At 72.6% G+C, this 53,750-nt stretch carries 56 protein-coding genes (1 of these 56 running past the window's edge); 33 read left to right on the top strand and 23 right to left on the bottom strand.

Annotated elements, in window-relative coordinates; translation table 11 throughout:
• Positions 1-128 precede the first annotated feature (128 nt).
• From ACFVYA_RS25855 to ACFVYA_RS25865, 3 genes are all read right to left on the bottom strand, one after another.
• Positions 129-1,064, bottom strand: a complete 936-nt coding sequence (locus ACFVYA_RS25855; protein WP_387048556.1) for a ParA family protein — start codon at positions 1,062-1,064, stop codon at positions 129-131.
• A 64-nt stretch (positions 1,065-1,128) separates the two neighbouring features.
• Positions 1,129-1,920, bottom strand: a complete 792-nt coding sequence (locus ACFVYA_RS25860; protein ID WP_387048558.1) for a thioesterase family protein — start codon at positions 1,918-1,920, stop codon at positions 1,129-1,131.
• Entirely contained in the window at positions 1,920-2,816 is an 897-nt protein-coding gene (locus ACFVYA_RS25865) for a RecB family exonuclease (protein WP_387048559.1), read from the bottom strand. Before ACFVYA_RS25865 ends, ACFVYA_RS25860 begins: the two co-directional genes overlap by 1 nt.
• Before the next feature lie 221 nt (positions 2,817-3,037).
• On the opposite strand from ACFVYA_RS25865, the gene ACFVYA_RS25870 reads away from it, so the two are divergent.
• The 3 genes from ACFVYA_RS25870 (at position 3,038) to ACFVYA_RS25880 (ending at position 5,376) form a co-directional block, all read left to right on the top strand.
• On the top strand, positions 3,038-4,189 hold the full coding sequence (locus ACFVYA_RS25870; protein WP_387048561.1) for a M50 family metallopeptidase: 1,152 nt from the start codon (positions 3,038-3,040) through the stop codon (positions 4,187-4,189).
• Between the two features lie 68 nt (positions 4,190-4,257).
• On the top strand, positions 4,258-5,088 hold the full coding sequence (locus tag ACFVYA_RS25875; RefSeq protein WP_387048563.1) for a tRNA (adenine-N1)-methyltransferase: 831 nt from the start codon (positions 4,258-4,260) through the stop codon (positions 5,086-5,088).
• A gap of 159 nt (positions 5,089-5,247) precedes the next feature.
• Entirely contained in the window at positions 5,248-5,376 is a 129-nt protein-coding gene (locus tag ACFVYA_RS25880) for a hypothetical protein (protein WP_387048639.1), read from the top strand.
• Between the two features lie 27 nt (positions 5,377-5,403).
• Here the strand turns inward: ACFVYA_RS25880 and ACFVYA_RS25885 are convergent, their stop codons facing one another.
• On the bottom strand, positions 5,404-5,856 hold the full coding sequence (locus ACFVYA_RS25885; protein ID WP_285992065.1) for a hypothetical protein: 453 nt from the start codon (positions 5,854-5,856) through the stop codon (positions 5,404-5,406).
• A gap of 13 nt (positions 5,857-5,869) precedes the next feature.
• Positions 5,870-6,760, bottom strand: coding sequence for a hypothetical protein (locus ACFVYA_RS25890; protein WP_387048564.1), 891 nt, complete (start codon positions 6,758-6,760; stop codon positions 5,870-5,872).
• Between the two features lie 367 nt (positions 6,761-7,127).
• Here ACFVYA_RS25890 and arc point away from each other — a divergent pair, with 367 nt between their 5' ends.
• A complete protein-coding gene (gene arc / locus ACFVYA_RS25895) occupies positions 7,128-8,930 on the top strand; it encodes a proteasome ATPase (protein ID WP_285992063.1) in 1,803 nt (600 codons plus the stop codon).
• A gap of 53 nt (positions 8,931-8,983) precedes the next feature.
• Here the strand turns inward: arc and ACFVYA_RS25900 are convergent, their stop codons facing one another.
• Entirely contained in the window at positions 8,984-9,910 is a 927-nt protein-coding gene (locus ACFVYA_RS25900) for a DMT family transporter (RefSeq protein ID WP_387048565.1), read from the bottom strand.
• Positions 9,911-9,986: 76 nt separating this feature from the next.
• Between ACFVYA_RS25900 and ACFVYA_RS25905 the strand changes: the two genes are divergently transcribed.
• Entirely contained in the window at positions 9,987-10,811 is an 825-nt protein-coding gene (locus ACFVYA_RS25905) for a DUF3626 domain-containing protein (protein WP_387048566.1), read from the top strand.
• On the opposite strand, the gene ACFVYA_RS25910 is transcribed toward ACFVYA_RS25905, so the two are convergent.
• Positions 10,800-11,681 carry a TIGR03620 family F420-dependent LLM class oxidoreductase gene (locus ACFVYA_RS25910; RefSeq protein ID WP_387048568.1) on the bottom strand — a complete coding sequence of 294 codons (882 nt, stop codon included), beginning with the start codon at positions 11,679-11,681 and terminating at the stop codon, positions 10,800-10,802. The genes ACFVYA_RS25905 and ACFVYA_RS25910 overlap by 12 nt on opposite strands.
• Before the next feature lie 67 nt (positions 11,682-11,748).
• A complete protein-coding gene (locus tag ACFVYA_RS25915; protein ID WP_387048569.1) occupies positions 11,749-12,087 on the bottom strand; it encodes an ArsR/SmtB family transcription factor in 339 nt (112 codons plus the stop codon).
• 47 nt (positions 12,088-12,134) lie between these two features.
• On the opposite strand from ACFVYA_RS25915, the gene ACFVYA_RS25920 reads away from it, so the two are divergent.
• From ACFVYA_RS25920 to ACFVYA_RS25930, 3 genes are read left to right on the top strand one after another with little or no spacing between them, the layout of a single operon-like run.
• Entirely contained in the window at positions 12,135-12,470 is a 336-nt protein-coding gene (locus ACFVYA_RS25920) for a hypothetical protein (RefSeq protein ID WP_387048570.1), read from the top strand.
• Positions 12,467-13,408: an aldo/keto reductase gene (locus tag ACFVYA_RS25925; RefSeq protein ID WP_387048571.1), complete on the top strand. Its 942-nt coding sequence runs from the start codon at positions 12,467-12,469 to the stop codon at positions 13,406-13,408. The genes ACFVYA_RS25920 and ACFVYA_RS25925 overlap by 4 nt, the downstream gene beginning before the upstream one ends.
• Positions 13,409-13,461: 53 nt before the next feature.
• Positions 13,462-14,076, top strand: a complete 615-nt coding sequence (locus ACFVYA_RS25930) for a hypothetical protein (RefSeq protein ID WP_285992056.1) — start codon at positions 13,462-13,464, stop codon at positions 14,074-14,076.
• Here the strand turns inward: ACFVYA_RS25930 and ACFVYA_RS25935 are convergent.
• Entirely contained in the window at positions 14,067-14,585 is a 519-nt protein-coding gene (locus ACFVYA_RS25935; RefSeq protein WP_285992055.1) for an NUDIX domain-containing protein, read from the bottom strand. The genes ACFVYA_RS25930 and ACFVYA_RS25935 overlap by 10 nt on opposite strands.
• A gap of 41 nt (positions 14,586-14,626) precedes the next feature.
• Here ACFVYA_RS25935 and dop point away from each other — a divergent pair, with 41 nt between their 5' ends.
• The 4 genes from dop (at position 14,627) to prcA (ending at position 18,228) form a co-directional block, all read left to right on the top strand.
• On the top strand, positions 14,627-16,129 hold the full coding sequence (gene dop / locus ACFVYA_RS25940; protein ID WP_285992054.1) for a depupylase/deamidase Dop: 1,503 nt from the start codon (positions 14,627-14,629) through the stop codon (positions 16,127-16,129).
• 85 nt (positions 16,130-16,214) lie between these two features.
• Positions 16,215-16,409, top strand: coding sequence for a ubiquitin-like protein Pup (locus ACFVYA_RS25945; protein ID WP_013226725.1), 195 nt, complete (start codon positions 16,215-16,217; stop codon positions 16,407-16,409).
• 111 nt (positions 16,410-16,520) lie between these two features.
• Positions 16,521-17,375 (top strand): proteasome subunit beta, encoded by an 855-nt coding sequence (gene prcB, locus ACFVYA_RS25950; RefSeq protein ID WP_285992053.1) that lies wholly within the window; start codon positions 16,521-16,523, stop codon positions 17,373-17,375.
• Between the two features lie 55 nt (positions 17,376-17,430).
• Positions 17,431-18,228 carry a proteasome subunit alpha gene (gene prcA, locus ACFVYA_RS25955; RefSeq protein WP_387048572.1) on the top strand — a complete coding sequence of 266 codons (798 nt, stop codon included), beginning with the start codon at positions 17,431-17,433 and terminating at the stop codon, positions 18,226-18,228.
• Between the two features lie 359 nt (positions 18,229-18,587).
• On the opposite strand, the gene ACFVYA_RS25960 is transcribed toward prcA, so the two are convergent.
• From ACFVYA_RS25960 to ACFVYA_RS25970, 3 genes are all read right to left on the bottom strand, one after another.
• Entirely contained in the window at positions 18,588-19,364 is a 777-nt protein-coding gene (locus ACFVYA_RS25960; protein ID WP_387048574.1) for a class I SAM-dependent methyltransferase, read from the bottom strand.
• A gap of 11 nt (positions 19,365-19,375) precedes the next feature.
• Positions 19,376-20,611 carry an alpha/beta hydrolase gene (locus ACFVYA_RS25965; RefSeq protein ID WP_387048576.1) on the bottom strand — a complete coding sequence of 412 codons (1,236 nt, stop codon included), beginning with the start codon at positions 20,609-20,611 and terminating at the stop codon, positions 19,376-19,378.
• Positions 20,612-20,714: 103 nt separating this feature from the next.
• The gene (locus tag ACFVYA_RS25970; protein ID WP_387048577.1) at positions 20,715-22,196 is read right to left on the bottom strand and encodes a bifunctional phosphatase PAP2/diacylglycerol kinase family protein; all 1,482 of its coding nucleotides are present in this window, start codon (positions 22,194-22,196) and stop codon (positions 20,715-20,717) included.
• A gap of 143 nt (positions 22,197-22,339) precedes the next feature.
• Between ACFVYA_RS25970 and pafA the strand changes: the two genes are divergently transcribed.
• Together pafA and ACFVYA_RS25980 are read left to right on the top strand one after the other, a co-directional pair.
• Positions 22,340-23,698: a Pup--protein ligase gene (gene pafA, locus ACFVYA_RS25975; RefSeq protein ID WP_285992048.1), complete on the top strand. Its 1,359-nt coding sequence runs from the start codon at positions 22,340-22,342 to the stop codon at positions 23,696-23,698.
• Positions 23,699-23,795: 97 nt separating this feature from the next.
• The gene (locus tag ACFVYA_RS25980; protein WP_387048580.1) at positions 23,796-24,821 is read left to right on the top strand and encodes a WD40/YVTN/BNR-like repeat-containing protein; all 1,026 of its coding nucleotides are present in this window, start codon (positions 23,796-23,798) and stop codon (positions 24,819-24,821) included.
• On the opposite strand, the gene ACFVYA_RS25985 is transcribed toward ACFVYA_RS25980, so the two are convergent.
• Together ACFVYA_RS25985 and ACFVYA_RS25990 are read right to left on the bottom strand one after the other, a co-directional pair.
• Positions 24,818-25,516, bottom strand: a complete 699-nt coding sequence (locus ACFVYA_RS25985) for an SDR family oxidoreductase (protein ID WP_387048582.1) — start codon at positions 25,514-25,516, stop codon at positions 24,818-24,820. The genes ACFVYA_RS25980 and ACFVYA_RS25985 overlap by 4 nt on opposite strands.
• Before the next feature lie 32 nt (positions 25,517-25,548).
• The gene (locus tag ACFVYA_RS25990; RefSeq protein WP_387048583.1) at positions 25,549-26,472 is read right to left on the bottom strand and encodes an NADP-dependent oxidoreductase; all 924 of its coding nucleotides are present in this window, start codon (positions 26,470-26,472) and stop codon (positions 25,549-25,551) included.
• Between the two features lie 108 nt (positions 26,473-26,580).
• Between ACFVYA_RS25990 and ACFVYA_RS25995 the strand changes: the two genes are divergently transcribed.
• The 7 genes from ACFVYA_RS25995 (at position 26,581) to ACFVYA_RS26025 (ending at position 31,490) form a co-directional block, all read left to right on the top strand.
• Positions 26,581-27,012: a winged helix-turn-helix transcriptional regulator gene (locus ACFVYA_RS25995; protein WP_387048585.1), complete on the top strand. Its 432-nt coding sequence runs from the start codon at positions 26,581-26,583 to the stop codon at positions 27,010-27,012.
• Positions 27,013-27,021: 9 nt separating this feature from the next.
• A complete protein-coding gene (locus tag ACFVYA_RS26000; RefSeq protein ID WP_387048587.1) occupies positions 27,022-28,005 on the top strand; it encodes a helix-turn-helix transcriptional regulator in 984 nt (327 codons plus the stop codon).
• Complete coding sequence (locus ACFVYA_RS26005; protein WP_387048588.1) at positions 28,002-28,982, top strand: helix-turn-helix transcriptional regulator; 981 nt, start codon at positions 28,002-28,004, stop codon at positions 28,980-28,982. Before ACFVYA_RS26000 ends, ACFVYA_RS26005 begins: the two co-directional genes overlap by 4 nt.
• A gap of 9 nt (positions 28,983-28,991) precedes the next feature.
• A complete protein-coding gene (locus ACFVYA_RS26010; RefSeq protein WP_285992041.1) occupies positions 28,992-29,204 on the top strand; it encodes a bacteriophage holin in 213 nt (70 codons plus the stop codon).
• Positions 29,205-29,235: 31 nt separating this feature from the next.
• The gene (gene tatA, locus ACFVYA_RS26015; protein WP_387048590.1) at positions 29,236-29,550 is read left to right on the top strand and encodes a Sec-independent protein translocase subunit TatA; all 315 of its coding nucleotides are present in this window, start codon (positions 29,236-29,238) and stop codon (positions 29,548-29,550) included.
• A gap of 87 nt (positions 29,551-29,637) precedes the next feature.
• Positions 29,638-30,609: a twin-arginine translocase subunit TatC gene (gene tatC, locus ACFVYA_RS26020; RefSeq protein ID WP_387048591.1), complete on the top strand. Its 972-nt coding sequence runs from the start codon at positions 29,638-29,640 to the stop codon at positions 30,607-30,609.
• The gene (locus ACFVYA_RS26025; RefSeq protein ID WP_387048593.1) at positions 30,609-31,490 is read left to right on the top strand and encodes a diacylglycerol/lipid kinase family protein; all 882 of its coding nucleotides are present in this window, start codon (positions 30,609-30,611) and stop codon (positions 31,488-31,490) included. The genes tatC and ACFVYA_RS26025 overlap by 1 nt, the downstream gene beginning before the upstream one ends.
• On the opposite strand, the gene ACFVYA_RS26030 is transcribed toward ACFVYA_RS26025, so the two are convergent.
• Positions 31,487-32,062, bottom strand: a complete 576-nt coding sequence (locus ACFVYA_RS26030; RefSeq protein WP_387048595.1) for a hypothetical protein — start codon at positions 32,060-32,062, stop codon at positions 31,487-31,489. The two genes, ACFVYA_RS26025 and ACFVYA_RS26030, sit on opposite strands and share 4 nt — an antisense overlap.
• Before the next feature lie 148 nt (positions 32,063-32,210).
• Between ACFVYA_RS26030 and ACFVYA_RS26035 the strand changes: the two genes are divergently transcribed.
• The 4 genes from ACFVYA_RS26035 to ACFVYA_RS26050 all read left to right on the top strand — a co-directional run bounded on the left by ACFVYA_RS26035 (position 32,211) and on the right by ACFVYA_RS26050 (position 38,522).
• A complete protein-coding gene (locus ACFVYA_RS26035; protein ID WP_387048597.1) occupies positions 32,211-35,042 on the top strand; it encodes a DEAD/DEAH box helicase in 2,832 nt (943 codons plus the stop codon).
• Between the two features lie 159 nt (positions 35,043-35,201).
• Positions 35,202-35,972 carry a DUF4333 domain-containing protein gene (locus ACFVYA_RS26040; RefSeq protein WP_387048599.1) on the top strand — a complete coding sequence of 257 codons (771 nt, stop codon included), beginning with the start codon at positions 35,202-35,204 and terminating at the stop codon, positions 35,970-35,972.
• A 78-nt stretch (positions 35,973-36,050) separates the two neighbouring features.
• Positions 36,051-37,253 (top strand): GNAT family N-acetyltransferase, encoded by a 1,203-nt coding sequence (locus tag ACFVYA_RS26045; RefSeq protein WP_387048601.1) that lies wholly within the window; start codon positions 36,051-36,053, stop codon positions 37,251-37,253.
• A 54-nt stretch (positions 37,254-37,307) separates the two neighbouring features.
• Positions 37,308-38,522, top strand: a complete 1,215-nt coding sequence (locus tag ACFVYA_RS26050) for a GNAT family N-acetyltransferase (protein WP_387048602.1) — start codon at positions 37,308-37,310, stop codon at positions 38,520-38,522.
• On the opposite strand, the gene ACFVYA_RS26055 is transcribed toward ACFVYA_RS26050, so the two are convergent.
• A complete protein-coding gene (locus tag ACFVYA_RS26055; protein WP_387048604.1) occupies positions 38,519-39,463 on the bottom strand; it encodes a 5'-3' exonuclease H3TH domain-containing protein in 945 nt (314 codons plus the stop codon). The two genes, ACFVYA_RS26050 and ACFVYA_RS26055, sit on opposite strands and share 4 nt — an antisense overlap.
• Positions 39,464-39,867: 404 nt before the next feature.
• On the opposite strand from ACFVYA_RS26055, the gene ACFVYA_RS26060 reads away from it, so the two are divergent.
• The 4 genes from ACFVYA_RS26060 to ACFVYA_RS26075 are packed head-to-tail and all read left to right on the top strand — an operon-like array spanning position 39,868 to position 42,019.
• The gene (locus tag ACFVYA_RS26060; protein WP_387048605.1) at positions 39,868-41,010 is read left to right on the top strand and encodes a M24 family metallopeptidase; all 1,143 of its coding nucleotides are present in this window, start codon (positions 39,868-39,870) and stop codon (positions 41,008-41,010) included.
• The gene (locus ACFVYA_RS26065; RefSeq protein ID WP_285992032.1) at positions 41,007-41,462 is read left to right on the top strand and encodes an Lrp/AsnC family transcriptional regulator; all 456 of its coding nucleotides are present in this window, start codon (positions 41,007-41,009) and stop codon (positions 41,460-41,462) included. The genes ACFVYA_RS26060 and ACFVYA_RS26065 overlap by 4 nt, the downstream gene beginning before the upstream one ends.
• A 46-nt stretch (positions 41,463-41,508) precedes the next feature.
• The gene (locus tag ACFVYA_RS26070; RefSeq protein WP_086852548.1) at positions 41,509-41,733 is read left to right on the top strand and encodes a hypothetical protein; all 225 of its coding nucleotides are present in this window, start codon (positions 41,509-41,511) and stop codon (positions 41,731-41,733) included.
• Positions 41,720-42,019 (top strand): hypothetical protein, encoded by a 300-nt coding sequence (locus tag ACFVYA_RS26075; protein ID WP_013226701.1) that lies wholly within the window; start codon positions 41,720-41,722, stop codon positions 42,017-42,019. Before ACFVYA_RS26070 ends, ACFVYA_RS26075 begins: the two co-directional genes overlap by 14 nt.
• A 16-nt stretch (positions 42,020-42,035) precedes the next feature.
• Here ACFVYA_RS26075 and ACFVYA_RS26080 read toward each other — a convergent pair whose 3' ends face one another.
• Together ACFVYA_RS26080 and ACFVYA_RS26085 are read right to left on the bottom strand one after the other, a co-directional pair.
• A complete protein-coding gene (locus tag ACFVYA_RS26080) occupies positions 42,036-43,115 on the bottom strand; it encodes a GDSL-type esterase/lipase family protein (RefSeq protein ID WP_387048608.1) in 1,080 nt (359 codons plus the stop codon).
• A 52-nt stretch (positions 43,116-43,167) separates the two neighbouring features.
• Positions 43,168-43,800, bottom strand: a complete 633-nt coding sequence (locus tag ACFVYA_RS26085; RefSeq protein ID WP_387048610.1) for a TetR/AcrR family transcriptional regulator — start codon at positions 43,798-43,800, stop codon at positions 43,168-43,170.
• Positions 43,801-43,862: 62 nt separating this feature from the next.
• On the opposite strand from ACFVYA_RS26085, the gene ACFVYA_RS26090 reads away from it, so the two are divergent.
• Positions 43,863-44,492 carry an FMN-dependent NADH-azoreductase gene (locus tag ACFVYA_RS26090; RefSeq protein ID WP_387048612.1) on the top strand — a complete coding sequence of 210 codons (630 nt, stop codon included), beginning with the start codon at positions 43,863-43,865 and terminating at the stop codon, positions 44,490-44,492.
• Positions 44,493-44,495: 3 nt separating this feature from the next.
• Here ACFVYA_RS26090 and ACFVYA_RS26095 read toward each other — a convergent pair whose 3' ends face one another.
• On the bottom strand, positions 44,496-45,386 hold the full coding sequence (locus tag ACFVYA_RS26095) for a LysR family transcriptional regulator (protein ID WP_387048614.1): 891 nt from the start codon (positions 45,384-45,386) through the stop codon (positions 44,496-44,498).
• Between the two features lie 108 nt (positions 45,387-45,494).
• On the opposite strand from ACFVYA_RS26095, the gene ACFVYA_RS26100 reads away from it, so the two are divergent.
• A complete protein-coding gene (locus ACFVYA_RS26100; protein ID WP_387048616.1) occupies positions 45,495-46,343 on the top strand; it encodes an oxidoreductase in 849 nt (282 codons plus the stop codon).
• Positions 46,344-46,353: 10 nt separating this feature from the next.
• Here the strand turns inward: ACFVYA_RS26100 and ACFVYA_RS26105 are convergent, their stop codons facing one another.
• Positions 46,354-46,710, bottom strand: coding sequence for a VOC family protein (locus ACFVYA_RS26105; protein ID WP_387048618.1), 357 nt, complete (start codon positions 46,708-46,710; stop codon positions 46,354-46,356).
• Positions 46,711-46,886: 176 nt separating this feature from the next.
• Here ACFVYA_RS26105 and ACFVYA_RS26110 point away from each other — a divergent pair, with 176 nt between their 5' ends.
• Entirely contained in the window at positions 46,887-48,080 is a 1,194-nt protein-coding gene (locus tag ACFVYA_RS26110) for an FAD-dependent monooxygenase (protein ID WP_387048619.1), read from the top strand.
• Here the strand turns inward: ACFVYA_RS26110 and ACFVYA_RS26115 are convergent.
• From ACFVYA_RS26115 to ACFVYA_RS26125, 3 genes are read right to left on the bottom strand one after another with little or no spacing between them, the layout of a single operon-like run.
• Positions 48,061-48,729, bottom strand: coding sequence for an ABC transporter ATP-binding protein (locus ACFVYA_RS26115; protein WP_285992023.1), 669 nt, complete (start codon positions 48,727-48,729; stop codon positions 48,061-48,063). The two genes, ACFVYA_RS26110 and ACFVYA_RS26115, sit on opposite strands and share 20 nt — an antisense overlap.
• Positions 48,726-49,418, bottom strand: coding sequence for an ABC transporter ATP-binding protein (locus ACFVYA_RS26120; protein ID WP_387048621.1), 693 nt, complete (start codon positions 49,416-49,418; stop codon positions 48,726-48,728). The genes ACFVYA_RS26115 and ACFVYA_RS26120 overlap by 4 nt, the downstream gene beginning before the upstream one ends.
• Positions 49,411-51,996 (bottom strand): FtsX-like permease family protein, encoded by a 2,586-nt coding sequence (locus ACFVYA_RS26125; protein ID WP_387048622.1) that lies wholly within the window; start codon positions 51,994-51,996, stop codon positions 49,411-49,413. Before ACFVYA_RS26125 ends, ACFVYA_RS26120 begins: the two co-directional genes overlap by 8 nt.
• Before the next feature lie 284 nt (positions 51,997-52,280).
• On the opposite strand from ACFVYA_RS26125, the gene ACFVYA_RS26130 reads away from it, so the two are divergent.
• Positions 52,281-53,750, top strand: the 5' portion of a protein-coding gene (locus tag ACFVYA_RS26130) for a glycosyl hydrolase family 18 protein (protein ID WP_387048623.1). It continues 246 nt past the right edge of the window; 1,470 of the gene's 1,716 nt are visible here — the first part of the coding sequence; it begins with the start codon at positions 52,281-52,283; its stop codon lies off the right edge, out of view.

Genomic DNA, 53,750 nt, shown 5'->3' on the forward strand with positions numbered 1-53,750 from the left:
CTGGCACGCCCCCGCCGCGGGGGGCCCCTTGGCTTTCCGGGGGCGGCACAGCCGGCCCGCCCGCCACTGCCCGCACCCGGTTGGGGGGGCTAGGGCGGGTTCCCGCCTGCCTTACCCCTCACGACCGGTCAGCGGGGGCGGTGGGGCTTCTTCGGCAGCAGGTCGTAGAGGCCCTTGCGGGCGCCGTTGTCGTTGACGTTGCGGGCGACGGCGACTTCGGAGATGAAGTCCTCGAAGACGAACTCCTCGTCGGCCGGGACCACCGCCGGGGCCGCGTTCTGCGCCAGGTGGCTGTCCAGCGTCTCCGCGATCTCGCGGAAGGACAGCGCCTGCAACGTCTCGGGCGCGTAGGTCGTCACCGGGACGCCGTGCGCCGCCGCCTCGTTCATCACCACGCCCAGCGGCAGGTGCGACAGCATCGGGATGCCGAAGTCGTACATCTCCTGCAGCGCCGCGGCCGCGTAGTGCGAGATCGGCCGCCGGTACAGGCTCGGCACCAGGCCGAACCACGACAGCGGCTGCCGCCCGACGGTCTGCTCGACGTACCGGACCTGGTCGGCCAGCAGCCGCAGCGCGCGGATGCTCGTCTTGTCCGGCTGGACCGGGACCAGGATGCCGTGCGAGGCCGCCAGCGCGTTGTTCGTCAGCACGTCCAGCGCCGGCGGGCAGTCGATGACGCAGTGGTCGTAGTTGGCGAACTGGATGACCCGGGCGAGCTGCCAGCCGGGAACGCGGAACGAGTCGAGCCGCCGGATCAGGTCGAACATCCCCGGCGACGTCGGCACGACGTCGAGCGCGCCGCCCTTGCCGAGGTTGCTGCGCGGGTGCGGGACGACGATCTCCTCGATCGGGCCCTTCCACGTCTTGGCCAGCGCTTTCGCCAGGCTCGGCCGGTCCGAGGGCACCTCGGACAGCCCGAGCATCTCGGTCGTCGCGTGGCCCTGCGGGTCGAGGTCGACCAGAAGCACCCGGCGGCCCTTCTCGGCCAGTGCGGCCGCGGTGCCGACGCTCAGTGAGGTCTTGCCGACCCCGCCTTTCTGGTTGACCACCGAGGTGATCTGCATGCCGGAGCGCTCCTCAAGTCGGTCGTTCCGCGAAGGTTATTGGATGCGGGCCCGTTGTGGGTGGCTATCCGCCTCCGGCCTGTCGCGGCCGGACCATCAGGGCCTGCGCGCCGGTGGCCACCGGGCCGTCGCCGTCGTGCAGGATGCTGGTCGCCGTGCCGATGCCGTGCCGGCCGACCAGCGTGACCGCGTCGAGGCCGATCCACTCGCCGGCCGGCGTCCGCCGCAGGTGCACGGTGAGTTCCGAGTTGATGAACCACCACTTCCGCGGGTCGAGGTAGTTGGACACGCCGTTGCCGGAGTCGGCCACGGCGAACAGCCGCTGCAGGCCGCTCGGTTCCTCGCCGTCGACCAGCGGGACGCGCTGGCGGGCCCACACGGCGGCCGGGCCGGGCACGTCCATGCCGCCGCGCACCGCGCGCCACTCGACCGCGTCCAGGTAGCCGGCCTGCCAGCCCTCCGGCCAGGGTGACTCCTCGACACTGCCGGCCCCGGGCAGGAGCGGGCCGGCGTCGGTGCCGATTTCCGCCGTGTCGGATGTCGCGATGCGCCACGCCGACGCCCTGGCGACGACCCGCTCGGCGATCGCCAGCTCGGCCTGCAGCAGTTCGACCGACCGGCCGGGCCGCTCGATCCGGGCCCGCACGATGAGCTCGGCGACCGGTGCCGGCCCGAGGATCTCGACGGTCACGCGGGCGAGTTCGGCCGGATGGGTGGTTTCGACGGTTTCGAGGGCCCGGACGAGCAACGCCGACGGCGGGCCGAAGTGCTGGGCGTCCGGGGTCCACGGCCCGGCCGTGTGCCCGGTCGCGGAGAACCGGCCGTCGCCGAGCGGGACGTAGAAGGCGTCGGCCATCAGTCGGCCCGGTCCAGCGGCGTCTCGTCGCCCGCGTCGGGTTCCGGCCAGCCGGGGTATTCGGGTGGGGTGCCGCCGTACTCGGGGCAGTGCGCCTGGTGGTCGCACCAGTTGCACAGCTTGCTCTTGTTCGCCCGGAAGTCGCCGGTCTTGCCCGCCTTGAGGATGGCCTGCCAGATGGCTTCCAGCGTGCGTTCGAAGCGCAGCAGCTCGGCTTCGTCGGGGGTGTAGGCGAGCGATTGGCCGTCGGTGAGGTACATGAGCTTGAGCTGGCGCGGGACGATCCCGCGCAGCCGCCACAGGACCACGGCGTAGAACTTCATCTGGAACATCGCCTTGGCCTCGCCGATCTCGCGCGGCGCGGCACCGGTCTTGTAGTCGACGACCCGGATCTCACCGGTCGGCGCGACGTCGAGCCGGTCGATGTAGCCGCGCAGCAGCACGCCGGAGCCGAGCTCGATCTCGACGTGCAGCTCGCAGGCCTCGGGTTCCAGCCGCCGCGGGTCTTCCAGTTCGAAGTAAGCGTCCAGCAGCTTTTCCGCCGACCGGAGCCAGTCCGCTTGGTCGTCGGGCTTTCCGCCGTCGAACAGTTCGGTCCACTCCGGACGGTCGGCGGACAGCTCGCTCCACGCCGGGCCGAGCAGCTCGCGGGCCCGCGGCGGGACGCGCTCGGCGGCCGGCAGGGCGAAGAGCCGCTCCAGGACGGAGTGCACGAGCGTGCCGCGCAGCTGGGCCTTGGTCGGGACCTCCGGCAGCCGGTCGACCGCGCGGAACCGGTAGAGCAGCGGGCACTGCTTGAAGTCGCTGGCCCGTGACGGCGACAACGCGGGCCGCCGCCGCACCTCGGTGGCGACGGCGGCTGGGGTGTCGGTGGTCACGGTGTCGGCGTCGGGCATGGGCAGAGCGTAACGCCGGGGTCCGACAGTTCCGGCGACCGCAACGCCCGCCACCCCCACCCGGAACGGACGACACGCGTACCTGCACGGACGACACGCGTACCGGGATGGACGACACGACCGGCCGCCGTGTCGGCCGCCGGGGTACGCGTGTCGTCCGGGGCGACACCGGTGGGGGCCGGATCACCCGGGACCCACACCCGGGGCTCTAGGCTCTCCGCATGGCCGCGACCAGTGAGCAGGGCACCGGGGGCACCCGGCAGGCCGTCCGCTCGGACGGCGGCCTCGTGCTGTTCCGGGTCGCCGGGGTGCCGGTGCTGCTCGCGCCGTCCTGGTGGGTCGGCTCGCTGATCGTCGTCGTGCTCTACGCGCCGCTGGTCGGGCGGCTGCTCCCGGACGCCTCGGCGACGACGTCGTGGCTGCTGGCCGGCGCGTTCGCGCTGCTGCTGGGCCTGTCCGTGCTCGCGCACGAGCTCGGGCACTGCCTGGTCGCGCTGCGGCTGGGGATCCCCGTGCGGCGGCTGCGGCTGTTCCTCCTCGGCGGACTGTCCGAAGTGGCCCGCACCCCGAAGCGCCCGAGCGACGAAGGCCTGGTCGCCGCGGCCGGTCCCGCCGTGTCGCTGCTGCTCGGCGGCTTCTGCGGGCTGCTGATGTTCGCCGTGCCGCCGGACGGCGCGGTCTGGCTCCTGGTGGCCGAGTGCGCGGTGGCGAACCTCGCCGTCGGCGTGTTCAACCTGCTGCCCGGGCTGCCCCTGGACGGCGGCCGGCTGGTCCGCGCCGGGGTCTGGGCGGCCACCGGCATCCGCGCCAAGGGCACGCGCGCGGCGGTCGCCGGCGGCGCGGTCGTGGCCGCCGGGCTGCTGGTCTGGGCCTTGTGGGGCCTGGCGACCGCGAGCCCGGACCGCTGGCTGCGGCTGGGCGTCTGCGTCGTCACGGCGTGGTTCGTGATCCTCGGCGCGCGCTCGGAGCTGGCCGCCGAAGCCCGCCGCACGTGGCCGGACGGCCTGGTCCTCGGCGAGCTGGTCCGGCCGGTGCTGCAGCTGCCCGCCGAAAGCCCGGTGTCGGACGCGCTGGCCGCGTCGGCCGGCCGGGGCGTGGTCCTGGTCCGCGCCGACGGCGTGGCGGCCGGGCTCCTGGACGTGGGCGCGGCGGAGCGGCTCGCGAGCTCCTCGCCGCACGCCCCGGCCGAGTTCGCCGCCGAACCGATCCGGGCCGAGACCGTGCTGCTGGCGTCGGAGCCGGGGGAGGACGTCGTCGAGCGGGTCCGCGAGACCGCGGCGTGGCAGTTCCTCGTGGTCGACGACGAGGGCCGCCCGGCGGGCGTGCTGCGCCGGGACGACCTGCGGGCCGCGCTGAACCGCCGTACCCGCTGAGCCCGGCGCCCGCGCGGCCTGCGAAGATCTGGTGTCGGCCAAACGGGTTACAGGCGCAGGAGGAAGTGTTGTCGGTCAGCGGACCGTTTAGCGCGGGTGATCGGGTGCAGTTGACCGACTCGAAGGGGCGGCACTACACCCTGACGCTGGCCGCCGGTGGTGAGTACCACACCCACCGCGGCGCCCTGGCCCACGACGACCTCATCGGCCGTCCCGAAGGGTCGGTGGTCACGTCCGCGGGCGGGTCGACGTACCTCGCGCTGCGCCCCCTGCTGCCGGACTACGTCCTCTCGATGCCCCGCGGCGCGCAGGTGATCTACCCGAAGGACGCGGCGCAGATCGTGATGTGGGGCGACATCTTCCCCGGCGCGCGCGTGCTCGAGGCGGGCGCCGGTTCCGGCGCGCTGACGTGTTCGCTGCTGCGCGCGGTCGGCCCGGCCGGGCAGGTGCACTCCTACGAGATCCGCGACGACCACGCCGAACACGCCGAGCGGAACGTGGTGAAGTTCTTCGGCGAGAAGCCGGCCAACTGGTCGCTCACGGTGGCCGACCTGGCCTCGCACGAGGGCGAGGTCGACCGCGTCGTGCTGGACATGCTGGCGCCGTGGGACCAGCTGCCGAACGTGGCCGCCCACCTCGTGCCGGGCGGGGTGCTGACGGTCTACGTCGCGACGGTGACGCAGCTTTCGCGCGTCACGGAGTCGCTGCGCGAGCAGCAGTGCTGGACCGAGCCCGAGTCGTGGGAGACGCTGATGCGCCCGTGGCACGTAGTGGGCCTGGCGGTCCGCCCGGACCACCGCATGGTGGCGCACACGGCGTTCCTGCTCACGGCCCGCCGGCTGGCGGACGGCACCGTGTCGCCCCGGGTCTCGCGGCGGCCGAGCAAGGGCAAGGGCTGAGGTAGAGCCGCGCCGGAAGGCCGCGAACGACGTGCGGGGCGCCGGCCTCGCGATCCCGCGGGTCTGTTTTCGCGGGGGCGAACCCGGAGGGCGCGGTGTTGCGGAACGCCACCCTCAGCCGCGCGAGCCTGACCCGGTGCGCTCCTGCGGGACGCGGACCTGCGCGGCGCCGACTTCCGCGCGGCCGACCTGGCGGCCGCGGACCTGACCGGAGCCTTCGCCGACGCGACCGCCCGCTGGCCCGACGGGTTCACGCCGCCCGGCACGCACCAGCGGCCGCGGACCTGACCGGGCACGGGCGCCCGGGCCCCGGGCTCAGCCCGGCACGCACCAGCGGCCGTTCTCCTTGTGCAGCGGGAAGGGCGTGTCCTTGGTGCCGCCCGCCGCTTCGACGTGCACCTTCGCCGTCGCGGACTCGCCGCGCAGCTCCGGGGGTGCGGCCAGCTTCGCCGTGACCGGGCCGGCCGCGTCCCAGGTTCGCTGGAGGCCGGCGAGTGCGTCGGCGGTCTGCGGGCGGCAGGTGAGCTTCCCGAACGCCGCCGAGTCGTGGCGGGCGATCGCGTCGACGATCGCGCGGGCCAGCACCGCCACCGCCGCGGTGTCGGCCTCGTCGGGAGGCGGTGGCGGGGCCGACGGGCGGGGCGACGGCGACGGCGTGTCCGACGCCGCGGGCGGGGAGCCGGCCGGGGCGACGAGCAGCAGCCCGAGCACGGCACCCGCTCCGGCCACGCCGAGCAGCACCAGCCCGGCGGCGAGCGGGCGGTTCACCGCCGCCGGGTGCTCACGAGCCGTCCGCGTGGACGTTGGACAGGCACCAGAGCCCGGATTCCTTCTGCGCCGACATCGTGCCGACCTTGGTCTTGCTGCCGTCGGTGGCGGAGTAGCGGACGGTGGCCTTGTCGCCGGTCTCCTCCGGGGTGCCGGTCAGCTTCACCGTGACCTTCGGGATCTCGCCCGTGGTGCCCTCGTAGACGCTGCGGCAGATCGTGTCGCCGAGCGCCTTCTCGTCGCCCGCGTTGTAGGCCGAGAGGGTCGAGTCGAACAGCTCCTGCGAGCTGGCCTTGCCACCGGGCGCCGGGCCGCCCGCGGGCTTGCTCTTCGACGTCGGGCTGGTCGGTGCGGTGCTCTTGGGCTTCGGGGTGGACGCCTTCGGCACCGTGGAGGGCGCGGTCGGTGCGGCCGAGCTGCTGGTCGCGGGCGGTGCGGCGGTCTGCTGGTCGTCGCCGTTCATGAGCACGAACGCGGTCACGCCACCGCCGACGAGCACCACCGCGGCGGCCGCGATGCCGACGATCAGGCCGGTCTTCTTCTTGGGCGGGGGTGCCTCGCCGAAGCTGCCGCCGTACGGGTCGTGGCCGCCGAAGGACTGGGGCGGCCGGCCCCACTGGTCCTGCTGGCCGTACTGCGGGTGGCCCTGCTGGGGCTGAGGGCCCGTCTGCGGCTGGTAACCGCCCTGGCCGGGCTGGTCGTAGGGCCCGGGCTGCCCGTACTGCTGGGTGCCGCCGTAGCCGCCGGGCTGGCCGAACTGCTGGGTGCCGCCGTAGCCGGGCTGGGGCTGGGGGCCGCTCTGGGGGTAGCCGCCCTGCTGCGGCTGACCGTACGGCCCGGGCTGCTGCCCGTAGCCGCCGGGCTGCTGGCCGTAGCCGCCCGGTTGCTGCGGCGGGTAGGTCATGACTGGTGCCCCCTAGCGTTCCTTCGATAGCGCCCGGCCATCAGGGCCGGTACGGCGTCGCCCGATGCTAGCCACCGGGCCGTCCCGCCGCGCGGTTAGGGCGGAACTGGCCGGAATTGCCCGGTCTCCCGGGCGAGGTTGGCGCCGCCACGCGCGGGGTACTCCCGACGTGCTTGCTTCCTCCCGGCCCGGACGGACCCGTCACACACCCGCGTCACGGCACCGAAATGGCCGCTTGCGCTGCGGGAATGTCCGTGCTGGGGGTGGCCGGCAAACCGCGACGCGCCGATCTTGTGATGCGGAAAGGCCTTTTCTTGTCGGTGATCGCCGGTACCGTGGAATGAAAAGCACTCCGAGGAGGTGCCCGATGCATCATGACCTTCCCGGAGGTCGGCGCGAGGAGGCCGACCCTTCAGCAACATCCGGAGCTGGGACGACGGCGGACGAGCAGGCTCGGCAGATCCGTTTTCTCGAGGAAGAAGTGGCGCTGCTGCGCCGCAAACTGACGGACTCGCCACGGCAGAACCGCGTTCTCGAACAGCGGCTCGCCGAGGCCTCGGAAAGGGTGAGCCAGCTCACCGAACGCAACACCAAACTGGTCGAAACCCTGCGCGAAGCGCGAGGACAGCTCCTCGCCCTCCGCGAGGAGGTCGACCGGCTGGCCCAGCCACCGTCCGGGTACGGCGTCTTCGTCGAGGCGTACGAGGACAACACGGTGGACGTCTTCACGGCCGGCCGGAAGATGCGGGTGTCGGTGTCGCCCGCGGTCGAGCTCTCTTCGTTGCGTCGCGGCCAGGCGCTGCGGCTCAACGAGGCGCTCACCGTGGTCGAGGCCGGCGGCTTCGAACGCGTCGGTGAGGTGTGCGCCCTGCGTGAGGTGCTCGCATCGGACGTCGAGGGCGGCAGCCTTCGCGCGCTGGTGGTCGGGCACGCGGACGAAGAGCGGGTGGTCCTGCTCTCCGACCTGCTGGCCGAGCAGCCGCTCAAGCCGGGCGACTCGCTGCTGGTGGACTCCAAGGCCGGCTACGCGTACGAGCGCGTGCCGAAGGCGGAGGTCGAGGACCTGGTGCTGGAGGAGGTGCCCGACGTCCGCTACGAGGACATCGGTGGCCTCACCCGGCAGATCGAGCAGATCAGGGACGCGGTCGAGCTGCCGTTCCTGCACGCCGACCTGTACCAGGAGTACCAGCTGCGCCCGCCCAAGGGCGTCCTGCTCTACGGCCCGCCGGGCTGCGGCAAGACGCTCATCGCCAAGGCGGTGGCGAACTCGCTGGCCAAGAAGGTGGCGGCGGCGCGGGGCGACAACGAGGACGGGAAGTCCTACTTCCTGAACATCAAGGGTCCCGAACTGCTCAACAAGTTCGTCGGGGAGACCGAGCGGCACATCCGCTTGATCTTCCAGCGGGCGCGGGAGAAGGCCTCCGAGGGCACCCCGGTGATCGTGTTCTTCGACGAGATGGACTCGATCTTCCGGACCCGTGGGTCGGGCGTGTCGTCCGACGTGGAGACCACGATCGTGCCGCAGCTGCTGTCGGAGATCGACGGTGTCGAAGGCCTGGAGAACGTCATCGTCATCGGCGCCTCCAACCGCGAGGACATGATCGACCCGGCGATCCTGCGGCCGGGCCGGCTCGACGTCAAGATCAAGATCGAGCGTCCGGACGCCGAAGGCGCGAAGGACATCTTCTCCAAGTACCTGGCCGAAGGCCTGCCGATCCACGCCGACGACCTCGCCGAGTTCGGCGGGGACCCGAAGGCGACGTTCGACGCGATGATCCAGCACACCGTCGAGCGGATGTACGAGGAGAGCGACGAGAACCGGTTCCTCGAGGTGACCTACGCCAACGGGGACAAGGAAGTCCTGTACTTCCGCGACTTCAACTCGGGCGCGATGATCCAGAACATCGTGGACCGGGCGAAGAAGTCGGCGATCAAGTCGGTGCTGGAGACCAAGCAGCCCGGTCTCCGCGTGCAGCACCTGCTCGACGCGATCGTCGACGAGTTCGCGGAGAACGAGGACCTGCCCAACACCACCAACCCGGACGACTGGGCCCGGATCTCCGGCAAGAAGGGCGAGCGGATCGTCTACATCCGCACGCTCGTCACCGGCAAGAACCAGGACTCGGGGCGGGCGATCGACACCGCCACGAACACCGGTCAGTACCTGTAGGAGTTCGAGTGTCCGATGGGCGGTTGCCGCGAGGCAGCCGCCCATCGGCGCGTCTAACGGCGGACGAGTTCCGCGTCGACCCGAGTTGAGCGCCGCAGGCGCAACTTCCCGTGCGCGGCGAGGATCCCCAGCACCACCAGCAGGGCCCCGGCCGGCTGGTTCCAGCTCACCGGCTCACCGAGCACCAGCACGCCGAGCAGCACGCCCACCACCGGCGTCAGGTACGTCACCGCCGAGGCGTTGGCCGCGCCCCAGGCGGCGATGATCCGCGTGTTCCAGGCGTACGCGATGCCCGTGCCGAAGACGCCGAGCACCACCATGCTCCCCACCACCGGCAGGCTCAGGTGCACCGGCGTCGCCGCGATCACCGGGGTCAGCAGGCCCAGGATCACCGTCGCCGACGCCGTCTGCCCGAACGCGACGACCACCGGGTCCGTCCCACGGGGTGAGAGAAACCGGCGCAGGTAGACGAAACACGCGCCGTAGCACGCCGTCGCGCCGAGGCAGGCGAGCTGGGCCGTCAGCCGGTGCGACACGTCGATGCCGTGCCACACCCCGACGATCGTGAGCACGCCGGCGAACCCGAGCAGCAGGCCGAGCACCCGCGGCGGCGTGAACCGCTCCTCCGGCAGCGCCGCGGCCGCCAGCAGCATCGTGACCAGCGGCGTCGTCGCGTTGAAGATGCTGGCCAAGCCGGACGAAATGTACTGTTCCGCCCACGAGAACAGCAGGAACGGCACCACGCACAACAGCACCGACACGGCCGCGAGGTGACCCCACAGCACCGGATCGCGGGGGAGCGGCCGCCGGCGCACCACCAGGATCACGGCCAGCGCCAGCGCGCCCAGCGCGACCCGGGCCAGCGCGACCTGGCCCGGGGAGAGCCCGCCGAGACCGACCTTGATGAACAGGAAACTCGCACCCCACACGATCGCCAGCAGCGCGAACCGCACCGTGACCCCGAACTCCGTCCGTCGCATGGCCGCAGTCAAACCGCCGGACCGACCGCGAAGCCAGTGGTTTTCCGACGCCGTGTTGTGTATAACGACCTATACCATGGGGCAGGAATGGCAGGCAGCGGTCGAATACGTCGCGGACCGGGTCACCGGGCCGCCGCTGCCGGAGGACCTGGACGTCACGATCCACTTCCACCCGGACCGGCTGGTGGGGACGGTGCCGCTGCTGCGGCACTGGCTGACCGACGGCGTCTACCGCTCGCAGTTCGAGACCGGCACGGGCAACGGCGGCCTGACCGCGCACCCCGGCGGCGACCGGTGGCACTGGGAGCACCGGATGTTCGGCGGCGTCTACGACGAGCTGCCGCCGTCGCTCCGGCCGAAGTACGGCTCGCTCGACCACCGCCGCCGCCCGGCCGGTGGCTCCGTGCGGTTCGGCTCGGCCCACTTCCGGCTCAAGCGGGAAGTGCTGACGCGCACGACGTTCTGCTATCCGGACAGCTTCCGCGAACCGGCGCACTTCGGCACGCTCGCGCACATGCCGCTGATCCCCCTCGTCGAGGCGGACGCCCCCGACGAGCTCGACGACTACATCGAGGCCCACGTCCACGGCCCGCTGCGGCTGGCGGACGACGTCGCGGCCCTGGTGCTGGACCCGGCCTTCCGCGGCACCGACGTCGAAGCGGCGGCCGCCGGCTTCCGGTTCCCGACGTACTGGCACCACGGGTTCCGGCTCCCGGTGGCGGAGCTCGCCGAGCACGCGGACTACCGCGGCGAGGAAGCCGTGCGGGCCGGCGAAGACATCGCCGAGGACGGGTGGCTGGACGCCCGCGTCATCGGCGACGCCGTCCGCGCCGGCCGGCACGACCCCCAGGTGCTCAAGCGCGTGTGGCACTGCACCGCGCGGTTCGGCCTACGCGGGTAGCAGGGCCTCGGCCAGCCGCCGCCAGTGCGGCATGGCCGAGGTGCCCGGCTCGACCCCGATGACCTGGACGCCGACGTGGTCGGCGCCCGCGTCGAGGTGCCTGCCCAGCTTCGCGGTGATCGTCTCGAGGTCACCCCAGAACACGAGGTCGTCGACGAGGCGATCGCTGCCGCGGCCGCCGTCGATGTCCGCTTCCGTGTACCCGAGCCGCCGGAACTTGGCGACGTTGTACTCCGAGGTGAGGTACATGTGCAGGTGGGCGCGGGCGATCTCGCGCGCCTTGGCCGGGTCGGTTTCGAAGAGCACCGCGTGCTCGACACCGAGGAACGGGCCGGCCCCGAGGATCTCCCGCGCCTGGGCCGTGTGCTCCGGGGTCACGTGGTAGGTGTGCGCGCCCGCCGACCGGTCGCGGGCCAGTGCCAGCATCTTCGGGCCGTACGCCGCGAGCAGCCGGCGCATCGGCGCGCGCGGTGCGGGGTTGACGTCCTGGCCGGCGTCCAGCGCGTCGAGGTAGCCGTTCATGGCCTGAAGCGGCTTCGCGCCGGGCTTTCCGGCGCCGAAGCCGAGGCCCAGCAGGTGGCGGTCCGGGTAGGCGTCCGCCAGCAGCAGGGCCGCGCCGCGGGTCCACTGCGGCTCGCGGGACCAGATCTGCGCGATCCCGTTGACGACAGTGAGGCGTTCGGTGGCCGACAGCAGGAACCCGGCGTGCGTCAGCGCTTCGCGGCCCTCGCTCTCCGGGATCCAAACCGCCGGCCAGCCGAGCTCTTCCAGTTCCCGCACCGAATCCCGGATCAGGCCGGCCGGCTGGTCCTCGAAGTCGAACGTCCAGATCCCGTAGCGGCCGAGCCGCATGTTCTCGATCGTACCCATAAATCGAAGTATCGCAGATTTACGATATGAATGGCCGGTCGGGTGGCGAACCCGGGGGAGGGTGAGGTCAGAGGGAGCGGCCGAGGATGGCGACGAGCTCGGCGATCCGGGCCTCGTCCCGCTTGTAGTGCGTCCACTTGCCGACGCGCGTCGCCCGCACCAGCCCGGCACGCTGCAGCGACGCCATATACGCCGAGACCGTCGACTGCGCGAGTCCCAGCTTCTCCTGGATGTGGCTCACGCACACGCCGACCTCGACCGGGTCGGCGATCGCCCGGTCCGCCGGGAAGTGCCGCTCGGGATCCCGCAACCACCGCAGCACCTGCAGCCGCACCGGGTTCGCGAGCGCCTTGAAGACGTCGAGCAACTGCTCGACCTCGGCCTGGGATCCGGTACGCGTCGTCATGGTGTCGCTGCCAGTATATCGGCGTATAACGACCTATACTCACCGGCGTGACCGAAGAACCCCGGCCCCGCGCGCCCATCACCGAAACCGACGTCCTGGCCTGGCTGGAGACGACGGCCGTCGCCGTGGAAGCGGGAGAGGTGAGTGCCCAGGAACTCATCGACATGCTCGGCGAGCTGCGCCGCGCGTCCGCGGCCTGCGCCGACGCCTCCGACTGGCTGCTGCTCGCGGCCCGTGAAGGCGGCGCCAGCCTGCGGCAGATCGCCCCCGTCTTCGGCAAGGGCTACGTCCGGGCCCCGGCCGCGCGCCTGGAGAAGCTCCACCGCCAAGCCCAGACCTCGGGGCAGTGGCTGGCCATCCTGCGGCACAAGCAGACCGCGTGAGCGCGCGCGTGGACCGCATCGCCCTCGGCCTGGCGGCGCTCGGCCGTCCCGCGTACATCAACCTGGGGCGGGACGGGGCGCTGCCGCCGGTGCGGGACGTCGCCTCGATGCGCGCGGCGACGTTCGCGGTGCTCGACGACGCCTACGCCGCGGGCGTCCGGCACGTCGACGTCGCCCGCTCCTACGGGCGCTCCGAGGAGTTCCTGGCCGGCTGGCTCGCCGAGCGCAGGCACCCGGGAGTCGAGATCTCCAGCAAGTGGGGCTACGCCTACGTCGGGGAGTGGCGGCTCGACGCCGACGTGCACGAGGTGAAGGAGCACTCGGCGGCGCGGTTCGCCACGCAGTGGGCGGAAACCCTGGCGTTGCTGGGGGACCGGGTCGGGCTCTACCAGGTGCATTCGCTCACCGTGGACAGTCCGCTCTTCACCGACGAGCCGTTGCTCGAAGCCCTCGCGGAGCTGTCCGCGAACGGTGTCGCGGTCGGCTTTTCGACGTCCGGGCCGGCCCAGGCGGACGCGATCGAGCGGGCGTTCGCGCTGGAAGCGGCCGGGCAGCCGGTGTTCTCCGCGGTGCAGTCGACGTGGAACGTCCTGGAGCCGTCCGCGGGGCCGGCCCTGGCCGCGGCGCACGCGGCCGGGAACCGGGTGCTGGTCAAGGAAACCCTGGCCAACGGCAGGCTGGCGGTCGAAGCGCCGGCCGCGGTCCGCGGGATCGCCGCCGCGCACGGGACCGGGCCGGATGCGGTCGCGGTGGCCGCGGTGCTGGCGAACGACTGGGCGGACCGGGCGGTCATCGGCCCGGCGAGCCCGGCTCAGCTCGCGGCGAACCTGCAGGCCACGGCGCTGGAACTGACCGCGGCCGAACGGGATTCGCTGGCCGCGCTCGCCGAGGAGCCCGGGGCGTACTGGCGACACCGGTCCTCGTTGGAGTGGGACTGAAGGGCTGCACTACCCTTCGCAGGCACGCCACGGACAACAGGAGGCCGGAGCAGGTGCGTCATCGGCAGGCGATCGCGTTGGCCGCGGTCGCGTTGGTGGGTCTCACGGGCTGCGACGGGCCCGATCCGAACAACCTCGAGACGTACTACGACGATCCGGTACCCACGTCCCCGGCGGCACCGGCGGCACCGAAGACGTCGGAAGCCCCGGTGAGCCCGGCGAAGGCGACCCCGGCGGCACCCGATCTCAGCGGGCTCGCGCAGCGGGCACTGCTGTCCGATGCGGACGTCGCCGGGGAAGGCGTGCAGCCGGGCTCGGAGGAGACCGCGGGCTGCCTGGCGGACGGGCCGTCGGCGAGCAGCCGGACCGCGACCTGGCGCTACCCCAGCGGGTCGGAGCTGAGCCACCGCGTCTTCGTGTTCCCGGACCGGACGGCGGCCCAGGCCGTCGCGGAGACCGACTGCGCGGGCAAGACGGTGAGCGTCCCGGCCCAGGCCGGGGTCGAACTGCAGCGTGCCTGGTGCGACGGCAAGACCTGCACGGTGCTGCTGGCCAGGAAAATGCTCGTGTCCGAGCTGACGGTCTCGGCGAGCACGGGGGCCCGCGCGGTGGACGCGGCGAAGCGCCTGCTGCCCGCGATGGCGGCGAAGCTGGCTGCTCAGCCGTAGCGGCGGAACCATTCCTGGACGCCTTCGCGGCCGTCGGGGATGAAGGGCAGCTCCGGCGCCGGGTCGTCGACCCAGGCCCGCAGCTCCGCCAGGGTGATCCAGCGGCCTTCCACGATCTCCTCGGCCTGGTGGCGGATCGGGCCGTCCCAGCGGACTTCGAAGGCGAAGTTGTGGCAGCGGTTGCGGCCGTCGTCGTAGACCTTGGTGAACAGCGGCACGGGTTCCACCCCCTGGACACCGAGTTCCTCGGCGAGTTCGCGGCGGGCGCACTCGGCCGGGGTTTCGCCGGCGGCCACCACGCCGCCGGCCCAGCAGTCCCAGGTGGAGGGGAAGACGTCCTTCCCGGGGGTGCGGAGGTGCACGTAGACCGCGTTTCCGTCACCCGAACGGACCAGGACCACGCCGGCGGCGTGCCACAGGCCTTCGCTGCGGAGGCGGGTGCGGACGGTGGTGCCGACCACCGCGCCGGCCTGGTCATAGAGGGCAACGAGTTCGTCACTGCCTGGCATGGGTGCATCGTTCCACTAGGGCGACCCCGTAGGGTGGTGACATGCGGCGGATCATGGGAACCGAAGTCGAGTACGGCATCTCCGTGCCGGGCGACGCGACGGCGAACCCGGTACTCACCTCCACCCAGGTCGTGCTGGCCTACGCGGCCGCGGCCGACATCCCGCGCGCCCGGCGGGCGCGGTGGGACTACGAGGTGGAGAGCCCGCTGCGGGACGCGCGCGGGTTCGACCTGACCGGCCCGGGCGGCCCGGGGCACGACCCGGACGTCGAGGACCTGGGGGCGGCGAACGTCATCCTCACCAACGGGGCGCGGCTGTACGTCGACCACGCGCACCCGGAGTACTCGGCGCCCGAGGTGACGAACGCGCGGGACGCGGTCATCTGGGACAAGGCCGGCGAGCGGGTGATGGAGGAGGCGGCGATGAAGGCCGCCTCCGTGCCGGGCCAGCCGCAGCTGCAGCTGTACAAGAACAACGTCGACGGCAAGGGCGCGAGCTACGGCACGCACGAGAACTACCTGTGCGCGCGGTCGACCCCGTTCACCGCGATCATCGCGGGGCTGACGCCGTTCTTCGTTTCGCGGCAGGTGGTGACCGGCTCGGGCCGGCTCGGGATCGGCCAGCAGAGTGAAGAGGCCGGGTTCCAGCTCTCCCAGCGTGCGGACTACATCGAGGTCGAGGTCGGCCTGGAGACCACGCTCAAGCGCGGGATCATCAACACCCGCGACGAGCCGCACGCGGACGCGGACAAGTACCGGCGGCTGCACGTCATCATCGGCGACGCGAACATGTCGGAGTACTCGACCTATCTGAAGGTCGGGACGACGGCGCTGGTGCTGGACCTGATCGAGTCGGGCATCCGGTTCGACGACCTGAAGCTCGACGAGCCGGTCAAGGCGGTGCACCAGATCAGCCACGACCCGACGCTGAAGACGCAGGTCGCGCTGGCCAACGGCAAGAAGTACACCGGGCTGGACCTGCAGTTCGCCTACCACGAGATCGCTTCGCAGAACCTGGAGCGCACCGGCGCCGACCAGGCCTCGAAGGAGGTCCTGCGGGTCTGGGGCGAGATACTGGACGCCCTGGCGCGCGACCCGCAGGAGTGCGCGGACCGGCTGGACTGGCCGGCGAAGCTGCGGCTGCTGGAGGGCTACCGCCAGCGGGACAACCTGGCCTGGGGCGCGCCGCGGCTGCGGCTGGTCGACCTGCAGTATTCGGACGTGCGGCTGGCAAAGGGCCTGTACAACCGGCTCGTCACCCGCGGGTCGATGAAGCGGCTGGTCTCGGAGGAGGAGGTGCTGGCCGCGGTGACGACGCCTCCGTCGGACACGCGGGCCTACTTCCGCGGCCGGGCGCTGGAGAAGTACGCGACGTCCATCGCGGCGGCTTCGTGGGATTCGGTCATCTTCGACGTGGGCAAGGAGTCGCTGGTGCGGATCCCCACCCTCGAGCCGCTGCGGGGGACGAAGGCGCACGTCGGCAAGTTGCTGGACAACGCGGCGACGGCGGAGGAGCTGGTGGAGGCGCTCACCGGTTCGGACTAGGCGGTTGGCACACCGATCGCGGCGTTGCCCCGAATGTCGGGGCCGCTGGGTAGGCTAGGAAACATCAGCCACACCGGGAGGCGAGATGGCCCAGGAAAAGATCGAAAAGCACGGCGGTGGTGACTCCGACGAGGAGTTCGACGACACCGGCGCGGCGGGTCAGGAGCGGCGCGAGAAGCTCGGCGAGGACGTGGACACGATCCTCGACGAGATCGACGACGTGCTCGAAGAGAACGCCGAGGACTTCGTCCGGGCCTATGTGCAGAAGGGCGGCGAATAGCCGCTCGGGCGCACTGCGCCCTTGCCGACCGTTCAGCCGGCGGCCGGAGTTCCGCGTGGCGTCCTCCGCGCGCGGGGCTCCGGCCCGCACAGATGGGATTTTTGAGCACGTATGGACAACACCAGGGGCATCTCGGGTCCCGCGCTGCCTGCGGCGTACTTTTCCTCGGCGACGTCGTCGTTTTCGGACTTCCTGCGCGTCCAGGCGCCGGAACTGCTCCCGGAGCGGCGCGTGGCGCCGGGTGCGGCGGAGCTGGGCCTCCCGCACGGGACGACGATCGTCGCGTGCACGTTCGCGGGCGGTGTGCTGATCGCGGGTGACCGGCGGGCGACGTCGGGGAACCTGATCGCGAGCCGCGACATCGAGAAGGTGCACGTCACCGACGAGTATTCGGCGGTCGGCATCGCGGGCACGGCGGGGCTGGCCGTGGAGATGGTGCGGCTGTACGCGGTCGAGCTGGCGCACTACGAGAAGATCGAGGGCGTTTCGCTGTCGCTGGACGGCAAGACGAACAAGCTGGCCGGGATGGTCAAGGCGAACCTCGAGATGGCGATGGCCGGGCTGGCGGCGATCCCGTTGTTCGTGGGGTACGACCTGGAGGCCGAGGACGCCAAGCACGCCGGGCGGATCGTGTCGTACGACGCCGCGGGCGGGCGCTACGAGGAGAACGGCGGCTACGCGGGCATCGGCTCGGGTTCGCTGTTCGCGAAGTCCGCGCTGAAGAAGCTGCACGACCCGGACGCCGACGTCGAAGGCGCGACGCGGGTCGCGGTGGAGGCGTTGTACGACGCGGCGGACGACGACACCGCGTCGGGCGGCCCGGACCTGGTGCGGCGGATCTTCCCGAGCGTCGTGACGATCACCGCGGAGCGCGGCGCCGTGCAGCTGTCGGAGTCGGAGACGGCGGCGGTGGCCGAAGCCGTGGTGGCCGGGCGGATCGAGCGCCAGCAGCGCCGGCTGTCCTGACCGGAACCGGACGACCAGTGAACGTTGGAACACCGAAAGACCTGGAGCGCACACCGTGACGATGCCGTTGTATGCCTCTCCCGAGCAGCTGATGCGGGAGCGTTCCGAGCTGGCGCGCAAGGGCATCGCGCGCGGCCGGAGCGTGGTGGTGCTGAAGTACTCGGGTGGCGTGCTGTTCGTGGCGGAGAACCCGTCGGCGACGCTGCACAAGGTCTCCGAGATCTACGACCGGATCGGGTTCGCCGCGGTCGGGCGCTACAGCGAGTTCGAGAACCTGCGCGTGGCGGGCATCCGCCACGCGGACCTGAAGGGCTACCAGTACGACCGGCGTGACGTGAGTGCCCGGGCGCTGGCGAACGCGTACGCGGCGACGCTGGGCAGCATCTTCACCGAGCAGCTGAAGCCGTTCGAGGTGGAGGTCTGCGTCGCGGAGGTCGGGGCGAGCGCGGCGGAGGACCAGCTGTACCGGCTGACCTACGACGGGTCCATCTTCGACGAGCCGCAGTACATCGTGATGGGCGGCCAGAACGAGAAGATCGCGGCCAAGCTGAAGGAGACGTTCGAGGACGGCCTGGATCTGCAGGCGGCCCTGGGCGTGGCGGTGGCGGCCCTGCGGACGCCGATCCAGCCGGCCCCGTCGACGTCGTCATCGGGCTCGTCCGCTTCGTCGTCGGCGAACGCATCGGCGAACGGCAACAGCGACGCGGACCCGATCAAGCTGGAGGTGGCGGTCCTGGACCGCGACCGCCCCCGCCGATCGTTCCGCCGCCTGACGGGCGCGGCACTGGACACGCTGCTCCCGGTCCCGGACCCGCAGGGCGAGGAGCCGGAGAGCAAGCCCGAAGGCGAGTGAGTTCCTGAGCGAGACGGGGGGTGGGCGGGTAGGCCCCGCCCCGCTCCCATCTGCGCCCCCGCCCACCGCCCATCGGGCGAAGGCGAGCAGGGGGCGCAGGTATCGAGGAGCCGCGGGTCCTACGGCCTTTCCGCACAACCGGCTCCAAAGACAACCCGCCTCGGCCACACCCCCCTGCCGACCCGATACGCAGCCGCATCAGCGGCCGGCAGGCCGGGTCAAGGCACGCTTTCCCGCCTTGACGCGGCGTGCCGGCCGTTGAACAATCCGGCGTTCGGGCCGGCGGGGAGAACCCGGCAGACCCCAACACCGCAGCGTCGATCCGGCGCACACCGGGCTCGAAGGCGCCGGTCCCACAGTCATCCCACCCGCTGCGCAACAGCGAGCAGATGGGCACTGGTTTCGAGGATCCGCGGATCCTGTTCACCGATCCGGGCGGCCCGCAGGGCCGCTTCGGCCAGGCTGTCGAACCGGTCGAGCCCGGCCACGTCGAGCGCGGGCCACGCCGGGCCTTCGATCCCGTACACCCCGGCTTCCGGAAAGCCCGCGGCGACGACTTCGTCGCGCAGTTCGGTGGCGGTGTGCCAGTGCGTCGGCATGAACCCGACGTGGCCGTCGTACGCGCCGGTCTCGATGACCGCGCGGATCGGGTCGGTCAGCTCGGCGGTGAGGGTGCCCGTGGCGCCGGTTTCCAGCAGTGAGAGGTAGCGGCTGATGCCCGCGGCCGCGAGCAGCCCGCCCGGCCGCAGGACCCGGTGGGCTTCGGCGAGGGCCTGGGCGCGGTCGGCCGGTCCGACGAGGTGGTAGAGCGGCCCGAGCAGCAGGACGACGTCGAACGCGGCGTCCGGTGCGGTGAGGCTGCGGGCGTCCCCGGCCTCGGCGGTCACGCCGGGCAGCGTGCCGGCGTGCGCGACGTGGTCCGCGACGATGTCGACGAGGTGGACCGCGTGTCCATCGGTCGCGAGCCACTCGGCGTGGACACCGGTCCCGCCGCCGACGTCGAGCACGCGGGCGTGCGCGGGCAGGAAGCGGCGGAGCAGTTCGCGGGTGCGCAGGTACTCCAGCCGGCCGTGCGGGGTGCGGGCCAGCCGGGTGTGTTCGGCCGGGCCCGTGCGGTAGTGCGTGTCGAGATCCATGCCCGCAGTCTTCAGGACGTCGCGGGCGAGGTCCGGAAGGTCTGATCGGCGAACGCGAGCAGGTACGGCAGCGTCGCCCGGGCCGTGTGCCAGGTGTGGTTGAAGCCGCGTTCGGCATGGACCACCGCTTCCTGCCCGCGAGCGTGCAGTGCCTCCGCGATCCGCCGAGCCGTCGCGACGTCGGTCGGCGCCCCGGTGCCGACCGCGAGCATCACCGAGATCGGCGCCGTGAACTTCATCGTCGGCAGGTAGCGGCGGGGGGTGTTGGCGGCGATGGCCGCCCGGTTGCCGTCGAGGATGCCGACCGAGTCGTTGAGGTCGTCGTAGGGCAGCGCGATCACCAGGGTGGCGAACTCGTCGACGTGGTGGAGGCCGATGTTGAGCGCGCCGAAGCCGCCGCCGGACATGCCGCCCAGTGCCCGGTGGGCGCGGTCGGCGAGCGTGCGGTAGCGCTGGTCGACGGCCGGGACGACGGTGCCGGCCAGGTAGCTCTCCAGCTGCGGCCCGCCGGGCACGTTCAGGCACTCCCAGTCGGTGCTGGGGTTGCCGGCGGTCAGGTCGACGCTGACCACGATCATCGGCGCGATGACGTTGGCCTGCTGGAGCGCCAGGAGCGAGCCGGGGGCGTCGCCGGAGGTGAGCCAGTCGCGAGGACCGCCGAAGGGGTAGCCGTGGATGAGGTAGACGACCGGGTAGCGGCGGGTGGGATCGCTGTCGTACCCGGGCGGGAGGACGACGTAGTTGCTGCCCGAGGGGATCCCGTGGGCGGGATCGGCGAGGTTGACGACGTCGATCCGCTGCCCGGCGGCCGCCGCGCCCGCGCCGGGGTGCGGCCTGGACGACGACGAATCCGACGACGAATCCGGGGACGAGCCCGACGACGGTTCGGGGGCCTCCTTGCCGTCGTCGAGCAGGCGGCCGGCGAGGTTGACGACGCCGGGGCCGCGCTGGAGGAGCCGGGCCAGGTCGTCGGAGGTGCGGACGTACCCGACGTAGCTGTTGAGGGCGGTGACCGACGCCAGCAGCAGGAGCACGCCGAAGGCGGTGAACCCCCAGCGCCGGACCCGCCGCCGGTACCAGAGGGCGGCCACGACGGCGAGGACGGCGACGGCGGCCGAGGCGAAGCCGAGCCAGATGAGCGGTGACTCGAGCGGGCCCAGGTCGCGGGCGCGGGCGGTGACGTCACCCGGCAGCACCGGGTCGCTCGCGGCCCGGTGGATGACGCTCGCCAGGCCGTGCCCGTCCATCGAATCCCCGCTCGTCCCCTGGCCGCGGGCAGGAGTGCCCGCAACTCGATCGCGAAGCTAGCCGGGACCGGCTGTGGGTTCGTTGAGAAAAGGTAAAGGAAGGTTAAAGGCGGTAGAGGGTCAAGGCGCTGGGACGCGACCGGAAGCGGAACCGGTTGCCGAGCGGGCCGACCTCGCCGTCGGTGGCGACGCGGCGGTTGCCGTCGAGCAGCTCGACGTCCAGTTCGGGCAGGTCGAGCTCCTGGTAGACGTGGCTGGCGGCGAGGCTGCGGGTGATCATCGCGAGCAGGAACCGGGCCCGGGAGTAGGGCAGGTCGGCGCGCAGGTAGCGGATGTCCAGCAGGCCGGTGTCGAGCGCGGGGCGCCGGCTCGGGGCGAACCCCTTGGGCGCGTACGTGCCGTTGCCGACGAACAGCAGCCAGACCTGCGCCCGCTTGCCGTTGAGCCGGACGGTCAGCGGCTTGGCGTGCCGCAGCGTCCTGGCCAGCGCGATCGCGGCCGAAGGCCACTTCGGGTGCTTCTCCTGCAGCTTCTCCCGCAGCCGCACCATCTCCGGGTAGCCGCCCAGGCTGGCGGTGTTGACGAACCAGCGGTGGTCCGCCTCGCCGGCGCCGTCGATCTCGACTTCACCCAGGTCGACGCGGACCGCGTTGCCGACCTCGGTGGCCGCGTCGGCGTCGGGCATCGAGCTGACGCCGACGTCGCGGGCGAAGTGGTTGAGCGTCCCCGCCGGGACCAGGGCGAGCGGCAGGTCGCGTTCGGCGGCGACCGAGGCCACCGCCGCGACGGTGCCGTCCCCACCCGCGACGGCCAGCGCGCGGACCGTGCCACGGGCGTCGATCTCGGCTTCGAGCTGGGCGCGCAGGCCCCGCTCGGGATCCGGGTAGAGCAGCGTGGCCTTGGGCCAGGCGAACTTGACGTCCTCGGTCGGGTCTTGGCCGGCGACGCCGGAGTTCGGGTTGACGACGGCGAGCATGTCCTCGCCGTCGACCATCTCGGGCGCGTCGGCGTCGTGGGCCGTGCGGCCCGGGACGTCGTCGTGCAGGGGCCACCAGTGCCGGGTGGCCAGTCCCACGCCGACGCCGATACCCAGGCCGACACCGACGTCGGAGGGCCAGTGCACGCCGGTGTGCACCCGCGAGTAGGCCACGGCCAGCGCCAGCGGCGCCACGACGAGCCCGGCCCGCGGCGACTCCATCGCCACCGCCGTCGCGAACGCGGCCGCGGACGCGGAGTGGCCGGAGGGGAAGGACGAGGACGTGGGCCGTTTCCGCAGGCGGCGGCGCATCGGTGTCTCTTCTTCGGCCGGGCGGCGGCGGGGGAAGAGCGGTTTCCCGATCAGGTTGGCCGCGGCGCTGGCCCCGGCGATCGCCACGACCCCGCGCAGCGCGCCCCGGCGGGTCGCGCCCGGGCGGGCGGCCAGCAGCGCGGCGACACCCCACCACAGGCGTGATTTGTTCGCCGATCTCGACAACGTCATCAGCGCGTCGTCGACCTTCGAGGCGGGCAACGAGGCACTGCGGCGCATCAGGGCGCGGTCGGTCCGGCCGACCCGCCGGAAGGCCCGGATGAGCTGGTGTGACAAGGAGTCCGCCTTCCGCACGTCGTCAAGAGCTGTGCTCCAATCGTGCCTGATTCGGGGAGATTTCACCGTCTGTGGCGTACTGAGGGCGTGTCGACGCCCGAACGGCGCACCGTCGAAGGGGGTGCAGCGCCTACTCTGGTGGAATGCAGCGGCGGATCTTTGGCATCGAGACCGAGTTCGGGGTCACGTGCACCTTCCACGGACAACGCAGGCTCTCGCCCGACGAGGTGGCGCGGTACCTGTTCAGGCGGGTCGTGTCGTGGGGACGCTCCTCCAACGTGTTCCTGTCGAACGGCTCGCGGCTCTACCTCGACGTCGGCTCGCACCCCGAGTACGCGACGGCCGAATGTGACGACCTGGTCCAGCTCGTCACCCACGACAAGGCCGGGGAGCGGATCCTCGAGGACCTGCTGGTCGACGCCGAACGGCGGCTCGCCGACGAAGGCATCGGCGGCGACATCTTCCTGTTCAAGAACAACACCGACTCGGCGGGCAACTCCTACGGCTGTCACGAGAACTACCTGGTGACCCGGGCGGGGGAGTTCTCCCGGATCGCGGACGTGCTGCTCCCGTTCCTGGTGACCCGCCAGCTCATCTGCGGTGCCGGCAAGGTGCTGCAGACCCCGCGCGGCGCGGTCTACTGCCTCTCCCAGCGTGCCGAGCACATCTGGGAGGGCGTTTCGAGCGCGACCACCCGCTCGCGGCCGATCATCAACACCCGCGACGAGCCGCACGCCGACGCCGAGCGCTACCGGCGCCTGCACGTCATCGTGGGCGACTCGAACATGGCCGAGCCGACGACCATGCTCAAGGTCGGCTCGGCGAACCTGGTCCTCGAGATGATCGAGGCCGGCGTCCAGTTCCGCGACTTCACCCTGGACAACCCGATCCGGGCGATCCGCGAAATCAGCCACGACCTCACCGGCCGCCGCCAGGTGCGGCTGGCGGGCGGGCGCGAGGCCTCGGCGCTGGACATCCAGCGCGAGTACCACGCCCGCGCGATCCAGCACATCAAGGACAACGGCACGACCGCGGCGAACGAGCGCGTCGTCGAGCTGTGGGGCCGGGCCCTGGACGCGGTCGAGCAGCAGGACTTCGGCAAGATCGACACCGAGATCGACTGGGCGATCAAGCACCGGCTGGTCGAGCGCTACCGGCACAAGCACGACCTGGACCTGTCCAGCCCGCGCATCGCCCAGCTCGACCTGGCCTACCACGACATCCGCCGGGGCCGGGGCATCTTCGACCTGCTCCAGCGCAAGGGCCTGGTCCGCCGGGTCACCGACGACGGCGAGATCGAAGCCGCCAAGGACACCCCGCCGCAGACGACCCGGGCGAAGCTGCGCGGCGACTTCATCGCCGCCGCCCAGGCCGCGGGCCGCGACTTCACCGTCGACTGGGTGCACCTGAAGCTGAACGACCAGGCCCAGCGCACGGTCCTGTGCAAGGACCCGTTCCGCTCGGTCGACGAGCGGGTGGAACGCCTGATCAGCTCGCTCTGACCCACCGTCCATGCGGGCCACCCCGGAACCCGGGGTGGCCCGCACGGCTGTCCGCGTGCGACGAAAGTCGGTTCCCGGGTGCGGGAGGATCGGGCGCATGCGTCTCGTGCTGATCGTGCTCGCCCTGCTGGTTTCGATCGCGGCTCCGGCGTCGGCGCGGGAGCACCCGCCGAGGTGGGAGCTCACGCCGACGGGGGTCACCGCCCAGTTCCGCGGCCTGTCGGCGGTCAGTGCCCGGGTCGCGTGGGTCAGCGGCACGCAGGGCACCGTCCTGCGCACCCTCGACGGCGGCCGTACCTGGGCGCCGGTCGGGCCGCCCGGGACCGAGGCGCTCCAGTTCCGCGACATCGAAGCCTTCGACGCCGACCACGCCGTGGTCCTCTCCATCGGGCCGGGCACCGACTCCCGCGTCTACCGGACCGACGACGGCGGCGCGCACTGGCGCCAGACGTTCCAGAACACCGACGCGGCGGCGTTCTACGACTGCCTCGCCTTCTTCGACCCGTGGCGTGGCCTGGCGATGAGCGACCCCGTCGACGGCCGGTTCCGGGTGCAGGCCACCTTCGACGGCGGCCGCAGCTGGCGGCCGGTGCCCGACAGCGGCTTCCCGCCCGCGCTGCCCGGTGAGGCCGGGTTCGCGGCCAGCGGCCAGTGCGTCACCACGGCCGGGCCGTTCGACGCCTGGCTCGCGACGGGCGGCGGCGCGACCGCCCGGGTGCTGCACTCCGGTGACGGCGGCCGGCACTGGACGGCGTCGGGCACGCCGTTGCCCAGCAGCCCGTCGGCGGGCGTGTTCGCCCTGGCCTTCCGCTCACCGTCCGAGGGCATCGCGATCGGTGGCGACTTCGCGAACCCGGACGCGCCCGGCCCGGCCGTCGCGCTCACCCGGGACCGCGGCCGCACCTGGACCACCCCGGCCCAGTACCCGGCCGGCTACCGCTCCGGGCTGGCCTGGCGCGGCGGGACGGTGCTCGCGGTCGGTCCCGGCGGCAGCGACTACAGCCCCGACGGCGGGCGGCACTGGACGTCGTTCGACACGGGCAGCTTCGACAGCGTCGACTGCGCCGGGGCGCACTGCTGGGCCAGTGGTGCCGGAGGCCGCGTCGCCCGCCTGGGCTCCTAGAGCACCTGGCCGGTCGGGCGGACCATGATCTCGTTGACGTCGACCGAGGGCGGCTGCCGGAGGGCGTAGAGGACCGCGCGGGCGATGTCGTCCGCGGCCAGCTTCGGCTTCTTGCGCTGCTCGTCGCTGAGGATGTCGGTGTCGGTGATGCCCGGGTTGATCAGCGTGACCCGGACACCGGTGCCGACGGCCTCCTCGCGGATGGCGCCGGCCATCCCGGTCACGGCCCACTTCGTGGCGGAGTAGAGGCTGGCGTTGCGGATGTAGCGGCCGGCGACCGAGCCGGTGATGAGCAGGTGCCCGGCGGTTTCCTTGAGCGCGGGCAGGGCGGCGCGGGCGGTGTAGGCGGCGCCGAGGACGTTGGTGCGGACCATGGGCTCCCACGCCGTGGGATCGGGGTCGTCGGTGCCGAAGAACGAGGTCCCGGTGCCGATGCCGGCGTTGGCGAAGGCGGCGTCGAGCCGCCCGAACTTTTCGACGGTCTCGGCGACGGCTCCGGAGATGCTCGGCCAGTCCCCGACATCGGCGGCGACGGCGATGGCCCGGTCCTCGCCGAGTTCGGCGGCGAGGGGCGTGACGGACTCGGCCTTGCGGGCGACGAGGGCGACCTTGAAGCCGGCTTCGGCGGCCAGGCGTGCGGTCGCGGCGCCGAGGCCGCGCGAGGCGCCGGTGATGAGGAGAACGCGATCATCCATGCACTCCAGGTTATGGGGGCCCGGGCCGGTTCTCACGGCACCAGGACGAGCCGGCCGCGCAGGCCGCCCGCGGCCAGCCGTTCGTGCGCGGCCGCCGCCTCGGCCAGGGGCCGGACTCCGGCCACGCGCAGGGGGAGCGTGCCGTTCTCCGCCAGGCGGGCCAGCTCGGCCAGGCGTTCGCCGTCCGCGCGGATCCAGACGGTGCGGACGCGGATCCCGCGGAGGGGGATCGGGGCGGCGCCCGCCGCGAACGCCACGAACTCGCCGCCGCCCCGGACCGCGTCGAGCGCGTCCAAGCCGAGCAGTGCGGTGTCGAGTGCGGCGTCCACCCCGCCCGGGACCACCGCGCGGACCCGGTCGGCCAGCGACGGGCCGCGTGGCACGAACTCGTCGGCGCCGAAGGCCCGGACCTGCGCTTCGTCGGCTTCGGAGGCCACCGCCACCACGCGGAGCTTCCGGGTGCGCGCGAGAGCGACGGCATACCCGCCGACCGCTCCGCCCGCCCCGGTGACCAGGACCGTCCCGGTGGTTTCGACGAGGTCGAGCGCCTGTGCGGCGGTGAGGGCGTTCAGCGGCAGGGTCGCGGCTTCGACCGGCGAAACACCTACCGGAGCAGGCGCGACCGCCGACGCGTCCAGGACGATGTGCTCGGCGTGGGTGCCGAGCGGCGTGGCGATCCGGTCGCGCAGGCCGATCACCGCCTCGCCCACCCGGAACCCGGTGCCCCCGGCATCGTCGATCTCCCCGGCGACGTCCCACCCCAGCCCGAGCACCTCCCGCGCGGGAACCACCCCCGCCGCACTCAGCACCCCGCTCCTGGTCGCCAGGTCCACCGGGTTCACCGCGGCCGCCGCCACCCGGATCCGCACCTGGCCCGGACCCGGCTCGGGCACGGGTACCTCGGCGAACTCCAGCACCTCCGGCCCACCGAACCGCCGGACCACCACCGCACGCATCGCCTGCTCCTCTCGACCGGGAAACCTTCCGCAGCAAACGTATGGGGAGCTACTCTCCATCGGGAAGTACGCACTTGCAGGTGCCCACCGAACGAGGAGGTTCGCCCGGTGCCCACGCGCACGGCGGAACAGCGGCGGCAAGCCGAAAAGGCCGCCTACGACGCCTACCTGGCGGCGTGCCCCACCCGGAAGCTGCTGGACGAGATCGCCGGCAAGTGGGTCAGCCTCGTCCTGGTCGCGCTCGGTGACGGCCCGCAGCGCTACAGCGACCTTTCGCGGCGCATCGCCGGGGTCAGCCAGAAGATGCTCACCCAGACCCTGCGGGTGCTCGAACGGGACGGTCTGGTGCGCCGCGAAGTGACGCCGGCGGTGCCCGTCCGCGTCGAGTATTCCCTTACGCCACTGGGGGAATCGCTGCGCGCGCTGATGGCCGGGTTCAAGGCGTGGGCGGAGGCCAACTTCGAAGCCGTCGACGCCGCCCGGACCGATTACGACGCGCGTACCCCGGACCTCACGATCGGGCCGGGCGGTGCGGGCTAGGCTCTACGGGTGTCCACCGCACGCGCCGAACGGCTGGTCAATCTGGTGCTGGCCCTGTTGTCCACCCGGCAGTACCTCACTGCCGAGAAGATCCGCGGCATCGTGCCCGGCTACGGCGACGCGGCCAGCGACGAGGCCTACTTCCGGATGTTCGAACGGGACAAGACCGAGCTGCGCGAGCTCGGCATCCCGTTGGAGACCGGCCGCAACTCCGCGTTCGACGCGATCGAGGGCTACCGCATCGCGCGCCGCGACTACGAACTCGGCGAGATCGACCTCGCCCCCGACGAAGCCGCCGCGGTCGCGCTGGCGTCCCGGCTGTGGGACTCCCCGGAGCTGACCGGCCAGGCGCAGGGGGCGCTCGTGAAGCTGCGCGCCGCCGGCCTGGAGGTCGACGACCAGGCGCCCACCGTGGTCGAGCCGCGCGTGCGCGCCGAACCGGCGTTCGGGCCGCTGCTGGCCGCGGTCCAGAACGGCCAGGCCGTCCGCTTCGAGTACCGCCGCAGCGGTTCCCCGGAGCGGATCATGCGCACCCTGGAACCCTGGGGCGTGGTGTCGTGGCGGGCCCGCTGGTACGTCGTCGGGCACGACCGCGACCGCGGCGCCACCCGCTGCTTCCGGCTCTCCCGCGTCACCGGGCAGGTCCGCCCGGTCGGCAAGCCCGGCGAGGTCCGGCGCCCCGAGAGCGTCAACCTGCTCAAGCTCGTCACGGCCACCGGCGACAGCGAACCGGCCCCGGTCACCACCGCCCGGGTCTGGGTCGCCGACGGCCGCGCGGCCGGCGTCCGCCGCCGCGGCACCGTGGTCGGCCGCGCGAGCGTCGACGGCGAAGAGGGCGACCTCGTGGAGATCGGCCTGCTCTACCCGGAATCGGCCGCCGACTGGATCAGCGCGCAAGGCCCGGACGTCGTCGTGTTCGAACCCGACGTGCTGGCCAAGAGCGTCCAGGACCGGCTGGAAGCCGTCGTCGCCCGGCAGGTGAGTGCCCGGTGAGCGGGTCCACCGACCGGATGCCGAGACTGCTCGCTCTCGTGCCGTACCTGCTGGCGCGCCCGGGCATCCGCGTCGACGAGGCCGCGCAGGACTTCGACGTCACGCCGAAGCAGCTGCGCAAGGACCTCGAGCTGCTGTGGATGTGCGGGCTGCCCGGCTACGGCCCCGGCGACCTGATCGACCTGTCCTTCGAGGGCGACACGATCATCGTCACCCACGACGCCGGGATGAGCCGCCCGTTGCGCCTGACCGGCGGCGAGGCGACCGCGCTGCTGGTGGCGCTGCGCGCGCTGGCCGAGACCCCGGGCGTGGTCGACGGCGACGCCGTCCGCCGCTCCATCGCCAAGATCGAAGCCGCCGCCGGGCAGGCCCAGCCGGCCGGCGTGGTCGTCGGCGGAGGAGTGCGCGAGGGCAAGAAGACCGCGCGGACCCGCGAGGAGGTCGCCCGCGCGCTGCAGGACGGGCGCGCGCTGCGGATCCGCTACTACACCGCCTCGAAGGACCAGATCACCGAGCGCACGGTCGACCCGATGCGGCTGCTGATCGTCCAGGCCGTCGGCTACCTCGAGGCCTGGTGCCGCCGCGCCGAAGGCGTCCGGCTGTTCCGGCTCGACCGGATCGACGAGCTGACCGTCCTCGAAGAGCCGTCGCGGCCGCCCGCGCACGCCCACCCCACCGACATCTCCGACGGTGTCTTCCGCGAGCGTCCCGACCAGCGGGAGGCCGTCCTGGTCCTCGACCCGGACGCACGCTGGGTAGCCGAGTACTACCCGTGCGAGGAGCTCGACGAGCTCGACGGTGGCCGGCTGCGGATCCGGATGCGCTACGCCGACCAGTCGTGGATGGTGCGCCTGGTGCTGGGCCTGGGCGGGGAAGCGCTGGTGGAGAGCCCGGCCGACCTCGCGTCCGACGTCGGCCGCCGGGCCGCCGACGCGGTGGCCCGAGCCCGTCACCTTCCGTCAACCTGCGACCACTAGGCTGGTCGCGTGCCGTACCTGCCCACCGCCCTGCTCATCCTGATCGGCCTCGCCGGCCTCGTGGTCCTGCTGGTGCGGACCGTCAAGGTCTTGCGTGCCTTCCGGCAAACCACAAGCATGGTGGCTACGAACACCCAGGACCGGGCGGGGCTCGTGCGCGCCCGGTCGGCGGCGTTGCGCGTCGCGTTCGCGCAGCGCCACCGCAAAGCGGAAAACCAGTAACATCCCTACCAGACGCAGATAGGAGGCCACCATGCTGAACGGATTGCAGCCGTGGCATTTGATCATCTTGGTGCTCGTCGTCGTGCTGCTGTTCGGGGCCAAGAGGCTTCCCGACGCGGCCCGGTCCATCGGCAAGTCCATGAAGATCTTCAAGGCCGAGACCAAGGATCTCACCGGCGACAAGGCCGCGGTGCACGAAGACGCCGAGCCCGTCGAGACGAAGCAGATCCCGGCCACGCCCGCCGCGCCCGCATCGACCGACCAGCAGGTCGCCGACCTGCAGCGGCAGCTCGACGAGCTGAAGAAGCAGCAGGCGGCCGAGCAGCCGCAGAAGAACGTCAGCTGAGCGGCTCCGGCCACACCCGGTCCCCGGTCCACGGAGCGCGCCGAATCCGGCGCGCTCCGGCGGACTCCGACGAGAACGGAACAACCCGTGGCGGAACCCGCCTCCGGAAACGGTGACAGCCGCAGTTCCAAGCGGCGCAAGCGCAGCCGTCGCACCAACCCCGACGGCACGATGACGCTCATCGAGCACATCTACGAGTTCCGCCGCCGTCTCGGCTTCGCGCTGCTCGCCGTCGTCATCGGCGGCATCTTCGGGTTCATCTGGTTCGAGACCAACCTCGGGCCGATCCCGTCGCTTGGTGACCTCATGATCGGGCCGTACTGCCAGATACCGGCGCAGCAGCGCCTCAACGGCATCGACGGCTGCCGGCTGCTGCAGACCGTGCCGTTCGAGTCGTTCATGATCCGGCTGCAGGTCGGTGTCGCGGCGGGCGCGGTCGTCATGTCCCCGGCGTGGCTGTACCAGCTCTGGGCGTTCATCGCGCCGGGTCTGTACTCGAAGGAACGCAAGTACGCGCTGACCTTCGTCAGCTTCGCTTCGGTGCTGTTCGCCACCGGCGCGGTGCTCGCCTACCTCCTCGTGCCGCACGCTCTGGAACTGCTCACCAGCTTCGGCCAGGACCAGTTCGTCACCGCGCTGACCGCGGACAAGTACATCTCCTTCATCCTGTCGCTGCTGGTGATCTTCGGGGTGAGCTTCGAGCTCCCGCTGCTGGTCGTGATGCTCAACCGCGTCGGCGTCGTGAAGTACGTGCAGCTGAAGAAGTGGCGTCGGGGCATCGTGTTCGCGCTGTTCGTCTTCGCGGCGTTCGCCACGCCCGGCTCGGACCCGTTCTCGATGCTCGGCCTGGCAGCCGCGCTCACCGTGCTGTTCGAGATCGCCATCCAGCTCGCCCGGTGGCACGACCGGAAGAAGGACAAGCTGCGCACCGACGAGGGCTGGGACCAGCTCGCCGACGACGAAGCCGCGCCGTTCGACTACACGCCGAGCACCGTCGACGACGAGCCCTCCACCCCGACCGCGTCCGGCGGCCGCTCGAGCACCGACGACGTCACCTAGTGGGGATCCACGCCGCGCTCGCCGTGCACCCGGCGTCGGGGCACGGCGCGGCGGCCCGGATCGCCGACACCGTCGCCGAGCGGCTGCGCACCGCCGTGGACCGGCTCGATGTGCTCGTCGCCCACTCCGTCGAGGAGTCCCGGGCGCTGATGCGGTCGTCCCACGCCGCCGGGCTCGACGTCCTGATCGTGCTCGGCGGGGACGGCGCCGCCCACCAGGGCGTCCAGTTCTGCGCGAACCACGACGTCGCGCTCGGCCTGGTCCCGGCGGGCACCGGCAACGACTTCGCCCGCGCCCTCGGCCTCCCCGGCGAGCCGCTCCCGGCGGTCGACGCGCTGGTCGCCGCCCTGCGCTCGGGCGCCCGCCGGCGGATCGACCTCGGCCGCGTGGGCGACACCTGGTTCGCGACGGTGCTGTGCGCGGGGTTCGACGCGAGCGTCAACGAACGCGCCAACCGGATGCGCTGGCCGTCCGGGCCGCGCCGCTACGACGTCGCGATCCTGGCCGAACTGGCGGCGTTCCGCTCCCGCCCGGTGGTCGTCGACACCGGCACCGGCCGCCTCGAACTCGACGCGACACTCGTGGCGATCGGCAACACCCCCTTCTACGGCGGCGGCGTCCCGATCTGCCCGACGGCCGATCCCGAGGACGGCGTCTTCGACGTCACGATCATCGGCCACGCCACCCGCCGCGGCCTGATCCGCCTGCTCCCGGGCCTGCGCACCGGCAAGCACCTCACCCACCCGGCGGTCCGCACGCTGCGCGCCCGCTCGGTGACCCTGGCCGGCAACACCTGGCCCGCCTACGCCGACGGCGAACCGCAGGGCACGGTCCCGGTGACGGCCAGCTGCGTGCCGGGCGCCCTCACGGTGCTGGCCTAGCGGTCGTAGCCGCCCGCCCGTGCTACCAGGTGCCGGAAGTGTGCCGGGGTCAGCAGCCGTCCTGCCTCGGCGAAGTAGACGCCGCCGCAGCGGTGGCAGAACCAGCCCTGCTCCCACACCTGCTGGGCCGCCGGGACCCCGCGCCGCTGTCGCCGGTGCGCCCGCACGCGCCGCACGTACAGCCACACCAGCACGCCGGCCGCCACGTACACGCACACCGAAGGCAGCGAGAACAGCGCGACACCCAGCGCCTTCGCCGCCGCGCCGCCGGGCGGCGGGTCCTCGGACGCCGAGAACGGCAACAGCAGGAAACAACTGCCGGCCATGGCCAGCACGATCGCCGCCGCCAGCAGGCCGCCGCCGCGGCGCGGGGGAGGGAAGGGGTCCAGTGCCCGGGCCACCGCCGTCACCGACACGCCGCTGACCTGGCTGCTCGTCACGACGACGCCGTCACCGGCGGGCACGGTGACCATCGGGCCCTGGCCGCGGTAGAAGGAGTGCCCGCCGTGGTAGACCGCCGGCACGTGCTGCACCCGGTCCAGCTGCCCGCAGCCGGGACACGGTTCGATCATCGGGACCTCCTTCCGCCGCTCCGACGCGCCCGCCCGCCGTCCGGTTCCCGCGCCCGGCCCTCGCGTATAACGACCTATACCGCCCGGCGCGCCACGCCGTCGGTCACGCGGCGTGCGGACTGCCCGGGGGATGTGAAACGCTGACGAGGTGGCCAGTAGCCCTTCTCCGTCCCCGGCCGAGGCCTATTCGGCCTCCGCGCGCCGCGGGAAGTACCCCCAGCTGACGCGCTTCGCCGCGGAAGCGTCCTTCGAGTTCGACCGGTTCCAGATCCGCGGGTGCGAGGCCCTCGAAGACGGCCACGGCGTGCTGGTCTGCGCGCCCACCGGGGCGGGCAAGACCGTGGTCGGCGAGTTCGCCGTGCACCTGGCGCTCGCCGAGGGCCGCAAGTGCTTCTACACGACGCCGATCAAGGCGTTGTCGAACCAGAAGTACGCCGACCTCGTGGCCCGGTACGGCTCCGGCGCCGTCGGCCTGCTGACCGGGGACACCTCGATCAACGGCAACGCGCAGGTGGTCGTGATGACCACCGAGGTGCTGCGCAACATGCTCTACGCGGGCTCGTCCACGATCATCGACCTCGGTTACGTCGTGATGGACGAGGTCCACTACCTCGCCGACCGGTTCCGGGGCGCGGTGTGGGAAGAGGTCATCCTGCACCTGCCCGAGCACGTCCGCGTGGTGGGGCTGTCGGCGACGGTCAGCAACGCCGAGGAGTTCGGCGAGTGGCTGGTGGAGGTCCGGGGCGACACGACGGTCGTCGTGGACGAGCACCGGCCGGTCCCGCTCTGGCAGCACATGCTGGTGGGGAACCGGCTGCTGGACCTGTTCGCCGGGGACGACGTGCACGCGCCGGGTGCCGAGCTGCGGATCAACCCGACGCTGCTGCGCCGGACGGAGGAGATCGGCCGCCAGTACGCGCCGGCGGGGTTCCGCGGGCCGCGGGGCCGGCGGGGTGCGCCGCCGCGGATGCCGCGGTTCCGGCCGCCGTCGCGGGTCGACGTCGTCGAGCAGCTGGACCGGGCCGGGCTGCTGCCGGCGATCGTGTTCATCTTCTCCCGCGCCGGCTGCGACGCCGCGGTGGCGCAGTGCGTCCGGTCGGGGTTGCGGCTGAACGGGCCGGGTGAGGTCGAGGAGATCCGGCGGGTCATCGAGGAGCGCACCGCGGATCTGCCCGAAGGTGACCTGGGTGTGCTGGGGTACTGGGAGTGGCGGGAGGCGCTGGAGCGCGGGATCGCCGGGCACCACGCCGGGTTGCTGCCGGCGTTCAAGGAGACCGTCGAGGAGCTGTTCGTCCGCGGGCTGGTGAAGGTCGTGTTCGCCACGGAGACCTTGGCACTGGGGATCAACATGCCCGCCCGGACGGTCGTGCTCGAGCGGCTGGTGAAGTACAACGGCGAGGCGCACGTCGACCTGACGCCGGGGGAGTACACGCAGCTCACCGGCCGGGCCGGGCGGCGGGGCATCGACGTGGAGGGGCACGCGGTCGTCGCGTGGCAGCCGGGGGTGGATCCGAAGCAGGTGGCCGGGCTGGCGTCGACGCGGACCTATCCGCTGCGGTCGTCGTTCCGGCCGGGCTACAACATGGCGGTCAACCTGGTGGCGCAGGTCGGCGCGACCGAGGCGCGTGAGCTGCTGGAGCAGTCGTTCGCGCAGTTCCAGGCCGACCGGTCGGTGGTGGGCACCGCGCGCCGGATCGAGCGGAACAAGGAAGCGCTGAAGGGCTACACGGCCGCGGTGACCGGCGATTTCGACGAGGTCCTGGAGTACGTCGAGCTGCGGGCGAAGATTTCGGCGCGGGAGAAGGCGTTGTCGCGGCAGAACACGGCCGTGCGGCGGGCCGGGACCGCGGAGTCGCTGGAGAAGCTGCGCAAGGGTGACGTCATCGCGGTGCCGGCCGGGCGGCGGGCGGGGCTGGCGGTCGTGGTCGATCCGGGGCTGGACCCGATCCGGGAGCCGCGTCCGGTGGTGGTGACCGAGGACCGGTGGTCGGGGCCGTTGTCGGTGGCGGACTTTCCGGCGCCGGTGGAGGCGCTGGGGCGGATCAAGCTGCCCAAGCACATCGAGCTGCGGTCGCCGCGGACGCGCCGGGACATCGCTTCGGCGCTGCGCAACGCCGGGATTTCGCTGCCGGGCCGGCAGGCGCGGCGGTCGGGGGCGAACGAGGACGGGGAGCTGGCCGCGTTGCGGCGGGCGCTGCGGGCGCACCCGTGTCACGGGCTGGCCGAGCGCGAGGCGAACCTGCGCTGGGTCGAGCGGTACCAGCGACTCACCGCGGAGACGCAGCAGCTGGAGCGGAAGGTCGCGGCGACGACGCACTCGCTGGCGCGGGCGTTCGACCGGATTCTGGCGCTGCTGGGCGAGCGCGGCTATCTGGCAGCGGCGCAGAGCGCCTCCGTTGAGGGTGGTGGCGGGGGCATGGATGGACTGGGGCCGGAGTCGGCCGGGGATGGCGAGGATCGCGTCACCGAGCACGGCCGGCGGCTGACGCGGCTCTACAGCGAGTCGGACCTGCTGGCCGCCGAGTGCATCCGGCACGGCGTGTGGCGGAAGCTGAACCCCGCCGAACTGGCCGCGGTCGTGTCGACGCTCGTGTTCGAGGCGCGCCGGGACACCGCCGGTGAGCCGCGGCTGCCGGGTGGGGCGGTGCCCGAGGCGTGGCAGGAGACGGCGCGGCTGTGGGTGGAGCTGACCGAGGACGAGCGGCGGCACCGGCTCGATCGGACCCGGGAGCCCGACGCGGGGTTCGCGTGGCCGGTTTATCGGTGGGCTCGTGGTGAATCCTTGGAGAAGGTCCTCACCGCGGCCGAGGCCAACGGCCAGGAGCTGTCGGCCGGTGATTTCGTGCGCTGGTCGCGTCAGGTGATCGACCTGCTCGACCAGATCCGGGACGTGCTCGGCAAGGCGGATCCGGTGGGTGCGGCGGCGGCGGAGGCGGTGAAGGTCCTGCGCCGCGGAGTCGTGGCCGCGGGCGCGGCGTGAACTCGGTGTTAGCCCTGTTCGGTGGCTGCGCGGGCGGTGAGCGTGGACACGTGTGCTCGGCTCCGACCTGTGGTTGGATCGCGTGCGACACCGTGTGTGCGCGGCTTGCCGGTGTTTCGGGGTGGACAGCGAGATGAGCGAAGCAGGCGGAGGCAGACGATGAGCACGCCGTATGGCGGCAACGACCCACAGCAGCCCCAGTACGGGCAGCAGCCGGGCGGCGCGTACCCGCCGAGCGGTTCGCAGGAGCAGCCGCAGTGGGGGCAGTCGCAGCAGCCTTCTTACGATCCGAACCAGCAGCAGCCATGGGGCCAGCCGCAGCAGCCCCAGCAACCGCCCCAGTACGGGCAGCAGCCGGGCGGGTACACCCCGCCGCAGCAGCCGCAGTGGGGCCAGCAGCCGCCGCCCTACGGGCAGCAGCCCGGAGGTGGGTACCCGCAGAGCGGGCCGCAGGCCCAGCCGCAGTACGGGCAGCAGCCCGGTGGGGCGTACCCGCAGAGCGGGCCGCAGGCGCAGCCGCAGTACGGGCAGCAGCCGGGCGGCCAGTACGACTACGGCCAGCAGCAGTTCCCCGGCACGGCCGCCCCGGAGGGGGAGAAGCCGGCGAAGTCGAAGAAGGGCCTGCTGATCGGCGTGGTCGCGGCGATCGTGGCCGTCGCGGTGTTCCTGGTCCTGGGGTTCGTCGCGCCCGGGTTCCTGAAGACGCAGGTCTTCAACAACACGCAGATGCAGACCGACGTGCAGAAGCTGCTGACCGAGACGTACAAGATCGACGGCGTCACCGGTGTCACCTGCCCCGCCGAGCAGAAGGTGGAGGACGGGGCGAAGTTCGCCTGCACCGCCACGATCGCCGGGAAGCAGCAGCAGGTGCCGATCACCGTGAAGGGCGACGGCGGCAACTACGAGGTTTCCCCGCCCGTCGCCAAGTAGCGACCGCCGGCGACCCCGAGGTCCGGCCGCCGGAGGTTCCGGTGGCCGGGCTTCGTCGTTTCCGGAGATGATCCGGGCATGAGCGACTTCGAGATCCGGACGCTGGGCACCGGGGAGCACCGGGCGGCGAGCAACCTGTTCCGGGAGACCGTGCACTTCCCGCCGTCCGACGATGCCGAATGGGTGTACGCGGCGCGGTACTACCAGCCCGGGGGTGCGATCGGGGCGTTCGATCCGGAGCTCATCGGGACGGCGCGGTTCTTCGACGCGGAGCTGACGGTGCCCGGTGGGGCGCGGTTGCCGATGGTGGGTGTCACCTCCGTGGGGGTGCGCGCCGATCGCACCCGCCGGGGGGTGCTGCGGGCGCTGATGACGACGCAGCTGGCGGAGTTCGCCGCGCGCGGGGTGGTGTTCGCGAACCTGCTGGCGTCCGAGGCCGGGATCTACAGCCGGTTCGGCTACGGCTTGGCCACGCGGTACCGCACCTACAGCGTCGACCGGCACCGGGCGCGGCTGCGGCCGGACGCTCCGGTGGGCGGGGAGCTGGAACTGCTGGACCTCGGCCGGGCGCTGGAGGTCTGCCCCGGCGTCTACGACGGTCTCGAGCGCCGCCCGGGGATGATGTCCCGGCCGGAGGTGCTGTGGCGGCTCTACGAGACGCAGCTGCGGCGGCACGCTTCGCCGGTGAAGGCGGTCGTGCACCACGGGCCAGGGGGGCCGGACGGCTTCGCGACCTACTACGTCGAGGGCCCGCTCGCCCACCCGTGGACCAAGACCCTGGAGGTGGCGGACCTGTTCGCCGGCTCCGCGACCGCGTTCGCGGCGCTGTGGCGGTTCCTGCTCGGCGTCGACCTGGTCGATCGGGTCGTCGCCGATTCGCGGCCGCTGGACGATCCGATCGAGCTGCTGCTCGCCGATCACCGGAGCGGGAACGTCGACCGGATCGGTGACGAGCACTGGATCCGGCTCGTCGACGTCCCGGCCGCGTTGGCCGGCCGGACCTACGGGCACGCCGACGCGGTGGTCGTCGAGGTCGACGACCCGCTGCTGCCCGGTAACAGCGGCAGCTACCTCGTCGGCCCGGACGGTGCCGAGCGCACGGAGCGGCCGGCCGGGCTCCGCCTGGACGTCACCACCCTGGCCATGGTCTACCTCGGTACCTGGCGGCCTTCGGCGCTGGCGGCGGCCGGCCGGATCGAGGTGCGTGACCCGGCCGCTCCCGAGGCCGCGGACCTGCTCTTCGGCACCCGGCTGGCGGCCTGGAGCGGCAGCCACTTCTGAGCCGCCGCGGAAAACCGCGTGCCGGGGCGGATGTGCCGCGGCAAGATCGGGTGGATGACCGCCTTCGACGTCCGCCAGATCACCGAAGAGGAGCGGCGCGGCACGTTCGACCTGCTGCGCCGCGCGTTGCACAGCCGGCCCGTCCCCGACGACCTCTGGGCCCGGGTCGGGGAGTCCTGGCCCGCCGCGCACAAGTTCGGTGCGTTCGACGGCGGGAGCCCGATCGGGATCGTGAGCTCCTACGACACCGAGATCGCCGTTCCGGGTGGGCGGACGCTGCCGGTCGCCGCGGTGGAGGGCGTCGGCGTCCGCGCCGACCGGACCCGCCGGGGCGTGCTGAGCGCGATGATGGCCGCCCAGCTGGCCGATTTCGTGGCGCGCGGGCTGCCGCTGGCGGTCCTGCACGCCAGCGAACCCACCATCTACGGGCGGTTCGGCTACGGCTCGGCCGCCCTCGGCAAGACCTTGCGGCTGACGCGGCCGGCGGCCCGGCTCCACGAGCGCGTCGTCACCGGGGGTGCGGTCCGGCTGCTGACGCCCGAGGAGGCGGTGAAGGAGATTCCCGGGCTGTACCGGCGGATCGGGCTGCACCGGCCGGGCATGATCGGGCGGCCGGAGCGGTGGTGGCCGATCTCGCACGACCGGCACGTGAGCGGGGACGGCCACCTGGTCGCGGTCCACAGTGGACCGGATGGGGACGACGGCTTCGTCGTGTACGCCACGATCAACCGCCGGTCGTTCGATGCACCCGACCGCGGTGCGGTGCTGGACGTCCACGACCTGCACGCCGCCGGCCCGGCCGCGCGGGCCGCGCTCTGGCGGTTCCTGCTGTCGGTGGACCTGGTCTCCGAGGTGCACGCCCGCCACCGCCCGGTCGACGAGCCGCTGGCCCTGATGCTGACCGATCACCGGCACGCGGCCACGGCCGCCGTCGAGGACGACCTGTGGCTGCGTCCGGTCGACGTCGCGGCCGCGCTCGCCGCCCGGACCTACCGCGCGGCCGGACCGGTGGTGCTCGCGGTGACCGACCGCCTGCTGCCGGCCAACTCCGGGCACTACGAGATCGGCCCGGACGGCGCCCGGCGCACCGGCGCCGCCGCGGACCTGGCCCTCGACGTCGACACGCTCGGCATGCTCTACCTCGGGCAGTGGGCCGCGACGACGCTGGCGGACGCGGGCCGCATCGACGTCCGCGACGCGGCGGCGCTCGTGCGGGCCGACGAGCTGTTCACCACGACGGCCGCGCCGTGGTGCGGCACGTCCTTCTAGGTGCCGGGAAGGGCCTTGATCAGCCGTTCGACCGACTGGCCGAGGTTCCACCGTTCGGCCAGCTCGGCGACCCGGGCGGGGTCGGCCGGTGTCGCGGGCACGAGGTCGGGGCGTGACTGCTCCACCGGCGCGTCGACCGCCACCCGGACCACGGTCGGGGCGACGGCGAGGTAGTCCGCCGCATCCTTCAGCCGCAGCCGCGTCTTGAGCGGAACCGCGGCGTCCCCGGCGCCGGCCGCGGCCAGCAGGGCTTCGAGCGACCCGAACTGCGTGATCAGCTTCGCGGCGGTTTTCTCGCCGATGCCCGCGACGCCGGGCAGGCCGTCGGAGGGGTCGCCGCGCAGGGCGGACATGTCCGCGTACGCCGGCCCGGCGGTCTCGCGGGGCAGGCTGTAGCGCTCGGCGATCTCGGCCGGCCCGAGGACTTCGGCCTTGGCCCAGCCCTTGCCGACGTAGACGACCGACGCGGGCGAGGGTTCGCTGCGCACGAGCTGGAAGAGGTCCCGGTCACCGGTGATCACCTCGACCGGGTCGGACTTTTCGCGGGTCGCCAGCGCGCCGATGACGTCGTCGGCCTCGTAGCCGGCGGCTTCGGCGGTGGCGAACCCGAACGCTTCGAGCAGGTCGAGGATGATCGGCACCTGCGGGGTGAGGGTGTCGGGCACCTCTTCGACGTCCGGGCCGCTGCCGGTCTCTTCGGCCACCCGGTGCGCCTTGTAGCTGGGCAGCAGGTCGGTGCGGAACTTCGGCCGCCAGTCGGCGTCGAGGCAGCAGACCAGCCGCGTGGGCCGCCGGTCGGTGAGGATCCGCGCGATCGTGTCGGCGAACCCGCGCACGGCGTTGACCTGCGTCCCGTCGGCGGCGCGCATCGAGTCGGGCAGGGCGAAGAAGGAGCGGAAGTACAGGCTCGCGGAGTCGAGCAGGGCAAGGGGTCCGGTCACCCGCACAGCCTGCCATGCCCCGGCCCGGGTCAGGGGCAAGCCACGCGACTCGGCCCGGGAGGTGGAAGGCGCCCGGGGTGGGGGCCGCGGGGGCGGGCCGCTGTACGGATCGGCGCGGCCGGACGGCGCTGTTGGGATCCGGCGCAACGGGAAAGCCGGGCGTGGCCGCGCGGGCGCTGGGGTCGGCGCCGCGCTGATTCGCGCAGTGGAGACGCCGTGCGAAGCCGGGCGCCGTTTCGATGAGGCGCTCACCCCGGCCGCCACCCGCCTCGGCAGGCGCCGGTGGGGCTCGCGCCGCGGGCCGCGGCGGTGCCGGGGCGGGCTTGCCGGCTGCGTCACCCGGCCCGGCATGTCGTGGGCCCGGGCGCGTCCGCCGGTCGCGGTGCCCCACTAGGCTCGGCTTCATGTCGCGCCGTTCCCTCCACACGCCCGCTCCCGATGCCGCCGCCCTGCGGGCGCGGCTGGACCGTGCCCGCGCTGCCGCGGCCGCCGCGGGCACCGATGCCCTGCTGATCGCCCCCGGCTCCGACCTGCGGTACCTGCTCGGGCAGGCCGGGGGCTCGTTCGAGCGGCTCACCACCCTCGTCGTCCCCGCCGACGGCACGCCCGCGCTGGTCGTGCCGAAGCTGGAGGCGCCCGGGTACGCCGACGTCCCCACCGATGACCTCGGCGTGGAGCTGCTGACCTGGGTCGACGGCGACGACCCGTACAAGCTCGTCGCCGATCGGCTCGGCAAGCCCGGCCGGGTCGCCGTCAGCGACTTCACCCCGGCCCTGCACGTCCTCGCGCTGCGGGCCGCGCTCGGGGAGGCCGAGCAGACCCTGGCCGGCCCGGTCGTACGGGAACTGCGGATGCGCAAGGACGCCGCCGAGATCGCGTCGCTGCGCGAAGCCGGCGCGGCGATCGACCGGGTGCACGCCCGCGTCCACGAGTGGCTGCGGCCAGGCCGCACCGAGGCCGAGGTCGGCGCCGACATCGCCGCGGCCATCGTCGAGGAGGGCCACGTCCAGGCGGACTTCGTGATCGTCGGTTCCGGCCCGAACGGCGCCAGCCCGCACCACGACGTCTCCGACCGCGTCATCGAGAAGGGTGACGTCGTGGTCGTCGACATCGGCGGCCCGCTGCCGGCCGGCTACAACTCCGACTCCACCCGCACCTACGCCGTCGGCGAGCCGCGGGACGCCGACGTGGCCGAGACCTACGCGGTGCTGCAGCGGGCCCAGGCCGCCGCGGTCGCCGCGGTCGAGCCGGGCGTCACCGCCGAGCAGGTCGATGCCGCCGCGCGGGACGTCATCGCCGAGGCGGGCTTCGGCGAGTACTTCATCCACCGCACCGGGCACGGCATCGGCCTGGACGTGCACGAGGAGCCGTACATCATCGCCGGGAACGCGCTGCCGCTGGAGCCGGGCATGGCCTTCAGCGTCGAGCCGGGCATCTACCAGCCGGGCCGGTGGGGCGCCCGGATCGAGGACATCGTGATCGTCACCGGAGACGGGGCCGAGTCCGTGAACAACCAGCCGCACGAGCTCGTCGTGCTGGACGCATGACGGTCGGCGGCCTGGAGCCGCTGGACCAGGCGATCGTCCAGGAGCTCGCGGCCGACGGACGGCGCAGCTTCACCGACCTCGCCGAGCGGGTCGGGCTGTCGGTGTCGGCGGTGCACCAGCGGGTGCGCCGCCTCGAGCAGCGCGGGGTCATCCTCGGCTACACCGCGCGGCTCGACGGCGAACAGATCGGCCTGCCGCTGACGGCGCTGATCTCGCTGACGCCGAACGACCCGGGTGCGCCGGACGACTACCCGCAGCGGATCCAGCACATCAAGGAGATCGAGTCGTGCTACTCCGTGGCCGGCGACGAGTCCTACATCCTGCTGGTGCGCGTCCAGTCGCCGCTGGCCCTGGAGGACCTGCTGCGCCGGATCCGGGAGGCCGCGAAGGTGTCGACCCGGACGACGGTGGTGCTCTCTACGCCGTTCGAGGGACGTTCGCCGACGTTCTGACCCCGGCGCTCCGCCCGGCGGCCGGGACGCTGGTACGGTAAAAGGTATGGCAACACGTAAGGTCACTCTTTCGCTGGACAGCGGCGCGCTGGAATTCGCCGAACGAGCCGCGAAAGCCCACGGAATCTCGGTCTCGTCCTGGCTCTCGAAGGCGGCCAGGCGCGAGGCGGTGCGCACGGGTTACACCCCGCAGAGGCCGGAACCGGCCGTCGCGGAATCGGACGAGGCCGAACGCAGCGCGGCGGAAAAGGATCTGCGTGCGCAGGGGTGAAGTCTGGACGTACCACCCCCCGACCGACCCGGCCCGGCAGCGCACGGTGGTGCTGCTGTCCTCGGACGGGGTGAACGAGTCCGAGCGCCCGTGGCTGCTCGGCACCGAACTGCTCGACCGCGACCCGATGGACATCCTCGGCGTGGCGGTCGACGCCCGCTACTGGGTGTCGACGCTCAACCTCACCCGGCTCTACCGCCCGTGGTTCGACGAGCGGATCGCCGAGATCGACCAGGACGTCCAGGAACGCATCGACATCGCGTTGCGGGCCGCCCTCGACCTCTGAGACCGGTCCTCCTGGGTCAGCGGGCCACGACCTCCGGGACCGCGTGGAGCTTGCCGTCCGCGCCGGCCAGGCAGGCGGCGTTGCCGTCCTTGGCCGCCATGAACTCCGTCAGGCAGTCGGCGATCGCCGTGTGGCCGGCGGTGTTGGGGTGGAACGACTCCTGCAGCGCGTGCCCGGCGCGTTCGGCCTGGGCGAGGTCGGCCAGCTGCAGCGTCAGCCGGGTGAACCACTCCGTCGCCGGGTTCGCGCCGCCGCTGCAGGCTTCGTGCTTGACGCCCGCCTTGGCCAGGTCCAGGAAGCGGGCCCCGGTCTGCTGGGCGGCCGCCTTCAGGCCGGAGGACAGCACGCCGATGCCGGTCTGGGCGATCCAGCGCAGGTCTTCGGTGCGGAACGGGCAGCCGTCGAGGGTGCGCAGGTTCTCCGGGAGGTCCGGGCCGATCGGGGCCGCGTAGGACTGCAGGATCAGCTGGTAGTCCGCCGGAACGTACCCCGCCCGGGCGAGCACCGCCTTCACGTCCGAGACCGCCTTCGCGACCTTCGGCACCATCGCGTCCACTTTGGACTGCCAGGTCTGCTTCAGCGCCGTGCTGCACGGCGGGCCGCCGGCGTCGAACCACGCCTTGAAGCAGTCGTTGACCTGGTTGGAGAACTTCGGCTCGTCGTTCGCGCCGACCGCGATCACCACCGCGGCGACCCGGTGGTCCTTCACCAGTGCGGCCAGCTGCTGCGCCTGCGAACCCTCGGTCCACTGCTTGACGTCGCCGAGCGCGACCTGCTCGGCGGGTGCGCCGGAGCAGCCGAGGTTGACGTGCGCGGTGATGCCGGGGGCGGCGATCTTCCCGACGAAGGCGTTGGGGGAGCGGTGGCACCAGTTGCCGCCCTGGCCGTTGGTGGCGGCGGTGTACTGGCCGGCGCCTTCGCCGGAGACGGTGCTGTCACCCATCGCGACCACGGTGAGCGGGCCGGTGCCCGGCGGGCCCTGCCGCGGCTGCGGCTGCCCGGGTTTGCTTTCGGAGCCGAAGAAGACGAAGAACCCGGCCAGCAAGGCCACGCACGCGAGGACGAGGGCTCCCCAGTACCACCGAAGACGTCGCATCGCCGCCGATTCTACGGACCGGGTGATCGGCTCCGGCCGCGGACACCGTGCGTCACGGCAGCCACGTCCGGACCAGCCGGACGAGCGACCGCGCCAGCGCCGCCGGGCTGATCTCCCGGTCCCGCCGCCAGTGTCGGACCTGCTCGGCGGACAGGGCCGCGAGCAGGACGTCCGCGGCGATCTCGGGACCGTCGGCGCCGCCGGCTTCGAGCAGGTGCCGGCAGTGCTGCCGCCACAGGGTGTGCGCACCGGTGCGGAACCGGGCGCCGGTCGCGGCGGTCTCGGAGAGCAGGACGAGGTCCAGTTGCCGGTCCAGGAGTTCGAGGTAGGCCTCGATGAACGCGCCGAGGCGGTCGGCGGGTTCCGCGCCGGGGCCCAGGGGTGGCGGGCCGGTGAGGATCTGCTCCTGCAGTTCGCGTTCGCGCTGGTCGAGCAGGGCCATGGCGAGGCCGCTCTTGTCGCCGAAGCGGCGGTAGAGCGTGCCCTTGCCGACGCCGGCGGCGCCCGCGACGTCGTCCATGGTGACCGCGTCGACGCCGCGTTCGGCGAAGAGTTTCTCGGCGGCTTCCAGGACGCGGATCCGGTTGCGGGCGGCGTCCGCCCGTTCGCGGACGGGTGCCCCGAGGACGGGCAGCCCGGCGGGCGTTGACGAAGCGGACTGCGGTCCGCTATGGTTCGAGGACATAAGCGGACTCTAGTCCGATTCTTCGCCCGGCGGAAGCCGGCACCCCTCCGAGGAGCATCGACATGCCCGATCTGCTGCACATTTCCGCGTCCCCACGAGGCGAAGCGTCCCAGTCGCTGCGTCTGGCAGCTACTTTCCTGGACACCTACCGCAGCCTCCACCCGGACGCCGACATCGACGAATGGGACCTCTGGGACGGCTCGCTGCCCGCGTTCGGCCCGGCCGCGGCCCGCGCCAAGATGACCGTCTTCGGCGGCGGCACCCCGCAGGGCGAGGAAGCCGAGGCCTGGGCGGCGGCGCAGGCGGCGTTCGCCCGCTTCGACGCCGCCGACCGGATCCTGTTCAGCGTGCCGATGTGGAACTCCGGCGTGCCCTACGTGCTCAAGCAGTTCGTCGACGTCGTGTCCCAGCCCGGCTGGATCTTCGGCGTCGACCCCGCCACCGGCTACCGGCACCTGCTCGAAGGCCGTGGCAAGCGCGCCGCGGTCATCTACACCAGCGCGGTGTGGGCACCCGGGCTCGGCCCGGAGTTCGGCGCGGACTTCCAGGCACCGTTCTTCACCGGCTGGCTGAACTGGACCGGCATCGACGACGTGACCGAGATCCGTTTCCACCCCACCCTCACCGGCGACGCCGAAGAACTCGGGCGCGTCGCCGGAGAAGCCGCCCGCGACACCGCCAAGACGTTCTGACGGTCAGCCCGCCTGGGTCAGGTCCGTGGCCGCCGCCAGCTCGGCCGCGACGTCGGCGATCGCCCGCACCGCCGGGTTGTCGTTGCCCGGCACCCACACCAGTTCCGTGCGGGCGACGTCGCCGTCCAGCGGCACGAACGCCACGCCGGTGCGGCGCAGGCTGTGCGAGGAGCGGGCGAGCCGGGTGACGCCGACTCCGGCCGCGACCAGCCCGAGCAGGCCCTGCACGGTGGCGGCCCGCTGCACCACCCGCGGGGCGAAGCCGGCCGCGGCGAAGTCGTCGTCGTAGCCGCGGTGCCACGGCTCCCAGCTGCCGCGCGGGGTGAGCACCCACGGTTCGTCCGCCAGGTCGGCCAGCTTCAGCGACGCACGCCCGGCCAGCGGGTGCCCGGTGGGCAGCACCGCGCACACCTCTTCGGTCAGCAGCGTCCTGGAGGCCAGGTCGCCGACCAGTGGCGGCCGGGTGAACGCCAGGTCGAACCGGCCCTCGCGCAGGCCCTCGACCAGCTCGGCGATCGACGCCTCCGCCGTTGTCACCGCCAGCCCGGGAAACCGCTCCCGCACCGCGCGGACCACCGGCGGCAGCAGGTAGTTCGCCGTCGTGGCGAGGAAGACGAGCCGGACGTCGCCGATCTCCCCGCGCACCGCCCGGCCGAGCGTCGCGACGGCTTCCTCCGCTCGGGCCAGCACCGCGCGGGCCTCGGGCAGGAACAACCGCCCGACAGCGGTCAGCCGCGCCCCGCGCGTGTCGCGGTCGAACAGCCGCACGCCGAGGGCCCGTTCCAGCACGGTGATCTGCTGGGACAGCGACTGCTGCGCGAGGTGCAGCCCGGCGGCGGCGCGGGTGAAGCTGGTCGCCTCGGCCACGGCGACGAAGTAGCGGAGCTGCCGCAACTCGGGGTCACAGGCTCCGACTGTAGCCGCGGCAGGACATCGGTGTTGGCGCCGCGGCCGTGATCATCCCCAGGATGGAAGGGAGGAAAGCACTGGGAGGACACGAAGATGACGAACACCGACGGCCGCGTCTGGCTGATCACCGGCTGCTCCGCCGGCTTCGGCCAGGAGATCGCGCTGGCCGCCCTCGCCGCGGGCGACCGCGTGCTGGCCACCGCCCGCCGGCCGGAAACCCTGGCCGAACTGCGGGAACGCGGCGGCGACCGGCTCCGGACCGCGGCACTGGACGTCACCGACGCCGGGCAGATCGACACGGCGGTGCAGGCCGCGCTCGAGGCGTTCGGCCGGATCGACGTCGTGGTCAACAACGCCGGCAGCGGTTCGGTCGGCGCGGTCGAAGAACTCACCATGGACGAGCTGCGCGCGCTGATGGACGTGATGTTCTTCGGCGCGGTCGCGGTCACCAAGGCGGTGCTGCCGCACCTGCGCGCGCAGGGCAGCGGCACGGTCGTGCAGATCAGCTCGATGGGCGGGCAGCTGTCCCCGCCCGGCTTCGGCGCCTACTGCGCGGCGAAGTTCGCCCTGGAAGGCCTCTCCGAGGCGCTGGCCGCGGAGGTGGCGCCGTTCGGGGTGCGGGTGCTGATCGTCGAGCCGGGCGCGTTCCGCACCGAGTTCGGCGGCGGCCGCATGCACCGCTCCCGCACGATCGAGGCCTACGCGGTGTCGACCGGCGGAACGCGCGAAGCGGTCGAGAACATGGACGGCACCCAGCCCGGGGACCCGGCCAAGGCGGCCGCGGCGATCGTCCGCGCGGTGGGCAGCGACGACGCGCCGCTGCGGCTCGCGCTGGGCGCGGACGCCGTCGAAGCGATCCGCGCCCACCACCAGGCCCTCGCGGCGGACCTGGCCGCCTGGGAGGAGGTCAGCCGGGCCACCGCGCTCGATCAGTCCGGTTAGGACTGTTCCATCAGGACTGGGCGGGGTCCTGCAGCAGGCCGAGGACGTTGCCGTCGGCGTCGGTGAAGGTCGCCACCAGGCGCCCGTTGCCGACGTCCTTCGGCTCGTCCTTGACGGTCCCGCCCGCCGCGGTCACCTCGGCGAGCTTCGCCTCGATGTCCCCGACGTGCCAGTAGGTCACCGGCCCGGTCATACCCTGCTGCGCACCGTTCGGCACCAGGCCGATGTGCTGGCCTTCGGCGTCGTAGCCGACGTAGTAGGGCGCGTCGGCCTGCGGCTCGATGCCGAGCAGCGCGGTGTAGACGGCCTTGGCGGCGGCCAGGTCGGTGACGGGGTGCAGGACGGTCTTGATCCCCTGGGTGCTCATCTTCGGTGCTCCTGAAGTCGTGGTCTGCGGTATGTCGCTTGCGGATATCGCTTGCGGGACATCACTGACGCTATGCCCGGCCCGCTGACCACCGCTTCTCGATTCCTGATCGGTTGGCGCGGCCTCCGCCGCTAGACTCCCGACCGGCAGCGGAACGGACGTTTGGGGGGACCGCGATGAGCGGGAACAGGGTGTTGGTGGCCGGGGCGAGCGTCGCGGGGCCCGCGCTGGCGCATTGGCTGCGCCGGCGGGGCGCCGAGGTCACCGTGGTCGAGCGGGCACCCGGGCTGCGCCCCGGCGGCCAGGCGGTCGATGCGCGCGGGGTGGCCAAGGAAGTCATCAAGCGGATGGGGCTGGACGCCGCGGTGCGCGCGGCCCGCACCGAGACGGCCGGGGCGTACACGGTGGACGCCGACGGGAACGTGCTGGAGACCTTCAGCGCGGAGGACGACGGCGGCGACGGGTTCATCGCCGACATCGAGATCCTGCGCGGAGACCTGTCCCAGGTGCTCTACGACGACACCCACGATGGTGTCGAATACCTCTTCGGCGACCGCATCGCCGAGCTGACCCAGGACGCGGACGGGGTCGACGTCACCTTCGCGGGCGGCGACCGGCGGCGCTTCGACATCGTGGTCGGGGCCGACGGGCTGCACTCGGCGCTGCGCGCGATGGTCTTCGGGCCGCGCGAGCGGTTCGTCCGCCACCTCGGGCTGGTGCTGGCCTTCTACAGCGTGCCCAACGAGTTCGGGATCGGCCGCTGGATGCTCGACCACCAGGACCAGGGCCGGTCCGCCGGCCTGCGGCCCCTCAAGGACGACACCCGGGCGATGGCCATGCTCTCCTTCCCCTCCGCCGACTTCGAAGTCGACCACCGCGACATCGAGGCCCAGAAGAACCTGCTGCGCGAGCGGATGGCCGGCCTGGGCTGGCTGACCCCGCGCATCCTCGCGCACCTGGACGACACCCCGGACTTCTACCTCGACCAGGTCGCTCAGGTGGTCATGGACCGCTGGTCGCACGGCCGCGTGGGGCTGATCGGCGACGCGGCCTTCTGCTCGTCGCCGATGTCCGGCGGAGGCACCGGGCTGGCGCTGGTCGGCGCCTACCTGCTGGCCGGCGAACTGGCCGCCGCCGGGTGGGACCCCGAAGCCGGGTTCGCCGGCTACGAGACGCGGATGCGCTCCTACGTCGAGGCCAACCAGGAGATCGGCCGGCTGCACGTCCAGAGCCGCGACGCCGGCCCGGACGCCGAGCTCGACATGGAGGCGCTCACGCCGGTGATCGAGCGTGCGATCAACGGCGTCGACCTGCCCGATTACGCCGGTGTGCCGGACTCCGCGAATCCGGTCAGTCCAGCAGGGCGGTGAGCACTCCGTCGAGCAGGCGGACGCGGCGGTCGGCGATGCGGTGGACCTCTTCGTCGTGCGTCGCGACGATCACGGCGGCGCCCTCGTGGGCACACCGGCGCAGCAGCCGCAGCACCCGGGGCGTCGAGCCGGCGTCCAGGTGCGCGGTCGGCTCGTCGGTGAGCAGGACCCGCGGCCGGCCGGCGACCGCCCGGGCCAGCGCCACCCGCTGCTGCTGCCCGAACGACACCTCCAGGGGGTAGCGGTCGCCGAGCTCGCCGATGCCCAGCTCGTCCAGCAGGCCGGTGACCCGCTCGGCGATCGCCGAGGGCGCCGGGCGGGGGACGTCCGAGCGCAGCCGCAGCGGCAGGGCGACGTTCTCGGCGATGGTCAGCTCGTTGGCCAGCCCGAGCGCCTGCGGCAGCACCGCGCAGGTGTGCCAGGGCGGCGCGCCGTTGATCGGGACGCCGTCGAGCAGCACGCAACCGGAGTCGGGGGAGTCGAACCCGCACAGCAGCGCCAGCAGCGCGCTCTTGCCCGACCCCGACCGGCCCGACACCGTCACGAGCTCACCCGCGCCGACGCGCAGTTCCAGCCCGCGCAGCACCTCGATGTCGCCGCTGGGGTGGCTGAAACTGCGGCGCAGCCCGACCGCTTCCACGAGTGTCATGCCGACAGCTCCCGTTCTTCGATGCCTTCGAGCGCGCCCTTGTGCAGCCGGGCCACCCGCGCGCCGAGGTCGATCAGGCGTTCGTCGTGCGAGGCGACCAGGACCGCGAAATCCTGGTCCACCAGGTACTGCAGGGTGTCCAGCACCAGGTCGGCCGACGCCTCGTCGAGCTGTGACGTCGGCTCGTCGGCCAGGATCACCGTCGAGCGCGCGGCGAGCACGCACCCGAACGCCAGCCGCTGCTGCTGGCCGCCCGACAGCGCCGAGATCTTCCAGCCGCCGGTGCCGTGCAGGCCCAGCTGCCCGAGGATGTCCTCCGCCGTGCACTCGGTCCCCGCGGCCTCGGCCGCGGCGTGCAGGTTCTCGGCCACGGTCAGGTAGCCCAGCAGGTTGTCGGCCGGGTTCTGGAACACCAGCCCCAGGTGGTGGCGCCGCAACGCCCGCCGCTCGCGGTGCTTGAGCTTGCGGACGTCGGCGCCCTGGAACGTCAGCGTGCCGCGCGCGGGCTGCTCGAACAGCCCCAGCACCCGCAGCAGCGTCGACTTCCCCGACCCCGACGGGCCGGCGAGCACGGTCATCCCGCGCGCGGGCACGTCGAGACTGACGTCGTCGACACCGGTGACGACCCCGGCGGGCGTCGGGTAGTCGACGCCGATGCCGCGCAGGGAGAAGATCGGTTTCTCAGGCACGGATCAGCTCCGCGGTCCGGGCGGTGCGCACCGAGCGCACCGCGATCCAGCCGGCCAGCGCGACCACCGCCACGCCGATCACGACGACGGTCAGCACGAACGGCAGCGGATCCGGCAGCTCCGAACGCGGCGCGAGGAAGGTCGCCGGGTCGAACCGCGGCACCGACAGTCCCGCCACCGACACCCCGCAGGCCACGCCCACGACGATCGCCAGCCCGCTCAGCGCCCCCAGCTCCATCAGGTGGCTGGCCAGCAGGGTCCGCGGCCGCATGCCCATCCGCAGCACCAGCGCCCCGGCCAGGGCGTTCTGCCGCCGCCGGACTTCGACCGCCACGAGCAGCGCCAGGATCGCCACCACCCCGAGCACCGCGCCCAGCAGGGCCACGAAGGAGAACGTCCACGACACCACGAAGAACGGCAGACCGTCCAAAGCGGACTCGCGGCTGATCCGGTTCGGGATGAAAACCCCCGCCGCGCGCAGCGCGGTGGTCGCCTCCGCCATCGATGCGTTGGTCAGCACGCTCCACTTCGGAATGCCGTCCAGCTGCGCGTGGCTGAGCACCGTGCGCGAGACGACGTAACCGGGGGAGGTGCCGATCATCGGGAACACCGGCAGGTCGCCGGCGACGACCGCGTCGGGCAGGTCGTCGGGCATCCGGGCGTCCTGCTTGGCCGTGTGCCCGACCCGGATCACCGGCGTGCCGCGCCGGTCCGGCCGCGAGATCTTTTCGAGCAGCCCGGCCACGTCGTCGCCGGGAACACGGTCCACCGCGGCGCCGCGGGTGAACGTCGCCGGGTCGACCACCAGCACCACGCTGCCGGTTCCGGTCAGCTCGCCGACCACCGTGCTGTTCCCCGCCAGCGCCCAGGGCATCGGGACCTCGCCCATGCCGATCGGGCTGTCGGTGTCCAGCCGCGCGTTGCTGCCGACGAAGATCGCCGATTTGGTTTCGAGGGCTTCCTCCTGGCCGTCGGCGATGCCGATCCCGGTGGCCAGCGTCCCGATGGCGAGGGTGCCGATGACGAGCACCCCGGTCACCGGGGCGCGGGCGCCGGCCAGCCGCCGGATCGCCAGCTGCAGCGCCGGGTGCGACCAGAACCGGGCCCGGTGCGAGGCGTGCAGCGCCAGCCACGCCAGCCGCGCGGTCAGCAGGCCCACCGTCAGCACCACGAACACCGGGTAGGTCAGGGCCAGCGGATCCACCTGCGGCAGCGGGTTGCCCAGCCGTGACGTCGTGCCGTAGTGCGCCAGGCGGGTCCAGCCCAGCCACGCCATGCCCGCCGTCGCCAGCTCCCACGGGAAGTACGCCAGCAGCCGCACTTGCTTGGCACTGCCGCGGCGGATCCGGCCGAGCTCGAACTCCCGGTGCACCCGCACCGCGACGACCAGCGCCAGCAGCACCAGCGACACCGCGAGCGTCACGGCCGCGACCCCGGCGGCCCGCAGCTCGGCCGCCGGATCGGGGGTGCCGGGCGGGCCGTACACGCCGAGCAGCAGCCGCGCCGCGACCGCGCCGGCCGCCCCGCCGAGCAGGATCGGCAGGCCGAGCTCGGCGACGGCGAGCCCGCCGAGCGCCGCCGGGCCGCTGCCGCGCGCGGAGAGCAGCCGCAGCTGCGCGTGCCGCCGCTGGTACCACTGCAGGGCGACGGTGCCGAGGCCGGCGCAGCCGACCAGGACGCTGATCAGCGCCAGCGGCAGGATCGAGACGAACACGTTGTCCCGCGCCTGGCGGGAGATCTGCACCGAACGCTGGAACGTCGGGACGTCGGCGGCGATCAGCGAGCCGAGTCCCTGGGCGGTCAGGTCGGCGCGGACGTCGGCGACCAGGTCCTGCGAGCGCTGCAGCAGGTCTTCCGCCGAGCTCAGCGTCGTCGGCGCCGGTTCGTAGAAGGAGACGTGGAAGTACTGCATCGTCGGCAGGCCGATCGCCTTGATCGTGTCGTCGAAGGTCTTGCGGTCGGTGGCGAAGACGACGGAGTCGATCGGGTCGTCGACCAGCCGGTCGATCACGGCCCCGGACTGCTGGGAGCACCACCACCGCGGCGGCGGGTCGAGCAGATCACGGTAGATGCCGGTGACCGGCGGCAGCGGCACGCCCTGCAGGCTCGGCTTCGTGCCGACGCCGATGTGCTCGGCGTCGGCCACCACGTTGCCCAGCCACAGCCCCGGCGCGCGCGTGCCCTGCTGAAGCGTCACGTTGTCCAGGCCGGCCTGGTCGCGGTAGCCGAGGCGGATCTTGTAGTGCGGGTCGCCGTTGAACTCGGTACCTCGCAGCACGTTCGTGAACTGGCCGACGACGGGCGCGCCGAACCCGTGGGCGGCCGCGTGCCGCTGGATCGCGCCGGTCACCGCCGGGATGTCCTTGACCGGCATGTTGCCCTTGCCGAACATCGGGCCGTAGCTGTCCGGGCAGGTGATGTCCGTCTGGTACTTGACCGCGGCACCCCCGGCCGCCGATGCCTGCAGCACCGCGGCCGTGCCGAGGAAACACGCCAGCAGCGAGGTCACGGCCGCCACGACCAGCGTCAGCGGGCTGGAGAGGGCGGCCTTCGGGGCCGCCCGCCACGGCTTGGTCACTGTGCGTCGTCCATTCTTCCCCCACGTCACCCGCATGGACCAGGACGCTACCGGCCACCTCGCGCAGTTGGAACGTTTTTGTCACGATCGTTGCTCACCCCGTGTGTTCGAGCCGGGTTGTGCCGTCGAGCAATCACTACCGCCATCCGGCCGGTTTAGTGGTCTAGACCTTGACGAGCCGATTGGTCTGATCCAATCCTGAAGGTGTTCCCGCCGTGCTCCGCCGCCGCACGGCTCCCGCCGGCTCTGGAGCGCAGATGCGTCGACGCAGATCTTTCTCCCGATTGTCCGTTTCCCTGGCCCTGGCGGCGTTCTCGGCCGGTTCGCTGGTCGCCGCGGCCGGAACCGCCCACGCCGCCACGCCGCTGCCCGCGCACGTCTTCGCGCCCTACTTCGAGGCCTGGACCGGCGAGAGCCCGGCCGCGCTGGCGCAGCAGTCCGGCGCCAAGCACCTCACGATGGCGTTCCTGCAGGCCGCCACCAAGGGCTCCTGCACGGTGTACTGGAACGGCGACACCGGGATGCCGATCTCCACCGGCACCTTCGGCGCCGATATCGCCACGATCCGCTCCCGCGGCGGCGACGTCATCCCGTCCTTCGGCGGCTACACCGCCGACAACACCGGCACCGAAATCGCGGACAGCTGCACGAACGTCGACTCGATCGCCGCCGCCTACGAGTCGGTGATCACCACCTACGACGTCCCGCGCCTGGACATGGACATCGAGGACAACTCGCTGACCAACTCCGCCGGGATCGACCGCCGCAACAAGGCCCTCAAGAAGGTCCAGGACTGGGCCGCGGCCTCCGGCCGTTCGCTGCAGATCTCCTACACGCTGCCCACGACCACCCGCGGCCTCGCCGACAGCGGCCTGAACGTGCTGCGCAACGCCGTCACCAACGGCACCCGCGTCGACGTCGTCAACATGATGACCTTCGACTACTACGACAACGCCGCCCACGAGATGGCCACCGACACCCAGACCGCCGCGAACGGCCTGGTCTCGCAGCTGGGCACGCTCTACCCCGGCAAGACGCAGGCGCAGCTGTGGGCGATGGTCGGGATCACCGAGATGATCGGCGTCGACGACTTCGGGCCGGCCGAGACCTTCACCACCGCCGACGCCGCCACGGTCTACGACTGGGCCGTCGCCAAGGGCATCAACACCCTCTCCTTCTGGGCGCTGCAGCGCGACAACGGCAGCTGCCCCGGCGGCGCCGCGGCGGACAACTGCTCCGGCATCGCCCAGGACACCTGGTTCTTCAGCCACGCCTTCGCGCCCTTCACCGGGGGCACCTCCGTGCCCGGCAACGACTTCTCCGTCGCCGCCACCCCCGCCTCGGCGGCGGTGGACCCCGGCGGCTCGGCGTCGGCGACGGTGACCACCGCCGTGACGTCCGGCTCCGCCCAGCAGGTCACGCTGTCGGTCGCCGGCGCGCCCGCCGGCGTCACCGCGTCGGTCAGCCCCGGTTCGGTGACCGCGGGCGGCAGCGCGTCGCTCTCGGTCGCCACCACCTCGGCCGCCGTCCCCGGCACTTACCCGCTCACCGTGACCGGCACCGCCGCCTCCGGCCGGCACAGCACCACGTTCACCCTCACCGTCAAGGGCACCCCGCCCGCGGGCGGAGTGGTCAACGGCGGCTTCGAAACCGGCGTGCTGAGCCCGTGGACCGCCCCCGGCGACGCGATCGTCGCCTCGCCGGCCCACGCGGGCACGCACGCGCTGCAGGTGGTGCCCTCGGCGTCGGGCACC

Origin of the sequence: Amycolatopsis sp. NPDC058278 (genome assembly GCF_042881395.1) — a bacterium.
Lineage (GTDB): Bacteria > Actinomycetota > Actinomycetes > Mycobacteriales > Pseudonocardiaceae > Amycolatopsis.

Excerpts from the sequence above, each read along its gene's own strand:
- ACFVYA_RS25935 (WP_285992055.1), bottom strand. The coding sequence starts at position 14,585 with ATGCCAGGCAGTGACGAACTCGTTGCCCTCTATGACCAGGCCGGCGCG.
- ACFVYA_RS26100 (WP_387048616.1), top strand. The coding sequence starts at position 45,495 with ATGACGAACACCGACGGCCGCGTCTGGCTGATCACCGGCTGCTCCGCC.
- ACFVYA_RS25985 (WP_387048582.1), bottom strand. The coding sequence starts at position 25,516 with ATGGATGATCGCGTTCTCCTCATCACCGGCGCCTCGCGCGGCCTCGGC.
- ACFVYA_RS25910 (WP_387048568.1), bottom strand. The coding sequence starts at position 11,681 with ATGGGTACGATCGAGAACATGCGGCTCGGCCGCTACGGGATCTGGACG.
- ACFVYA_RS26050 (WP_387048602.1), top strand. The coding sequence starts at position 37,308 with ATGACCGCCTTCGACGTCCGCCAGATCACCGAAGAGGAGCGGCGCGGC.
- ACFVYA_RS26115 (WP_285992023.1), bottom strand. The coding sequence starts at position 48,729 with ATGACACTCGTGGAAGCGGTCGGGCTGCGCCGCAGTTTCAGCCACCCC.
- ACFVYA_RS26110 (WP_387048619.1), top strand. The coding sequence starts at position 46,887 with ATGAGCGGGAACAGGGTGTTGGTGGCCGGGGCGAGCGTCGCGGGGCCC.
- ACFVYA_RS25980 (WP_387048580.1), top strand. The coding sequence starts at position 23,796 with ATGCGTCTCGTGCTGATCGTGCTCGCCCTGCTGGTTTCGATCGCGGCT.
- ACFVYA_RS26090 (WP_387048612.1), top strand. The coding sequence starts at position 43,863 with ATGCCCGATCTGCTGCACATTTCCGCGTCCCCACGAGGCGAAGCGTCC.
- ACFVYA_RS26045 (WP_387048601.1), top strand. The coding sequence starts at position 36,051 with ATGAGCGACTTCGAGATCCGGACGCTGGGCACCGGGGAGCACCGGGCG.
- ACFVYA_RS25990 (WP_387048583.1), bottom strand. The coding sequence starts at position 26,472 with ATGCGTGCGGTGGTGGTCCGGCGGTTCGGTGGGCCGGAGGTGCTGGAG.
- ACFVYA_RS26030 (WP_387048595.1), bottom strand. The coding sequence starts at position 32,062 with ATGATCGAACCGTGTCCCGGCTGCGGGCAGCTGGACCGGGTGCAGCAC.
- ACFVYA_RS25860 (WP_387048558.1), bottom strand. The coding sequence starts at position 1,920 with ATGGCCGACGCCTTCTACGTCCCGCTCGGCGACGGCCGGTTCTCCGCG.
- tatA (WP_387048590.1), top strand. The coding sequence starts at position 29,236 with ATGCTGAACGGATTGCAGCCGTGGCATTTGATCATCTTGGTGCTCGTC.
- ACFVYA_RS25890 (WP_387048564.1), bottom strand. The coding sequence starts at position 6,760 with ATGACCTACCCGCCGCAGCAACCGGGCGGCTACGGCCAGCAGCCCGGC.
- ACFVYA_RS26105 (WP_387048618.1), bottom strand. The coding sequence starts at position 46,710 with ATGAGCACCCAGGGGATCAAGACCGTCCTGCACCCCGTCACCGACCTG.
- prcB (WP_285992053.1), top strand. The coding sequence starts at position 16,521 with ATGGACAACACCAGGGGCATCTCGGGTCCCGCGCTGCCTGCGGCGTAC.
- ACFVYA_RS25865 (WP_387048559.1), bottom strand. The coding sequence starts at position 2,816 with ATGCCCGACGCCGACACCGTGACCACCGACACCCCAGCCGCCGTCGCC.
- ACFVYA_RS25900 (WP_387048565.1), bottom strand. The coding sequence starts at position 9,910 with ATGCGACGGACGGAGTTCGGGGTCACGGTGCGGTTCGCGCTGCTGGCG.
- ACFVYA_RS25855 (WP_387048556.1), bottom strand. The coding sequence starts at position 1,064 with ATGCAGATCACCTCGGTGGTCAACCAGAAAGGCGGGGTCGGCAAGACC.
- ACFVYA_RS26085 (WP_387048610.1), bottom strand. The coding sequence starts at position 43,800 with ATGTCCTCGAACCATAGCGGACCGCAGTCCGCTTCGTCAACGCCCGCC.
- arc (WP_285992063.1), top strand. The coding sequence starts at position 7,128 with ATGCATCATGACCTTCCCGGAGGTCGGCGCGAGGAGGCCGACCCTTCA.
- ACFVYA_RS26060 (WP_387048605.1), top strand. The coding sequence starts at position 39,868 with ATGTCGCGCCGTTCCCTCCACACGCCCGCTCCCGATGCCGCCGCCCTG.
- pafA (WP_285992048.1), top strand. The coding sequence starts at position 22,340 with ATGCAGCGGCGGATCTTTGGCATCGAGACCGAGTTCGGGGTCACGTGC.
- ACFVYA_RS25915 (WP_387048569.1), bottom strand. The coding sequence starts at position 12,087 with ATGACGACGCGTACCGGATCCCAGGCCGAGGTCGAGCAGTTGCTCGAC.
- ACFVYA_RS26065 (WP_285992032.1), top strand. The coding sequence starts at position 41,007 with ATGACGGTCGGCGGCCTGGAGCCGCTGGACCAGGCGATCGTCCAGGAG.
- ACFVYA_RS25945 (WP_013226725.1), top strand. The coding sequence starts at position 16,215 with ATGGCCCAGGAAAAGATCGAAAAGCACGGCGGTGGTGACTCCGACGAG.
- ACFVYA_RS25960 (WP_387048574.1), bottom strand. The coding sequence starts at position 19,364 with ATGGATCTCGACACGCACTACCGCACGGGCCCGGCCGAACACACCCGG.
- ACFVYA_RS26040 (WP_387048599.1), top strand. The coding sequence starts at position 35,202 with ATGAGCACGCCGTATGGCGGCAACGACCCACAGCAGCCCCAGTACGGG.
- ACFVYA_RS26070 (WP_086852548.1), top strand. The coding sequence starts at position 41,509 with ATGGCAACACGTAAGGTCACTCTTTCGCTGGACAGCGGCGCGCTGGAA.
- dop (WP_285992054.1), top strand. The coding sequence starts at position 14,627 with ATGCGGCGGATCATGGGAACCGAAGTCGAGTACGGCATCTCCGTGCCG.
- ACFVYA_RS26080 (WP_387048608.1), bottom strand. The coding sequence starts at position 43,115 with ATGCGACGTCTTCGGTGGTACTGGGGAGCCCTCGTCCTCGCGTGCGTG.
- ACFVYA_RS25965 (WP_387048576.1), bottom strand. The coding sequence starts at position 20,611 with ATGGACGGGCACGGCCTGGCGAGCGTCATCCACCGGGCCGCGAGCGAC.
- ACFVYA_RS25905 (WP_387048566.1), top strand. The coding sequence starts at position 9,987 with ATGGGGCAGGAATGGCAGGCAGCGGTCGAATACGTCGCGGACCGGGTC.
- ACFVYA_RS25870 (WP_387048561.1), top strand. The coding sequence starts at position 3,038 with ATGGCCGCGACCAGTGAGCAGGGCACCGGGGGCACCCGGCAGGCCGTC.